The organism is Tenacibaculum singaporense (genome assembly GCF_003867015.1).
GTDB classification, from domain to species: Bacteria; Bacteroidota; Bacteroidia; order Flavobacteriales; family Flavobacteriaceae; genus Polaribacter; species Polaribacter singaporensis.
This window is the reverse complement of sequence record NZ_CP032548.1, coordinates 2,492,127-2,549,797: the sequence shown is the minus strand read 5'-3', so window position 1 is coordinate 2,549,797 and position 57,671 is coordinate 2,492,127. Positions and strand designations below refer to the sequence as shown.

Here is a 57,671-nt window from a genome sequence, read left to right as displayed (position 1 = left end):
GCTTCAAAAGTAAAAAATGAAAAGAGTAGTAGTAGGACTTTCAGGAGGTGTAGATAGTAGTGTAACTGCGTATTTACTAAAAGAACAGGGATACGAAGTTATTGGATTGTTCATGAAGAATTGGCACGACGATTCGGTAACCATTTCTAATGAATGTCCGTGGTTGGAAGATAGCAACGACGCCATGATCGTTGCAGAAAAATTAGGAATTCCTTTTCAAACAGTTGATTTAAGCGAACAATACAAAGAGCGTATCGTTGACTATATGTTTAACGAATATGAAAAAGGTCGTACACCTAATCCTGATGTATTATGTAATCGAGAAATTAAGTTTGATGTGTTTATGGATATTGCATTAAGTTTAGGAGCTGATTATGTAGCAACAGGACATTACTGTAGAAAAGCAGAAGAAATTATTGATGGAAAACCTGTATACAAGTTATTAGCAGGAAAGGATACCAATAAAGACCAATCATACTTTTTATGTCAATTATCGCAAGAACAATTATCTAAAGCGTTATTTCCTATTGGAGAATTGACAAAACCAGAAGTTCGCGAAATAGCTAAAGAAGCAGATTTAATTACAGCTGATAAAAAAGACAGTCAAGGCTTGTGTTTTATAGGAAAAGTAAGGCTTCCAGATTTCTTACAACAAAAACTACAACCGAAAGAAGGAGATATTGTCCGAATTCCAGATGAATTTGAGCAGTACAATCGTTTAGTTCCAGAATTTGAGAATAAGGAAGCGGAATTAGCATATTTTTCAACAAAGTTCTCTTATAACAAAGAGGATGGAAAAGTAGTAGGAAAACATCAAGGAGCGCATTATTTCACCAAAGGACAACGTAAAGGGTTAGCAGTTGGAGGAACCAAAGAGCCATTGTTTGTGATTGAAACTGATGTAGATACTAACATTATTTATACAGGAGAAGGAAAAAATCACCAAGGATTGTATAGAAGTGTATTATTTGTATCAAATGAAGAGCTACACTGGGTGCGTGAAGATTTAGTTATACAAACTGGTGAATCTATGGAGGTAGAAGCACGTATTCGTTACCGACAACCATTAGAAAAAGCTATGTTGTATAAAGTAGACAAAGGAATTTATGTAGAGTTTGAAAATCCACAATCAGCTATTCAAGAAGGGCAGTTTGTTGCTTGGTATAAAAACGAAGAGTTATTAGGCTCTGGTGTTATTTCGTAGAAAAAGAAAAATAATAAATTATGAAAAAAATATTGCTATTGTTTGTAGTATTCATTTGTGCTAATGGATACTCACAAAAAGACTCTATTTCTAATTATTTAGATAGAAAGTTTAAAATAACGTCAAATAAAAACGATGCTAAATATATTGAAACTAGCGTTAAAAAAGGCTCACTTTGGGAAATATCAATTTACTACAGAGACGGTAAAATTTTTAAGAAAGGATTCTCAAATAATAATAGAGGTAATAGTTATATAGGAAAACATCTTGTATTCCATCGAAACGGAAAACTTTCAAAGAAATCTTTTTTTAATTCTGAAGGAGAGTTAGAAGGTAAAGTACTTGCTTTATTTGATAATGGAAACAGAAATTATACAGGTTTCCATAAAAACGGAGTTCCATCAGGTTTATGGAAATACTATCATTACAACGGTAACCTAGCAGCAAAATTTTATTACGATATAAATGGAGATATAGAAAGGTATATACTCTTCAATGAAAAAGGAGAGGAGTTTAAGGATGAAATTTATACAAAGTTTATAAAGCCTACTTTTAAAAATGGAGAAGAAGAATTTAGTTCGAAAATGAATTATTTAATAGATAATGTAAGCTATGCTATTAATACTGCAATTGATGTGGATTTTATTATTGATGTTGATGGAAGTATTAGAGATGTATGGGTAGCTAATACAATTCCAAATAAATTAAGGAATGAAATAGCTGACTTTTTTGAATCTATAAAAGGATGGAAGCCAGCAGTAGAAATGAATAGAAAAATACCATATAAATATAGCATTATGCTAAATTTTAAAACTAGAGTAATAGATTAATACATTATTTTGAATAATAAAACGAAAAAAATACAACCTCGATTTTTTCGAGGTTTTTTTGTGCTTCCTAGCTAATGATTGTACATTTACGCTATGCAAAACAGAATTACCAAACTATTTAATATACAATATCCAATCGTTCAAGGAGGAATGATTTGGGTTTCAGGATGGAAGCTAGCTTCTGCAGTGTCAAATGCAGGTGGATTAGGATTAATTGGAGCAGGATCTATGTATCCAGAAGTACTTCGTGAACACATTCAAAAATGTAAAAAAGCAACAGACAAACCTTTTGGTGTAAATGTACCAATGTTATATCCCGATATAGAAAAAATCATGGAGATTATCGTTGAGGAAGGGGTGAAAATCGTGTTTACTTCCGCAGGCAACCCAAAAACATGGACCTCTTTTTTAAAGGAAAAAGGAATTACAGTAGTTCATGTGGTAAGTTCAGTAAAGTTTGCTTTAAAAGCAGAAGCTGCTGGAGTAGATGCTGTGGTATGTGAAGGATTTGAAGCTGGAGGTCATAACGGACGCGAAGAAACGACTACGTTTACGTTAATTCCTATGGTTAAAGAACAAGTGAAGATCCCGGTAATTGCAGCAGGAGGAATAGGCTCTGGTAGAGGAATGTTAGCAGCAATGGTGTTGGGAGCAGACGGAGTGCAAATAGGAAGTCGTTTTGCAGCTACGGTAGAATCTTCTGCACATGATAATTTCAAGAAAACTATTGTAGATGTAAAAGACGGTGGCACACATTTAACTTTAAAAGAGTTAGCGCCTGTTCGTTTGGTAAAAAACAAGTTTTATCAAGAAATACAAGAGTTATATCAGCAAGGACCATCAGTAGAACAATTAAAAGAATTGTTAGGGCGTGCGAGAGCCAAAAGAGGTATGTTTGAAGGAAACTTGGACGATGGAGAACTAGAAATAGGTCAAGTAGCAGGGCTTATCCATGAAATTAAACCAGCAAAAGAAGTGTTAGAAGCAATTGTAGAAGAATATCAGCAAGTAAAAAAAGAGCAGTTGTTTTAATCGCAGGGCGATTGCCAAAAAAATAGAAACGTCGTTTCGACGAGGTAGGAGGAGGAATCTTATAAAGATGAGTTATAAACATGCTCTTATCGTACTAACGAGTGAAAATTAAGGTAAAACAAAATAGTAATGCTTAAACAATTAATCAGTATTCTGTTTTTAATTATAGGTATTTACCAGCTATTTAAATTAGTTAACTTAATTGAAAGCAATAAGGAGTCTTTTAAGATATATATAGGTTATAGTAAAAATAAGTTATCCTATCCAAAAGGTTCAGAGATGTTCTTCAAGTTATTTTTTAGATACTTTTTACTTTTTTTAATTAGCATGTTTATATTTGGTCAACTTGTTTAGCTTTCCTAAAGGAGACGTGAATTAGTAATTAGATTTTTTTAATCAGTACTTTACAAGAATAAATCTAATACTATTTTCAACACTTTTGAGAACTAACAAATTTCTCTTTAATAATTTGAGCAACAGGTTTATTTTCAATCTTACTTTCAAGCCAGGAAAGGATGTCTAAATATAAAAAAGCTCTTTTTTCATAAGGATGATTCTCATAAACCTTAAGGCGACTGTGTACTTTTTTTAATTCCTTTTTTATTTGGTGAGGATATACATCTCCCAATGCTTTTATAGAAGAAATAAACTCTTTTTGGACTTCTTGTAGATTTTCCATTTTAAGTAAAAAGCGATAGGTATCTTTAAACTGTCGCTCCAAATCATAATCCAAGCCACACTCGTAATGAGCAATTAAAGAAAGCACTCTCGCAAAGCACTGTAAGTCGTTAGCTACCTGAATATTTTTAGGTTTAATTATCTTATTTAAATATAAAATACACTCTTTGTTTTTTCCCATTCCAAAGTACAAACAAGCAATTTTATAGTAAAATACTACGATATGATGATTGTCAAGACGATCCTTATAACTATTAATCTTATCATTAATAATAGCTACTAAATATTCACCCTCAGAAAAACTACCTTCTAAGAAATGTAAATGCAATTTGTTAGCATAATAATATAGAAAAGTTAAGATTTCAGTATTGCTATTTTGCGGAATACTTTTTTCTTCAATTTCCTTTTCAAAAACAGAAAGCTCTTCTTTAAACTTATCATAATGCTTTATAAAAAATAAGCTCTCTAATAAGTAGTTCTTTCCTTTTAAATAAAAAACAGGATGCAAAGAAATATTCTTAGTATCATGCTTAAATAAATCTACCCATTTATTAGCATACTTATAACTCTGTAAAAAATCCTGCGTTAAAAAGCTGTGCCACAAATGTGCTTTGTATAACCATAACTTTTCTCTAAAACCCAAGTCTTCATACGTATATTCAGGAAGCTTAGAGTAAAAGTAAGTATTCACTCGCTGCAGCTCCTCATCGTTTTTTACGTAGCCATTTTTCAGTAACGTACCATACAATTGTAATGACAAGTTAGATAGTTTACTGGCGATAACATTTTGCATGCTAAGCTCTTTTGCCTGAACAGTTAATTCGTCAGAACGTGTATCAATACTTCGGGTTATATACTGACTTTCAATAACCTTTTCAAGCTCAACAATTTCATAGGCAATATTCTTCTCTTCATTCTCAATCGCCATATTTTTTGCTTTGTCAAGCAGCTTTAAACTCTGTTTGTATAGCCCTTTCTGATATAAAACAGTAGCAAAATCTAACTGCTCACGTATTTGAATTCTAATGTTTTTATGAGAAGGGTTCATACGAAGACTAATAAGTATTTGCTTGTATAAATGTGCTTTTAAGTTAGATAACTGCTGTTTACTCACCACACCGCTATCAATAATAGCCTTTTCGTTATAACTCTTTTGTTTTTCAAGTAATTTAAAAAGTGCAAAAAATTTCGCATCTACATTCCCCCCTAAACGACCAACATATAAATTAAACTGACGTTTTTCTGACTTCGATAAAGACTTTATCAAAACAAACAAAGCATCATTTTGTTGGTTGGAGAATGTAATTGGTTTGCGCATAACTTTTTGTTTTTCAGTATTTTGTTTTTGTTTTTTGTTGTTTTGATATCGTAACTAACCCATTAAAAAAGAGCTTGCTAGAAAAGCCAATATATACATTTGGTTTTTATTTTGATAATCATAGTTAGATTTATGCAAAGCGATAAAATTCAAATTTTCGATACCACATTACGAGACGGAGAGCAAGTCCCAGGATGTAAATTAGATACCCAACAAAAACTAATTATTGCAGAAAGACTCGATTTTTTAGGAGTTGATGTAATAGAAGCAGGATTCCCTGTATCCAGTCCAGGAGATTTTACATCAGTACAAGAAATAGCCAAATTAGTAAAAAACGCTGCTGTTTGCGGATTAACAAGAGCTGTTAAAAAAGATATTGAAGTAGCAGCAGATGCTTTAAGATTAGCTAGCAAACCTAGAATTCATACAGGTATTGGTACTAGTGATTCACATATTCAGCATAAATTCAATGCATCGAAAGAAGAAGTAATTAGACGAGCAAAAGATGCTGTTTCGTATGCTAAAAACTTTGTAGACGATGTAGAATTTTATGCAGAAGATGCAGGTAGAACCGATAATGCTTTTTTAGCCAAAGTTTGTGAGGAAGTTATAAAATCAGGAGCAACAGTGTTGAACATTCCTGATACTACAGGATATTGTTTACCTGAAGAATATGGAACGAAAATCAAGTATTTAAAAGACAATGTAAAAGGCATTGAAAATGTAATTATTTCATGTCATTGCCATAACGATTTAGGATTGGCTACTGCAAATTCTATTGCAGGAGCTATCAATGGCGCACGTCAGATAGAATGCACGGTTAACGGAATAGGAGAACGAGCAGGAAATACAGCACTAGAAGAAGTGGTGATGATTTTAAAGCAGCATCCGTATTTAAATCTTCAAACAGATATCAATACCAAATTACTGTACGATACAAGCATGATGGTTCGTGAACGTATGGGAATGCCTGTACAACCTAACAAAGCCATTGTAGGAGCAAATGCCTTTGCACATAGCTCAGGAATTCATCAAGATGGAGTAATCAAGAACCGTGAAACCTATGAAATTATCAATCCAGCAGATGTAGGAGTCACAGAAAGCGCTATTGTATTAACCGCAAGAAGCGGAAGAGCAGCCTTAGCATACCGAGCAAAAAAGATAGGATATGAGCTAACCAAAATTCAGTTAGATACAGCTTATAAAACGTTTTTACAGTTTGCTGACAGGCAAAAAGAAGTAATCGATGAAGACATTCATCAGATTATGAAACAAGTAAATAAAATTTCAAAAATAGCCATAGCTTAATGGGAAAGACATTATTTGATAAAGTATGGGATGCGCATGTGGTAGATACTGTTAAAGATGGGCCACAGATTTTATATATAGACAAACACTTAATTCATGAAGTAACGAGTCCGCAAGCATTTAACGAGTTAAAAGAACGTAAGATTCCAATTGCACGACCAGACAAAACAGTAGCAACAGCCGATCATAATACGCCAACCGTAAATCAACATTTACCAATAAAAGACGAACTGTCAAGGCATCAACTAGAGCAGTTAACACAAAACTGTAAAGAAAACGACATAACCTTGTATGGGCTTGGACATAGATACAACGGAATTGTACACGTTATGGCTCCCGAATTAGGGATAACACAACCGGGAATGACCATGGTTTGTGGAGATAGCCATACCTCAACACACGGTGCTTTTGGTACCATTGCTTTTGGTATTGGAACAAGCCAAGTAGCTCAAGTATTTGCAAGTCAATGTTTGTTATTAGAAAAGCCAAAAAGTTTGCGTGTAAATGTAAACGGTAAGCTTAAAAAAGGAGTGCTACCTAAAGATGTAATCTTGTATATCATAGCACAATTAGGAACAAATTCAGGTACAGGATACTTCTGCGAATATGGAGGAAATGTGTTTGAAGAAATGTCTATGGAAGGACGTATGACTGTGTGTAATATGAGTATTGAAATGGGAGCAAGAGGTGGTATGATTGCTCCAGATGAAACTACTTTTGAGTATGTAAAAGGACGTGAGTTTGCACCAAAAGGAGAAGAGTTTGATAAAAAAGTAGCCTATTGGAAAACATTAAAAACAGATACAAACGCAGTATTTGATAAAGAGTATTCGTTTAATGCGGAAGACATAGAACCAATGCTCACTTACGGAACTAACCCTGGAATGGGTATAAAAATTTCAGAGAACATTCCCCAATTTGATGATGCTTCCTTTGAAAAGTCATTACAGTATATGAACTTTAAAAAAGGAACATCATTAATAAATACGCCCGTTAACTATGTATTTATAGGAAGTTGCACAAATTCAAGAATAGAAGATTTTAGAGTTGCAGCAGACTATATAAAAGGAAAGCAAAAAGCAGCGAATGTAAATGCGTGGTTAGTACCAGGTTCACAACAAGTGGCAAAACAAATAAAGCGAGAAGGTTTGCAAGAAGTTTTTGAAGCAGCAGGATTTCAATTACGACAACCTGGATGTTCAGCGTGTTTAGCTATGAATGACGATAAAATACCAGAAGGAGAATACTGTGTATCAACTTCAAACAGAAACTTTGAAGGACGTCAGGGACAAGGAGCAAGAACCATTTTAGCAAGTCCGTTAATGGCTGCAGCAACAGCAGTAGAAGGAAAAATTACTGACTTTACAAAACAATTAAACTAATGGAGAAATTTGTTAAACTAATAGATACCGCTGTACCACTATCAACCGAGAATATAGATACCGATCAAATTATACCCGCACGATTTTTAAAATCAACCAATAAAGAAGGGTTCGGAGATAATGTGTTTAGAGATTGGCGTTACAAAAAGAATGGAAGTATAAATGAAGACTTTGTGTTAAATAACCCAAATTATGCAGGAAGTATCTTAATAGCAGGAGATAATTTTGGTTGTGGTTCAAGTAGAGAACATGCTGCATGGGCATTAGCGGGTTACGGATTTAAAGTAGTAATTAGTAGTTTTTTTGCGGATATATTTAAAGGAAATGCACTTAACAATGGAATATTACCAGTACAGGTACCCAAAGAATATTTAGCAAAACTGTTAAAAAAAGTAACTGAATTACCAGATACAACCATTATAGTAGATTTAGAAAATCAAGTACTAAAAACACCTATAGGTAATGTAGATTTTGAAATAAATTCATACAAAAAGCTATGTATGATAAATGGTTACGACGATATAGATTTTTTAATTAGTAAAAAAGATACAATAACAGCTTTTGAAGCAACAATGAAATAAAAAGTAAAAAGATGAAGTACAATATAACGGTAATACCAGGAGATGGAATAGGACCAGAAGTAACAGAACAGGCAAAAAAAGTGCTTAGAGCTGTTGGTAATGTGTTTGATCACACATTCTTATTTACAGAAACATTAATGGGAGCTTGTGCTATTGATAAAACAGGAAACCCGTTGCCAGATGAAACTATTGAGCTGTGTAAAAAGAGTGATGCTATTTTATTTGGTGCTATTGGAGATCCAAAATACGATAATGATCCTACAGCAAAAGTACGTCCAGAACAAGGGTTGTTACGCTTACGAAAAGAGTTAGGGTTGTTTTGTAATGTACGTCCAGTAAAAGCATATGACACGTTACTTCATAATTCACCATTAAAGAAAGATAGAATTGAAGGAACCGATATTACTATTTATAGAGAATTGACTGGAGGAATCTATTTTGGAATTAAAGAATTAAGTGACGACGGAAAACATGCTTTTGACGGTTGTTCATACACCGTAGAAGAAATTGAACGAATGGCGCATTTAGCCTTTCAAGCAGCTCAAAAAAGACGTAAAAAACTAACATTGGTAGATAAAGCTAATGTATTAGAAACGTCAAGGTTATGGCGTAAAGCAGTAACAGCATTGGCAAAGCAATATCCAGATGTTGAAGTTGACTTTTTATTTGTAGATAATGCTGCAATGCAATTAATTTTAAATCCAAAACAGTTTGATGTAATTCTAACAGAAAACCTTTTCGGAGATATACTTTCAGATGAAGCAAGTGTTATAGGAGGTTCTATAGGTTTGTTAGCATCAGCTTCAGTAGGAAAAGAAAATGCACTATTTGAGCCTATTCATGGATCTTTCCCACAAGCAAAAGGAAAAGATATTGCGAATCCATTAGCATCTATTTTATCAGCAGCAATGCTATTAGAACATTTAGGTTTAATGCAAGAAGCTAAAGTAGTAGAAGTAGCTGTTCAAAAATCATTAGAATTAGGAATTACTACAGAAGATATCAATTCAGAAAATCCATTTTCTACTAGTAAAGTAGGAGATTTTATAGCAGATTATATCTATAATCAAGAAGATAGTGATATGAACTTCCAAAATATACACATGGGGCAAAGCACTATTATATAAGTTATAAATACTATATATTAACTGTAAACTTCCTTTAACTATTCCTGTTAAAGGAAGTTTTGTTTTTAAGTAACTGATAGCGTGTTTGTTAATTGTTTAAAAAATCACTTCTTTGTTTGATATTTAATATTTTATGATTTTTCTGTTTAAATATTCTTTTTTTTAACACTTTTTGCGGTTTTATTTTAAAAATATGAATCTAAAGTGTAGATTTACAGCGAATTAAAAAACCCTTCATATTATGAAAAAAACAAAGTTAGCCCTAATTATGGGCTTGTCTGTAGGTGTGTTCTTCACCTCATGTTCAAGTGAAAACGAACAAATTAAAGAGCCGGATGCTATACTACAATATAGTGATAACCCAGGACTCAAACCTGTACCTCAAGAGGTTGTTGATGCTGCAGCCAAATTAGAGTTAAATGTAGACCATATTCGTTATGACAATTTTTACTTTCCTGATGGAACTTCAGAAGTACGCTTATTTTTAGAAGAAGACGTAGTGATGACGGAGCAAGAGTTATTCACTTTGGCAGATGCTAAAGATGAGAATCAATCTGGTCGTCAATACTCAACTAATAGTTTGGTATCTCAAGGTAGAAACATTTCTATCATAGGATATACAGGTGGTGGTGGATACGGTCTTTCTAGTAAAGAGCAAACAGCATTACAATGGGCGGTTGCCAATTATAACCGTTTAAGTGGTGTTTCTATTAGTTTTACATTAACTTTTGGTACAGATTATTCTGATAAAGATATGGTAGTATACCGTAACCCAAATCAATCTGGATCAGGTGGAAGCGCAGGTTTTCCAAGTGGAGGTTTACCTTACAAGTGGGTGCAAATCTACGGATTATCAGGGTACACAACGAATGTAAACGAGCATGTAATTACACATGAAATAGGACATTCAGTTGGATTTAGACATACTGATTGGTTTAGTCGTCAAAGTTGTGGGCAAAATACTAACGAAGGAACTGCTGGTGTAGGAGCTAACCATGTGTCTGGTACACCAACAGGATATGATCCAACTTCAGTTATGTTAGCGTGCTTTAGCTCTAACGAAGACGGAGAGTTTAATGGTAATGATATTACAGCACTACAAAACATGTACTAAGAATTAACTAACCTTAATACATATTGTAAACCACCGATTAAAGTCGGTGGTTTTTTATTACATATATTCCTTAGTTCATCATTTATTTTCCTTAGCTTATAAAAAAGACGTTTTAAAAAACGTAGGCCCTTAATACTTTTGAGGTATCTAATTATAAAAACACACCATTATGAACCCAAAAAGAGAACTTATTTTTTTAAGAACATTTGCAGTAAGTATAACAGCACTAATAGGAGTTTTAACTACTGTAGCCTTTAAAAATAAAGGGAATACACAATTTGATACCATTGACGTAAAAAGAATTAATATTATTGAAAATGACGGAACGGTAAAAATGCTTATTACTAACGCAGCAAACTTTCCTAGTAAAGGCGACGAAATTAACGGAAGAGTATATCACGAAAGAAAAAAGAGAGCAGGAATGCTTTTTTACAACGAAGAAGGTATAGAGTGTGGCGGATTTATTTATGATGGCAAAAAAACTGATAAAGGGCATAGTTCAGGATTATCGTTAACGTTTGATCAATATGATGGAGATCAAGTAATGCAACTCATAACTACTGATGCTAAGAAAAATGGAAAAAGATACAAAGCAGGTAGGTTGGTGTTTAATGATAGAGGAGATAACGAAACCCAAGAGATAGCTCAAAAAATAAGTAAAGAATTAAGAGCTATTAATGATCCGGCTGAAAGAAGAGCTAAGTTTAAAGAGTATCAACAAAAAGGAATGATAGGTGGAGTACCAAGAGTAGCTTTGGGACAAACACCAGGAAAACAAAACGGATTGTTTTTATACGACTCTAACGGAAAAACAAGAGCTAAGTTTATTATAGATGAGGAAAATAAAATAAAATTAGAAGCCTATGATGAGAAAGGAAATACAGTAAGTGCTTGGCCAGAAGTTAAATAGAAATACTAGAGTTTGCGGTGAGATTCTTCCAAAGATTTCATCGCAAATTTGATATATTTGTGAGTACTGATATGAAAACAAACACATCCTTTTTTAGAGAAAATGCTACATTTTTAATCTTTCTCTTTACCTTTTGCTTAATATTTATTTTAAAAAATCAATTTGGGAATTCAGATTCTTGGAAGGATTTTATCTTTTATCCTGATGCTCCTTTTTGGTATTTCTTTAAAGCAGTTTTTATTTTTTGGTGGATTAGTTTTATCAAAAAGAGTATTAATAAAAACTCAAAAAAACAAACTTCATTAAGTAGAAGATATGTGCGTTTTTTTGGAATAGGCTTGTTAACATATTTAGTGATAGGAAATAGTTTTGGATTAATTGTTGCGTTCATTTTTGATACCTATTCCAGAAACTTTGGTTCTGTTTATCATATAATATACGTCAATATAAACTCTGTAATTGACTTTATTATTTTTGGTGGATTTTCATTAGCCTACTTGTATTACAAAGAAAATGTAGCGTATCAAAAACAGGTAGCTGCCTATGAAATAAGTAAAGCTAAAAACGAGATCACACAATTAAAAAACCAATTAAACCCTCACTTTCTATTCAATAATTTAAATGTTTTAGATCAGCTTATTGATGAAGACACGGAAAGAGCTTCTTTGTTTTTAAATCGATTTTCAGAGTTATATAGGTATAGTTTACATAGTGCAGATAAGCAATTGGTTTCATTAAAAGAAGAGTTGTTTTTTGCAGAAGGATATTTTAAGCTAATGGAAGAAAAATATCAGGGGTATTATCAACTACACATAGCATCAGCATTGTATACAAAAAACAGTGTAGTACCACCATTTTGTTTGCAAGTTCTTATAGAAAATGCCATTACTCATAATAAAGGAACCTTTGAATCTCCTGTACAAATTACCATTGCAGAGGATAAAGGAATTAAAGTAACGAATAACAAAGCGTTGTATTCTAAAAAAAGAAAAAGTAATGGAGTGGCATTGGCTAACCTATCAAAACAATTTGAGCTGCTTGCTGAAAATACTATTAAGATACGCGAAACTGAAAAAGAGTTTGAAGTTGTTTTACCATTAATACTACCTCATAAACCTGTTTAGAAATGATAAAAGCACTTATAGTTGAAGATGAGTTACCCGCTAGAAAAAAGTTAAAAAAGTATATAGAAAGTTATCATGAACCTATTACTGTGGTAGAAGAGTTTGAAACGGTAGAAGAGGTGCTTCAGTTTTTTGAATCAACCTCTGATATTGACTTGATTTTTTCTGATATAGAGCTACGAGACGGTAATGTTTTTGATGCCTATAAAAAGCTAGCAATTCAAACACCAATTATATTTATAACAGCCTACAATCAGTTTTGGATGGATGCTTTTGAAACCAGTGGAATAGAGTATTTATTAAAACCGTATTCGTTTGAACGGTTTGAAAAAGCGGTAGGCAAGTACTCAAGCTTAAAAAACTCAATGAAGGTTGAAAGCGATCATAATGTTTTACAAAAATTAGATGCTTACTTAGCAAATCAAACAGCTCAAGCTCCTAAAAGCTATCAAGATTTTATCGCTGTTAAATCCTCTCAATATACCTATTTCTTAAAGGTGGATGAGGTAATGTATTTTCAAGCAGATTATGGAATTGTAACTGCATACGATACAAGTAACAAAAAACATGTATTAAATCAATCTTCTTTAAAAGTATTAGAAGAAATGATAAATCCTAACGTGTTTTTTAAAATTAATAGAGGCGAACTACTCAATAGAAACTATATAGAAAAGATAAGTAGGTACAATAAAAATGTTGTGGCTGTCAATCTAAAAAACAGCCAAACAGTTTTAAAAACTAGTCAAAACAAAACAGCAGAGTTTACGAAGTGGTTAGGATTATAAAATAGGTGATTACGGTCATTACGAACAAAAGTGAGGAATCTCATTCAAAAGAGAAAAGCCATTTAATCTGATAGTAATAAAAACAAAGCAGCTTAGATAAACATCCAAACTGCTTTTGTTTACAAGGTTATTCTACATGTGTAAAAATCTTAGCTACAATTTTCCATTCATTCTCTATTTTAGTTAGAGACAAGTAGTCGTAGTAATTATAACCCAACATAGGTACATGTAACTTTGCCATGGCAATTTTCCCCATAATATCAACTCCTACAATTTTCATGTTAAAAGTTTCTTTTAAATCATTTGGACTTTGTCTGTTAGCAACCCCTTCAATATAATTTTCAGAACTTTTAAAATAGTCAGCACCTTTAATATCTCCATAAATAGGAGTGTTGTTATGAAAGCATGATTGAAGTTTTTGAGTATCTCCATAAAAAATACCTTCAAAGTAGTTCGTTACTAAAAGCTCTATTGCTGTTATATTCTCTTTATACATCTTTTTTAGTTTTTAAATGGCATGACCCACAGTGTGTCCACCAGCCACATTCATAGTTTCACCTGTAATAAAATTTGAGAAAGCTAAATAGTAAGCAGCTTCAGCAATATCAGTTACCTCACCAATACGGTTTAACAAGTGTAACCCAGCTAAACTATCAGCATCTTCAATACCTATTTTACTTTGTAGCGGACTTCTAATAATACCCGGAGCAATAGTGTTTACTTTAATATTATCATTACCAAACTCTGCGGCTAATTGTCTGGTTAAGGCATGAATTGCGCCTTTACTCATTAAAGGAGCAGTAGCAGGGAAACCAGCTATGGCATGATCTACTAAAACAGTTCCTATATTTATAATAGCTCCATTTTTTTGAGCTACCATGCTCGGAATAACAGCTTGAGAAGTAAAATAAGTTCCTTTTAAATTCACATTCCAGTACAACTCTAAATCACTTTCTTCAACCTCTAAAAAAGGCTTAGGAGCAAAAATTCCTGCATTGTTAATCAGTACATCTATACTATTAAATTTTTCTAAAGCTAAGGCTACTAATTGCTTACTTGTTTCTTGTTTACTAATGTCTCCAACAAGAAGCGCAGCATTTACCGGACTACCTAACTCTTTATAAGCTTTCTGTAAGTTTTCTTCGGTAGAAGCATTCATTACTACATTGCATCCTTTTTCTATAAAAAGTTTAGCAATTTCTTTACCAATACCTGTTGAAGCTCCTGTAATAATTGCGGTTTTGTTTTTCATGAGTCTTATTTTTTAGTTCCTAAATATTGTTTACCATCGTGTCCCCAATTACCTAAAGGAATTTCTTCAATAACAATATGGGTAGTTGCAGGGTTTTTCTGAAGTACATCAACTAAAAGTTGTGTAGTTCCTTCAATAAGTTGACGTTTTTGTTCTTGGGTTACCTGTTCGTCGGTAACCTTAATGTTTACAAAAGGCATAATAATATGTTTTAAAATTATGCTACAAAGTTGCGGTGGATGTACAACTTTGCACAGGAGCTATGTCACACCTTTAAAGTGATGTATGTCACATACAAACAATAAGAAATATTAAAAACTAAGAATTAAGCCTGCTAAGAGTTTCTCTAGAAACCCCTAAATAAGCAGCAATCATTTTTTTAGGAACCCGTTGAAAAAGGGTAGGGTATTGTTCTAACAGTTGGTCGTATCGTTCTTTTGCAGAATTTTGTAAGAGCGATACAATTCTCTTTTGAAGAGCTATTCTGCCCATTTTACTCTTTTTAGCCCAAAAACGTTCCATTTTGTGCATAGAGGCAGTTAGTTTATCACGGTTTTCGTAAGTAATGTATAGTAGTTCACAATCTTCAATACAATCAATTGCTGTTTTAGAAGGTTGTTGCTTTACAAACGATTCATAATCGGTAATCCACCAATTTTCCATAGCAAATTGAAGAATATGTTCTTTACCGCTATCTTCAATAAAATAGCTCTTTACACAACCATTAACCACCCAATATTCTTTATTGGCAATTTCGCCCTCTTGCAATAAGTACTGGTGTTTACGTTTAGTAATAGGTTGGAAAAAGCTTAGAATATAGGCGAATTCCTCATCAGTAAGAGGTATAATTTCTTCAATATGTTGTCGTAAAGGATGTGTCATTCTAAGGCAATAGTGAAATATTATTTTGATGTAAATTTAGTCAAAAAGAGGTAGAAGAATTATTTAGTAGTAAGGTTTTTATAAAAACCTTACTACTAAAAATGAATTTAAAAACTGTTTAGTTTTTCTCGTATTTTTTCTAAACACAAATTATCAATACTACCCACATGCGTATGTTTTTTAGAAGTATCAGGAGTATAGATTTCATTGTTTACTTCACCACCAATTTTTTGGTAAGCTTCTCTAAAACTCATACCGTTTTCTACCAAGGTATTCATATTGTCTACTGTAAATAGATACTTGTATTTTTCATCCTGTAAGTCAATATTCTTCACAATAACTTGCTGAATAGCATAATCAAAAATATCTAGTACATCTTTTAACTCTTCAAAAGCATTGATAATATTTTCTTTTAATAACTGATAATCTCTATGATAGCCGCTTGGTAAATTGTTGGTGATTAACAAGGTTTCAGTGTACAACGCTTGAATCTTATTACATTTTCCTCTAATCAACTCAAATACATCAGGATTCTTTTTATGAGGCATGATGCTGCTTCCTGTGGTTAATTCATCAGGAAAAGAAATAAAATCAAAATTCTGACTCATATACAGGCAGATATCCATCGCAAAACGAGCTAAGGTGTTACTTACACTTCCCAATGCCATAGTAAGTGTACGCTCACTTTTTCCTCTACTCATTTGTGCTGCTACCACATTATATTTTAAGGTTTCGAAGCCCAATTCTTTTGTGGTAAATTCTCTATCGATAGGGAAAGAACTACCATATCCAGCTGCTGAACCTAACGGATTTTGATCTACTGTTTTTAGCGCTGCATTAACCATGTGTAAATCGTCAATCAATAATTCAGCATAAGCAGAAAACCATAATCCGAAAGAAGAAGGCATTGCTACTTGTAAATGGGTATAGCCTGGTAATAGTTTGGTTTTGTGTTGCTTTGCTAACTGTAACAGTGTGTTAAATAGCGTTTTTGTCTTCTCTGAAATCGATTGTAGGTTGTCTTTATAATACAATTGCAACGCTACTAAAACCTGATCGTTTCTTGAACGTGCGGTATGAATTTTCTTACCAACCTCACCATGCATTTTAGTCAATTCAAACTCAATTTTAGAATGTACATCTTCAAACTGTTCATCAATTACAAACGTACCGTCTTCAACTTGCTGTTGTAACGTAGCAATTCCAGTAGTTACTTGTGCTAATTCTTCTGAAGAAATAATACCGATTGAGGCTAACATTTTAGCATGTGCTAAAGAAGCTAGCAAGTCATACGGAGCTATGTGTATATCTACTTCTCTATCGTTCCCAACAGTGAAATGTTCTATTTTTTTATCTATGGATAAACCTTTGTCCCAAAGTTTCATAATCTTAGTGTTTTTTATGTGTCACTTCGAACGTATGTGAGAGGTCTCAAGGTTACGAGTTACTCTTTTTAATGAGATTTAGCTACGCTGAACCTTAAGGTTTCTCTCTATCGTTCGGAATGACGGTTTGCTTTAGAAAAAGATGTCTTGTATCTCTTTTCTAGTTTTTTATTTGTTATTTATAATGTCACTTCGAGTAAAGTTATTGAAATGAAATAAAAATAACTTTGTATCGAGAAGTACTCGAATGGTTCTCGATACAATTCTTACTTCGTTATCACTCAATAAAAATCACTCGAACTGACATATAAAAAGGCATCTAGTTTCTTGCCTCATTATTCTATTTTTTTCTATAATACGTTCTCTAATAGCTTAACATACAATTTAATTCCTTCCTCAATCTCTTGAAGGTAAATAAACTCATCAGCGGTGTGTGAACGTGTGCTGTCTCCAGGTCCTAATTTTAATGACGGACAGCTCAATACTGCTTGGTCAGATAGGGTAGGAGAACCATAGGTTTTTCTCCCTAAATCCAACCCTGCTTGTACCAAAGGGTGTTCTTTTGGTATTGATGATGAATTCAAATTCAAGCTACGTGGTTGTATGTTACAAGGTGCATGTTCTTGTAAAAAGTCACTGATTTCCTGATTGGTATATTGATCGTTTACACGAACATCTACTACCAATTTTACTTCGGAAGGGACAGCATTGTGTTGTTTTCCCGCATTGATTTGTGTTATCGTGAGTTTTACGTCTCCCAAGGTTTCAGAAGTTTTTTCAAATTCAACATCTTTAAACCACTGTAATACTTCAATAGTGTTATAAATAGCATTATCGTGGTTCGGATGTGCGGCATGACTTGAGGTTCCTTTTACCTCGGCATCAAAAACGACCAAGCCTTTTTCAGCAATAGCTAAATTCATTAAAGTAGGTTCTCCTACGATAGCTACATCAATCTTTGGTAAAGTTTTTAGTAATCCGTTTAAACCGTTAGGACCACTGCTTTCTTCCTCGGCAGTTCCTGCAAAAACAAGGTTATAAGTCAAGTTTTCTTTCAGGTAGAAATGGGTGTAGGTTGCTAATAACGAAACCAAGCATCCACCAGCATCGTTACTTCCTAATCCGTAGAGTTTACCATCTTCTATAATCGCTTTAAAAGGATCTTTGGTATAGCCGTTATTAGGTTTTACCGTATCGTGATGCGAGTTGAGTAACAACGTAGGTTTGTTAGCATCAAAATGTTTATTTACTGACCACACGTTGTTCTGAGTTCTAGTGTATGGAATATCAAACTCTTTAAACCAGTTTTCTAGCAGTAGAGCAGTAGCATCTTCTTCCGAAGAAAAAGAAGGCGTTTCTATTAGGTTTTTTAACAGACTGATGGCTTTTGTGGTAAGTCTTTGTATCATGATAGTTGTAATGAGGTGTGTTTGTTTTTTGAATTAAATAGCATAGTTGTACTACCTATATGAACTTTATGAACGTTGTTTTTTAGGGCGTGAAAGCAGTTATCTAGTTTAGGAAGCATTCCTTCAAATATGACTCCATCAGCTTTTAATTGCGCGTAGGATTCTGAAGTGATTTGTTCGATAATAGAGTTGTCATCGGTTACATCACTTAGCACTCCTGATTTTTCAAAACAGTAATATAGTTCTGTACTAAAATGAGCAGAGAGACCTATAGCAATTTCTGAGGCTATGGTATCTGCATTTGTGTTTAATAACTGTCCGTTAGCATCGTGCGTAATCGCACAAAACACAGGCGTTACTTCGTTATTAATTAATATGGTTAGTACTTGCGGGTTTACGGTAACAACGTCGCCTGCAAATCCGTAATCTATAGGTTCTGCAGGACGTTTGGTTGATACAATAGTATTTCCGTCCGCTCCTGTAAAACCTATAGCGTTGGTGTTATGCGCTTGTAACTGCGTAACAATTTGCTTGTTGATTTTACCTGCATATACCATAGTAATTAAATCTAAAGTTTGTGTATCGGTTACACGTCTGCCATCAATCATCGTCACAGGAATATTCAACTGTTTAGCCAATTCAGAAGCTAGTTTTCCACCACCATGAACTAATACTTTCGGACCTTTTAACTGAGCGAAATCAGCTAAGAAGTTGTTCAAAGCTTTTTTATCATTAATGATGTTTCCGCCTATTTTAACAATCTTTATGGTTTTCATTTTTTAAGTTTTTAGTAATCGATATGTATTTACAAAGAGATTGCCACGCTTCGCTCGCAATGACGTCATAACGAGGAGCGAGAGTGACGTGGTTATCTTATTAAGGTTACCTTTTATCATCTTTTGAATTATTGTTATTCATATTAATAATTTGTTCATTTTTTCTTGATAAAAAACGAACCAAAAAATCAAGTCTGTAAAGAGGAAATTGCTACGCACCACTCATTTTCAAAGCTTCATGCTTAAAGTTACGCTTAGCATTTTCGCTTTTTCACTCGTTATTTCTTTATACAGACAGTTTTCATATTTCAATTATCTTTTAATTTAATGTCACGTCGAGTGATTTTTCGTACTGAAAGGAAGAAAAATTGTATCGAGACGTTTTCAAGTAGTTCTCGATACATCTCCCTCAGGTCGACACTCGAACTGACAAGTCAAAATTTAAATTCAACTTAAATGAGTTAAAATCTCCTTTAATACTATCTGTGCAGCAAAGGTTCTGTTGTTGGCTTGTTCAATCACAAGAGAATTTTCACCATCTAAAACAGCATCTTCCGCTACTACATTTCTTCTAATGGGTAAGCAGTGCATAAATTTAGCAGCGCCTATTTTTTCCTGAGTAATCATCCAGTTGGGGTCTTCATTTAGTATTTTACCATACTCATTAAAAGAACTCCAGTTTTTAGCATAGATAAAGTCGGCATTTTCAAAAGCTTTTTCTTGATTGTACTCTATAGGAAATTCTTTTGTAATTTCAGAATCTAACTCGTACCCTTCGGGATGCGTTATAACAAACTCTACATCCATGTTGTGCATGAGGTGTACAAAACCATTGGCAACCGAATGTGGTAATGCTTTTGGGTGCGGTGCCCACGACAGTACTACTTTGGGTTTAGATACTGTTTTAGTTTCAGTAATGGTAATCGCATCTGCCAACGCTTGTAACGGGTGGTCAGTAGCACTTTCCATATTCACAATAGGCACCGTAGCGTATTTAACAAAACTGTTGAGTACTGTTTCAGCTCTGTCTTTTTCCTTGTTTTCTAAAGTAGGAAAAGCTCTTACCGCAATAATGTCAGCATACTGAGAAATCACCATGGAAGCTTCTTTAATATGTTCTGAAGTACTTAAATTCATTACTGTACCGTCTTCAAACTCCATATTCCAAGCATTGGTAATATTTAACACACTTACCTCCATACCTAAGTTTTTAGCCGCTTTTTCGGTACTTAATCTTGTACGTAAACTAGCATTGAAAAAAAGCATGACTAAGGTTTTGTGTTTTCCCAAATCAGCAAACTGATAGGGACTTTCTTTTAATTGAATTGCCTTTTGAATGGTACCTGAAAGGTTTTCAATGTCTTTTAGGCTGGTGTATTTCTTCATGACAGTTCCTTTTTTAAAGCTTCAAAAAACATATCGATATGTTGTTTTTGAATGGTTAATGGCGGAAGAACTCTTAATAAATTAGGATTCTTGGCACTTCCTGTAAAAATGTGATGTTTGAATATTAGGTTCTTTCTTAGGTCAGCAATAGGAGAATCGAATTCTAACCCTAACATTAAACCTCTTCCTTTTACAGCTGTTATCTGCAGAATTGAAGCTGCTTGTTCCATAAAATAAGCAGCAATTTGCAGTGCATTTTCCATCAATTGTTCTTTTTTAATGGTTTCAGTAACTGCTAAGGAAGCAGCACAGGCTAAGTGATTACCACCAAAAGTAGTTCCCAATAACCCATAAGAAGCTTTGATGCTTGGATGAATTAAAATTCCACCCACAGGAAACCCGTTCCCCATTCCTTTTGCCATAGAAATGATATGCGGAGTAATGCCGTGTTTTTGAAAAGCAAAGAAATCACCCGTTCTACCAAATCCGCACTGAATTTCATCAGCAATAAGTAATGTGTTGTATTGTTTACATAGGTTTTCTAATCCTTGGTAAAAAGTTGTAGAAACTTCGTCTAATCCGCCTATACCTTGAATGGTTTCTATAATAATAGCACAAATATCATTGTTCTGTAAAGCCTTTTCAACACCTGTTAAATCTTCAAATTTTAAAAAGATAACCTCTTGTTGTGCATTGATAGGAGCAACAATTTTAGGATTGTCAGTTGCTGCTACGGCTGCAGAAGTACGCCCGTGAAACGAGTTCTTAAAGGCAATTACCTTTTGCTTACCAGTATGAAAAGAGGCTAGTTTTAAGGCATTTTCATTAGCCTCAGCTCCCGAATTGCATAAAAATAATTGATAATCTTTACAACCTGAAATGTTTTCTAGTTGCGAAGCTAACTCAACTTGTAACGGATTCTGAATAGCGTTGCTATAAAAACCTAGTTTAGCTACCTGCTGGCTAATGTTTTTTACATAGGTAGGGTGTGAATGCCCGATAGAAATTACGGCATGTCCGCCATATAAATCTAAATACTCTGTGCCTTTATCGTCGTATACATATACATCGTTGGCGGTTACTGGGGTAATATCAAATAGAGGATATACGTTAAATAAACTCATTAGTTTTCTTTTTTTATGGTATTAATTTTGTTAAAAGAGGCTACCATTCCCTGTATTAAGGCGGCACTTAAACCTTTATGTTCCATTTCATTCAAACCTTCAATGGTACAGCCTTTTGGAGTGGTAACTTTATCGATTTCTTCTTCAGGATGATTTCCTGTAGCTATGAGTAGGTTGGCAGCACCTTCGCTGGTATGCATAGCGAGCTCTTGTGCTTCTTTGGCGTCAAAACCTAACTGAATAGCGGCTTGTGTAGTTGCCCGTATTAAGCGCATCCAAAAAGCAATTCCACTAGCACATATTACGGTGGCTGCTTGCATTTGATTTTCAGGAATAATCATAGAAGTTCCTAGTTGATTGAAAATAGTTGTAGCTATTTTTAAATCTTCCTTCTTTTGAGTATTACCACTAAGACAAGTCATCGATTTTCCAACGGCAATAGCAGTATTAGGCATGGCTCTGATAATAGTAGTATCTGAACCAATAAGAGCTTCCATTTTTTCAATAGAAAAACCAGCAACTGTAGAAATTACTATATGATTATCTGATAACAGAGAATCAGTTTCTTTTAAAAGAGCTTCTAAATGTGTTGGTTGTACTGCAAAAATTAGCACATCAGATGCTGTGATTGCTTCCTTGTTATTAGAACTAATGAAAACGTTGGGCAACTCTTTAAATTCATTAAGTTCTTCAATGTTTCTCTTGGTTAAGAAAAGTTGAGAAAACGAATTGTTTTGTATCAATCCTTTAGCGATCGATTTTCCTAAGTTACCTGTTCCTATAATTGCTATTTTCATGTCTTTTATTTTAAAAATAAGTTGCTTTTAGTTGTAATCCTGTATTCTCTTGAAAACCAAACATCAGGTTCATGTTTTGGACTGCTTGCCCAGAGGCTCCTTTTAATAAATTATCAATAATGCTTGTTATGAGGAGCTTATCTCTGTGTTTATGCAAATGAATTAAACACTTGTTGGTGTTTACTACCTGTTTTAAATGTAGCTCTTGGTCTGCCATATGAGTAAAAACAGCGTCTTTATAATACTCTGTATATAATTGTTTCGCTTCGTCTAAGGTTCCCTCAAAATGTGTGTACTGCGTAGCGTAAATGCCTCTTGAAAAATTTCCTCTATTAGGAAGAAATAAAACCTCTGATTTAAAACTGGTTTGAAGTGTGTGTAAGGTCTGATTGATTTCTCCTAAATGCTGATGCGTAAATGGTTTGTAGTACGAAAAGTTATTATCTCTCCATGTAAAATGAGTAGTTGCTGATAGTGAAGTCCCCGCACCAGTAGCACCAGTAACCGCATTTATATGTACATCATTCTGTAATAAACCAGTGTTAGCTAATGGAAGGAATCCTAATTGAATAGCCGTAGCAAAACAACCTGGATTTGCAATATAAGAAGCGTTTTGTATTGCTTCTTTTTGAAATTCAGGTAAACCATACACAAATTCTTTTCCTTGAAAGTTGCTATCTGCTTCCAATCTAAAATCATTTCCTAAATCAATAATTTTTGTATGATTTGAAAAGGTATGTGTTTCTAAAAACTGTTTAGAATTTCCATGCCCTAAGCATAAAAACAGCACATCTACTGAAGCATTGATTTTATTGGTGAATGTTAAATCAGTACTCCCCACTAAATCCTGATGGACATTCGCTATTTTATTACCGGCATTAGATGTACTATATACAAAATTAATAGCAGCTTTTGGATGTTGTAATAAAAGCCTAATTAACTCTCCTGCTGTATAACCTGCACCTCCGATGATTCCTACTTGTATCATATTGTTTGTTGTTTACTCACTAAGTGAGATTTGTCATTTGTTTGTATTGTTATCAGTTAATTTTTAGAGATCATCACGTCGTTATCACTCCTCATGATGACGTCATTGCGAGTGAAACGTGGCAATCTGTTCATTGATAACTGATAATTGCTTACTTATTAACCTGTTGATATATTTTATTCTGATTTCCTAAGATCTTGATAAAACCTTTCGCATCTTCAGCTGTCCATCCTTTGTTTAGTTCACCGTAGCTACCAAATTTGGCATTCATTAAATCATGAGGAGAATCAATTCCATCTAGTGTAAAATGATATGGTTTTAGCGTCACAAAAACATCGCCAGTTACCTTTGCTTGGCTATTTGTAAAGAAGGCTTCCATATCTCTCATCACAGGATCTAAATACTGACCTTCATGTAAATGCATACCATAAAAACTTGCTAAATACTCTTTGTGTTGTAATTGCCACTTGGTTAAGGTGTGTTTCTCAAGTAAGTGATGTGCTTTAATAGTGATTAATGCCGCAGCAGCTTCAAAACCAACTCTTCCTTTAATTCCAACGATAGTATCTCCTACATGGATGTCTCTACCAATTCCGAATTTTGAGGCAATTTCATTCAATTGCTCAATGTTTTGTACAGGAGTTTTTTCGTTGTCATTGATAGCCATTAATTCACCCTTTACAAAAGAGAGTTTTATCTGTTCTGACGTTGTTTTGGTTACTTGAGAAGGGTAGGCATGTTCTGGTAACGGATGTTCTGAGGTTAAAGTTTCTTCACCTCCCACACTGGTTCCCCATAAACCTTTATTTACAGAGTATTTAGTCTTCTCCCAAGACAAATCAATTCCATTATTCTTTAAGTATTCAATTTCTTCCTGTCTTGAAAGTTGTAAATCTCTTATAGGTGTGATGACTTCAATTTCAGGAGCAATGGTTTGAAAAATCATATCAAACCTCACCTGATCGTTTCCAGCACCTGTACTACCATGTGCAATATAGTTAGCACCAATACTTTTAGCGTAGTTTACTATTTTTATGGCTTGCACAATTCTTTCGGCACTTACCGAAAGAGGATACGTATTGTTTTTTAACACGTTACCAAAAATTAAGTATTTAATTACTTTGTTGTAATAATCAGCTACTGCATTGATATTTTTATAGGTAGCCACTCCCATTGTGTAGGCGTTGTGTTCAATTTTTTTAATTTCTTCGGAAGAAAATCCGCCAGTATTCACGCTAACTGCATGAACTTCATATTCTTGTTTCGATAAGCTTACTGCACAGTACGAAGTATCTAATCCGCCGCTATAAGCAATTACTAATTTTTTCATTTTTTGTCTTTTTTTAGGAAGATGGTTTCCTTGATTCTTTTTAGCCTTTGAAAGACTTTATCTTTTACTTTTATGTTCTGAGTTTTTTTGTTAGGATCGTATAACATACCAGTACACAAGCACATTTTTTGCTGAGTACGTTGTAAAACATCGTAATTTTTACAGGTCTGGCAACCATTCCAAAAAGATTGATCTTCTGTAAGTTCAGAAAAAGTAACAGGTTTATAGCCTAGTTCGCTATTGAGTTTCATAACTGCCAAACCAGTTGTGATACTAAATATTTTGGCATTAGGAAACTTGGTTCTAGAATGCTCATAAACTACTTTTTTTATTTGTTTGGCTAAACCGATACCTCTATAGTTTGGGTGAACAATCAACCCAGAATTGGCTACAAATTTGCCATGACTCCAGGCTTCGATATAACAAAAGCCAGCAAATTGATCGCCATCTAAGGCAATAACAGCGTTACCATTTTCTAGCTTTGTAATGATGTATTCTGGTTTTCTTTTGGCAATTCCTGTGCCTCTAACCAGAGCAGCTTCGTCAATAGTTTGACAAATAATTTCAGCATACTTACTATGCGATTGATCAGCAATAACAACTCTCATTGAAATTGATTTTAGATAAACATTTTGTTAAAAATCGGTGGTTTGAAAAGAAGAACCGGACGCACCTAGGTTCCCAAAAGAAGTAGCACCCTTACGGGCGACGTCGGATAAAAATAGGTCGTACAACAGCTACGTTATTGAAAACAATAACAAGAGTTGGTAACAATATAAAAATGTAGATTATAGAAATCAAAAGGTGAAAAATAAAATTATACAATACTCAGTTTAGGACAAAAGGAAGACTAGCGTCGGTTGAAAGACCGCACTAAAAAACTGGGTATATTGTTGTATATTTTATTTGTTTGCATAACGGCACAAATCTATAAAATAAATTTTGATAAATACTAAATAAAAAATAAAAACTTTTGTAAGTGTAAGTGATACAAGAGGTTATGAGGTGTTTTTTTATGAGGAGAAATAAAAAAAACAAAAAAATATTAGGATAACTAAAAAATAATTTCAAATATTTGTGACATCAAATGAAGAAACAAGTATTAAATATCATTTCTATTATTATTGTCATTGTGATTATTTCACAGGGATAAGGAAGTGGTATTTTATTATTAAATTATATAAATTTTAAAAAGGCTTCCTAAATTTTAGGAAGCCTTTTTTAGTTGCAAAAAACATGAATCAATTTTTTAACATCGTGGTAATTATTATTGTCATTATTAGCTCTCCACCGAGTTGATACAGATAATTTTTGCCTATAAGGAAGCCTGTATCTAACTCTAGATGCAGGCTTTTTTTATTCCGTGAATATCATAAGGTTAAAAGATTAATGTATTGATTTTTAGCTAATTATGTTTTTTTTAAATGAATTAGAAATCATTAAAGCATTGAAAAACAAAAAATAGAATAAAAACCGAAAAATAATTTTGAACAGCAAAACAACTGAAAAATGTATTACAACGAAGAAACAGTAATCTATTATAACGGAGAGTTTATCAAAGCCGTAGACGCAAGAGCTAACTTGTATAGCCAAAGTTTACACTATGGAAATGGGGTTTTCGAAGGTATAAGAGCATACAATACCAGCGAAGGAACTAAAATTTTTAAGTCATATGAGCATTATAAAAGGCTTAAGTATGGAGCAGAAGTCATGAATATTCAATTGGATTATTCTGAAGAACAACTAACGCAAATTACTTACGAATTGTTAGAGCGTAATGGTTTAAAAGATGCTTACATCCGTCCGTTAGTCACTACAGGATCAGATATGAGTTTGTTAACTTCTAAAGAGACGAATTTAGTAATACAATGTTGGGAGTGGGGCAAGTACATGGGAGATAAATTACTTAAAGTAAAAACATCATCGTTTCAGCGTCCGAATCCGAAGTCATGTTTTGTAGAAGCAAAAGTAACAGGGCACTATACGAATTCAATATTATCAACTAACGAAGCAAAAAATAACGGTTATGATGAAGCATTGTTATTAGATATGAATGGCAATGTTGCTGAATGTTCTGGAGCAAATGTTTTTATGCAGAAAGATGGGAAGTTATACACGCCTCCAAGAGGTTATATCATGGCAGGAATTACCCGTGCTACGGTTATCGATTTGTGTAAAGAAGAAGGAATTTCTGTTGAAGAAAAGCACTTTACGCTAGAAGAATTAAAAAATGCAGATGCTTGCTTTTTCACAGGAACAGCAGCTGAAGTAGTAGGGTTACAATCTCTAGACAATTATCAATTTCCATTAGCATGGGAAAAAACATATGGACAAAAACTAATGAAAATATATAAAGACGAAGTATTAGGCTTACGTCAAAAACGCAAAGCAAGTTAACATGGAACTAAACAAATTTAGTAAACAAGTAACGCAAGACGATACGCAACCAGCAGCACAAGCTATGTTGCATGCTATAGGTTTGTCGAAATCAGACTTAGAAAAACCCTTGGTAGGAATTGCAAGTACGGGGTACGAAGGAAATCCGTGTAATATGCACCTAAACGATTTAGCAAAATTGGTGAAAGAAGGAACCGAAAATGCCGATTTAGTAGGATTGATATTTAATACCATTGGTGTTTCTGATGGAATCTCTATGGGAACTCCAGGAATGCGCTATTCGTTACCTTCTCGCGATGTCATTGCTGACTCTATGGAAACGGTAGTGCAAGCGATGTCATATGACGGATTGGTAACTGTAGTAGGGTGTGATAAGAACATGCCAGGAGCCTTAATGGCAATGCTACGCTTAAATCGACCTTCAGTTTTAGTATATGGAGGAACTATTGCATCAGGATGCCATGAAGGAAAAAAGTTAGATGTAGTATCAGCTTTTGAAGCATGGGGAGAGAAAGTTGCGGGAACTATTACTCAAAAAGAATATCAAAATGTGATTGAGAAAGCATGCCCAGGGGCAGGAGCTTGTGGAGGAATGTACACTGCAAATACGATGGCTTCAGCAATTGAAGCTTTGGGTATGAGTTTGCCTTATAACTCATCCAATCCTGCGATTAGTAATGATAAAGAGCAAGAGTGTGTCAATGCAGGAGAAGCATTACGCGTATTACTAGAAAAAGATATCAAACCATCAGATATCGTTACCAAAAAATCGTTGGAAAATGCAGTACGATTGGTAACGGTTATGGGAGGTTCTACCAATGCAGTATTACATTTTTTAGCCATAGCAAAAGCTGCAGATGTGCAATTTACCTTAGAAGATTTTCAACGTATTTCTGATGAAACACCATTCTTAGCCGATTTAAAGCCTAGTGGAAAATACTTAATGGAGGATGTACACAAAGTAGGAGGCACACCAGCAGTTTTAAAATACTTACTAGAAGAAGGGTTGTTACATGGAGATTGTTTAACCGTAACAGGAAAAACTTTAGCAGAAAATTTAGCAACAGTTACAAGTTTAACGGAAGGACAGGAAGTAATTAAACCAACAGAACAACCTATCAAAGCTACAGGTCATTTACGAATGCTCTACGGAAACTTAGCTAAGGAAGGTTCCGTGGCGAAAATAACAGGAAAGGAAGGATTGTATTTTTCAGGAAAAGCAAAAGTTTTTGAAGGGGAATATGAGGCAAATGATGGAATACGAGACGGAAAAGTAGCAAAAGGAGATGTGGTCGTAATTCGTTATGAAGGACCTAAAGGAGGACCAGGAATGCCAGAAATGCTAAAGCCAACAGCTGCTATTATGGGAGCAGGGTTAGGTAAAGATGTTGCTCTAATTACAGATGGTCGTTTCTCTGGAGGAACTCACGGATTTGTAGTAGGGCATATCACACCAGAAGCACAAGAAGGAGGAGTAATCGCTTTAGTAAAAGATGGAGATACTATAACCATCAATGCAGAAACGAATACGATCAATCTAGAAGTTTCGGAAGAAGAATTAACTAAAAGAAAACAAGAATGGACTGCTCCACCTTTAAAAGTGAAAAGAGGAGTGCTATATAAATATGCAAGAACAGTAGCATCAGCATCTAACGGATGTGTAACCGACGAATTTTAATCGCAGGGCGATAGCCAGAAGATAAATTTCTTGAGGCTTGCCTAAAGGTGTTTGATTTTTAGATAAAGACAAGAGAATTAAGATTCAAGACTACATGTAGTAGCGTTAAAAATTTAATAAAATAACTAAGCATATAGCTAAAAGCTAAAAGCATAAAGCTGAGTTTATGGAAACAAAAACGAAACAACAAACGGAATTAGAAACAACAGAGAGTGTAACTATTACAGGTGCAGAAGCTGTAGTAAAATGTTTATTAGCAGAAGGAGTCGATTTATTATATGGGTATCCAGGAGGAGCTATTATGCCTGTATATGATGAGCTGTATAAATATCAAGATAAACTACACCATGTATTAACTCGTCACGAGCAAGGGGCTACTCATGCGGCACAAGGTTATGCGAGAGCTACTGGTAAGGTTGGTGTAGCCATGGCAACATCGGGTCCAGGTGCAACGAACTTAATTACTGGTATTGCCGATGCGCAGATAGATTCTACGCCAATGGTATGTATTACAGGACAAGTAGGAGCACACTTATTAGGATCTGATGCTTTTCAAGAAACAGATATCGTAGGTATTTCAACTCCAGTAACAAAGTGGAATTATCAGATAACTAAAGCAAATGAGATCCCCGAAGTAATGGCGAAAGCATTTTACATCGCCCGCTCAGGAAGACCAGGGCCAGTTTTGGTTGATATTACTAAAAATGCGCAGTTTGAAGAGTTTGATTTTGAATATAAAAAGTGTACATCAGTACGTAGTTATCAACCTGTTCCGAATATGAGTATGCAAAGTATTGAAGCAGCTGTTGAGTTGATTAACAATGCGGAAAGACCATTTGTAGTTTGGGGGCAAGGAGTAATACTAGGAGAAGCAGAAGAAGAATTTAAAGCTTTTATAGAGAAAGCTGGAATTCCATCGGCAAGTACGTTGTTAGGCTTATCGGCTTTACCAACCAAACACCCTTTACATGTTGGAATGGTAGGAATGCATGGTAATTACAGTCCAAATAAATTGACCAACGAATGTGATGTATTAATAGCTATTGGGATGCGTTTTGACGATCGTGTTACTGGGGATTTAAGCCGTTATGCGAAACAAGCTAAAGTGGTGCATTTTGAAATTGACCCTGCTGAAGTTGACAAAAATGTAAAGACAGATGTAGCTGTTTTAGGAAATGTAAAAGAAACCTTAACGGTAGCACTTCCTTTCTTAAAAGCAAATTCACACAAAGAATGGTTGCAAGAATTTAGAAACCTTGATGCTGTAGAGTTTGATAATGTGATAAAAAATGATTTGTTTCCAACGAAAGAAGGGTTAACAATGGGAGAGGTTATTAAGCAGATAAATGAAGCCTCTGAAGGAAAAGCCATTGTAGTTACTGATGTTGGTCAACATCAAATGATAGCAAGTCGTTATGCAGAATTTAATCAAACGAAAAGTAATATTACATCAGGTGGATTAGGAACTATGGGTTTTGCTTTACCTGCGGCAATTGGAGCAAAAATGGGAGCACCAGAGCGAGAAGTAGTAGCTGTGATTGGTGACGGAGGTTACCAAATGACCATCCAAGAACTTGGAACTATTTTACAAACCAAAGCAGCGGTAAAAATTGTAGTGCTTAACAATGAGTTTTTAGGAATGGTACGCCAGTGGCAACAGTTATTTTTTGACAAGAGATATGCTTCTACAGTAATGACAAATCCTGATTTTATAGCAATTGCTAAAGGGTATCATATGGAAGCTAACAGAGTGACCAAAAGAGAAGATTTGGCGAATGCTGTCCAAGAAATGATGCAGTCTAAAGAAGCCTATTTTCTTGAGGTTTGTGTAGAAAAGGAAGACAATGTATTTCCAATGATTCCAACTGGAGCATCAGTATCTGATGTTCGATTAAAATAAAAAATATGAGTACGAAAAACACCTATACAATTTCAATTTATACAGAAAACAATGTTGGATTGTTAAATAGAATATCAGCAATATTCCTACGAAGACACTTAAATATAGAAAGCGTTAATGTATCAAAATCGGAGATTAAAAGTGTGTCTAGATTTACACTTTTAGTAAAGGTTACCGAGGAACAAGTTAAAAAGATCATTGGTCAGATTGAAAAGCAAGTAGAGGTAATCAAAGCTTTTTACCATACGGATGAAGCAACGGTTTACCAAGAGTCATGCTTATTTAAACTAAGTACAGACTTGTTGATTCAAAATGATGAAATTCAAACCATCATCAACCAAAGTAAATCAAGGGTAATTAATATAAACAAAAACTTTTTTGTTCTTGAAAAATCAGGAACCAAAGAAGAAGTCGAAGAACTATATCACATTTTAGATAAGCATGGTATCATGCAATTTGTTCGATCTGGTAGAATAGCTATTACGAAAGATGAAATGCCAGTATCAAAATTATTACAATTAATAAAAGCATAAACAAACAACACAAATAGAATAGAAATGGAAAATTATTTCAACCAATTATCACTAAGAGAACAACTAGAACAGTTAGGAAAATGTAGATTCATGAATGCTGAAGAATTTTCAGAAAGAACAGCAGCATTGGAAGGTAAAAAAGTGGTAATTGTTGGGTGTGGAGCACAAGGATTGAATCAAGGATTAAATATGCGTGATTCAGGGTTAGATATTTCGTATGCATTACGAGAAGCTGCTATTAAAGAACAACGTCAATCCTATAAAAATGCAACAGAGCACGGTTTTGAAGTAGGAACGTATGAAGAACTGATTCCTACTGCCGATTTGGTATGTAATTTAACACCCGATAAACAGCATACACAGGTAGTAAATGCAGTAATGCCATTAATGAAGTCAGGAGCGACTTTATCATATTCTCACGGATTTAATATTGTTGAAGAAGGTATGCAAGTACGTAAGGATTTAACAGTAATTATGGTTGCACCTAAGTGTCCTGGAACAGAAGTAAGAGAGGAATATTTGAGAGGGTTTGGAGTGCCAACATTAATCGCAGTGCATCCAGAAAACGATCCTGAGAATAAAGGATTAGCACAAGCAAAAGCTTATGCATTTGCTACAGGAGGCCATAGAGCAGGTGTGTTAGAATCGTCATTTGTTGCTGAGGTAAAATCGGACTTAATGGGAGAGCAAACCATCTTATGTGGAGTGTTGCAAACGGGATCTATTTTGTCTTTCAATAAAATGGTTGAAGAAGGTGTTGAACCTGCCTATGCTTCTAAATTAATTCAATACGGATGGGAAACGATTACCGAGGCATTGAAGCATGGAGGAATTACCAATATGATGGATCGTTTATCAAACCCTGCAAAAATTAAAGCTTACCAACTTTCCGAAGAATTAAAAGAAGTATTAGCTCCGTTGTTTAATAAACACATGGATGATATCATGTCAGGACATTTTTCAAAAACCATGATGGAAGATTGGGCGAACGATGATGTAAACCTATTAACATGGAGAGCAGCTACTGGAGAAACGCAATTTGAGAAAACAGCTGCCACTTCTGAAGAAATTACAGAACAAGCCTACTTTGATAAAGGAACTTTGTTAGTTGCTTTTGTAAAAGCAGGAGTTGAGTTGGCTTTTGAAACCATGGTGAAATCAGGAATTATTTCGGCATCGGCATACTATGAATCGTTACACGAGTTGCCATTGATTGCCAATACTGTAGCACGTAAGAAGTTGTTTGAAATGAACCGTATTATTTCTGATACTGCTGAATATGGATGTTACTTATTTGACCATGCAGCTAAACCATTATTGACTGATTTTATGAAATCTGTACATACTGATGTTATTGGAAAAGAGTATAGTGCTACCAACGAAGTAGATAATCTAGAGTTAATTAAAGTGAATAAAGCAATTCGTAATCATCCTATTGAAAAAGTAGGAGAAGAATTGCGTGAAGCAATGACAGCTATGAAGGTAATAAAAACCAATGTCAGCAAAGAAGAACCCGTTTTAGCATAATCGTATGGAAGTTCAAAAAGAAACGTATTTTCCTAAATTAGAAGATATAGAGCAAGCTGCCGCAACTTTACAAGAAGTTGTGGCAGTTACTCCACTACAAGAAAACTTTAACCTGTCTCAACAATTTGACGCTAACGTCTTTTTAAAAAGAGAAGATTTACAGCAAGTTCGTTCGTATAAAATTAGAGGAGCTTACAATAAAATAAGCTCTTTAACGGAAGAAGAACTGGCAAATGGAATTGTATGTGCAAGTGCAGGAAATCATGCCCAAGGAGTTGCCTTAGCTTGTAGAAAAAAAGAGATCTACGGAACTATTTATATGCCTGTACCAACACCAAAACAAAAGGTAGAACAGGTAAAAATGTTTGGGGGTGATTTTGTAGATATTCGATTGATAGGAGATACGTTTGATGACGCGTATAAGGCAGCAAAACTTTTATCGGATAGTTTGCAAAAAACATTTGTACATCCGTTTGATGATGAAAAAATTATTGAAGGACAGGCTACTGTAGGGTTAGAGATTATAGAACAATCAAAGTATCCTGTCGATTATGTTTTTGTACCAGTTGGAGGTGGTGGATTGGCTTCTGGTTTATCAAGTGTTTTTAAGTTATTGTCTCCAAAAACAAAGATTATAGGAGTAGAGCCAGCTGGTGCACCTTCCATGAAAAAGTCGTTAGAAGCAAACAAAAATGTTGTATTAGAAAACATAGATAAGTTTGTTGATGGTGCAACAGTACAGCAAGTAGGAGCGTTGACCTATAAAATTTGCCAAGAAAATTTATCGGATATGATTACTGTTCCTGAAGGAAAAGTGTGTCAGACCATTTTAGAAATGTATAACAAAGAAGCAATAGTGGTTGAGCCTGCTGGGGCTTTGACTATAAGTGCACTTGATTTTTACAAAGAAGAATTGAAAGGTAAAAATGTAGTATGTGTTATTAGTGGGAGTAACAATGATATTACTCGTACCGCCGAAATAAAAGAACGTGCATTACTATACAGTAAACTAAAACATTATTTCATTGTTCGTTTTCCACAACGTGCTGGGGCGTTAAAAGAATTTGTAGCTGAGGTATTGGGAGAGAATGACGATATTACTTTTTTTGAATACTCTAAAAAAACCAATAGAGAAAATGGTTCTGCTGTTGTTGGTATAGAACTAGAGAAAAAAGAAGACCTGCAACCATTAATTCATCGAATGAAACAACGAAATTTTTTTGGTGAATACCTGAATGATAAACCCAATTTATTTGAGTTCTTGGTGTAAAATAGATAAAGCTGTCTAAGGTGTCATTTCGACCTAAGGGAGAAATCTTTTGAATATTTGTAACTCATTTGTAAGAGATTCCTCCTCGTACCTCGTTCGGAATGACATTGTTTTTGACAGCCTTATTTTTGACCAAGATATACCCAATGGTCATTTTCTTTACAAAAAACAGAGTTTTCGTGAATCACATCAATACTTCCATTTTCCATAAAAAAGGCTTTAAATTCAACGGTATTTTCTGTTGCGTGTAGCACTTCTAGCTTTATCCAATTAACAGCTTTTGTCCAAGCTAAAATTTCTTTCTTTTCTCGCTTAGAAGGTCTAGTACTGCTGTGGTAACTTTTTTGTAGGTAGTCAATATTCGCCAAAACAAAAGCGCTATATCTTGAACGCATTAAAGCTTCAGCTGAGGTAACTGAATGAATGTTTTGATGTGCTTTTTGACAACAATCACTATATTTTTTATTTGGATTGCAAGGGCATTGCATAATTTAGAATATTTGCTTCAAAAGTAGGTGAAAAAAGTAAAAAATCAATTCGTCTATAGTAAAACGCATTTCATCTATAGATAAACAGTTCTTTATCAAAGAAAAAAATTATAACTTTAAATTTAATTTATTTTTATCAAGTTAGTTTTTAATCCAAGGTTTTGAATAAAAAAATAAAAATACTCTTAATAGAGGATGATAAGATAGAGGTGTTAAAGTTTAATAGAGCTATTTTACCTGTTTCAGAAAATTTTACAATTACACAAGTAAACAATGGAAAAGAAGCTTTATCTTTATTGGAAAAAGATTTACCAAATATAATTTTATTAGATTTGAATATGCCTGATACTAACGGTATTGAGTTTTTATCTATTCTAAAAGATGATAAAAGATTAAAACATATTCCTACCATAGTACTAACAACTTCAGATAATAATAAAGATATTACAGAGTGTTACAGATTGGGAATAGCAGGATATGTTTTGAAGCCTTTGAAGTATCAAGATTATGAAAAAAAGATAGGAGCAATAATTGAGTATTGGAGTCTTAATGAATTTAAAAAATAAAATATGAAAGGGATTGTTTTTACCGAGTTCTTGGATTTAGTAGAGGATAAATTTGGTATTGAAATGGTAGATAAAATTATAGAACAATCAGAGTTGGATTCTGGTGGGGTATATACAGCTATTGGTACATACAAGTTTTCTGAAATGCTACAGCTGCTAGAGAACTTAAGTAATAATACAGGTGTTTCAACAGATGATTTATTGTTAGTATATGCAGAGCACTTTTTTTCAGTTTTAGAAGATAGTTATCCTGGGCTTTTAGCTACTTATAAAGATCCTATAGAGATGTTATCATCAATAGAAGATCATATTCATGTAGAAGTAAAAAAGATATATCCAGATGCAGAACTTCCAACATTTCTTGTGGAGGAGAAAAGTGAAAATTCACTTGTATTATTGTATAAATCTAGTAGAGCGATGCATCATTTTGGATTAGGTTTAATGAATAAAACGTTTGAACATTTTAATAGTTCAGCAGAAATAGTGTTAGAAAAAATAAAAAATGACGGAACTGAAGTAAGATTCATTATTAATAAAAATTAGTGAGTATAAAAGAAATAGAAATACTACAAAGAGCGCTAGAAAGACAAAAAAAAGCTAGAAAACAAGCAGAGAAAATACTAGAAGAAAAATCATTAGAACTATTTAATATTTCTCAAGAGCTAAAAATAGTTAATGAGCAATTAGAAAATCTTTTAGATGAAAAAAATTCACAGCTAAAAGGGATTTTTGAAAATATTAATGATGCTTATCTAGTGATGGATATTCATGGCAACGTGTTAAAAATGAACGATGTTGCTGTAAATTTATTTGGGTTTGATGTAAATGAAGAAGAAGTAAACGTTGTGAGCCTTATATATCCTGAACAAGAAGATTATGATTATGCGATGAATTCTTACGCAGAATTATTAAAAAATGGGTACTTCACAAACTACATAGCTAGGGTTATTACGAAAACGAACGAGATAAAATGGGTAAATATAAATTCAAGTGTAGTTTTTGATAAAAATAATAATCCAATAGCCGCTCAAGGAATTATTAGAGATATTACTAACCAAAGAAAAGAACGACAAGTAATTGAAGTTATAAGTAATACAGCCAAATCTATTTTAGGAAAAGAAGATATTTACGAAATAGCTTGGGAAATTTCAAAGAATATTGCAAACTATTTAAATACAGATGATTGCGTTATTTACTTAGTAAAAGAGAAGAAAAAACAATTAGAGTTAATAGCTTCCTTTGATAAAAGAGAAAGAGAAAATAAAAAAATATATGACAAAATGCGATTACCTTTTGGAAAAGGGGTGGTAGGAAGTGTGGCAAACTCAGGTATTTCAGAAATAATAAATAATACCAATTTAGATGATAGGTACGTAGTTTATCTCACACCAAAGCTATCAGAATTAACTGTACCTATAAAAAATGAGGATAAAGTAATAGGGGTTATAAACATAGAACATCAAGAACAAAATTACTTTACAGAAGAACATTTAAAAACCATAGAAGGTATTGCAGATTTGGTGTCACTTCAATTAAGAAGTGCATTAAATATTAAAAAACGTAAAAAAGTAGAAAAGAAAAATATTGATTTATTAAAAAAAGTAGAAAAAAGTAATCAAGAACTAGAGGAGTACGCACATATAGTTTCTCACGATTTAAAATCACCTATTAGAAGTATTCACGCATTAACCAGTTGGATTAAAAGTGATAATGCAGGAGTTTTTGACGAAGCAAGTCTTCAGAATTTTGAACTTATTGAAAATACTCTTGAAAAGATGGAACAATTAATTACTGATGTATTAGAGTATTCCAGCATTACTAATGGAGCTAAAGAAAATAATGATGTTGATTTAAATTTGTTAATAGAAGAAATTAAAAAAGTAATTTACATACCTAAAAATGTTTCAATAAAAGTTTTACAAGAATTACCAATAATAAAAGGAGACAAAACAAAATTTCAACAACTTTTTCAAAATCTAATTAGTAATGCAATTAAGTTTAATGATAAAGAAAAAGGAATTATTGAAATAGATGTAAAAGATCAAAACTCTTTTTATAAGTTTTCAATAAAAGACAATGGAATTGGTATTGAAAAGGAACATTTTGATAAAATTTTCAAAATTTTTCAATCTTTAAAAAAGTCGAAAGACTCCTCAGGTATTGGTTTATCTATTGTGAAAAAAATTGTAAATTTTTACAAAGGAGAAATATGGTTAGAATCTGAAATAAATAAAGGAACAACTTTCTTTTTTACAATAAAAAAGTAATTATGGAACAACCAAATCTATTATATATAAACGAACTTTCTAAGGGAGATGAAGAGTTTAAAAAACAAGTTATTGAAGTTTTAAAAGAAGAGCTTTCTGGAGAAATAGAATGTTATTTTTTACATATAAAAAATGAAGATTTAAAGAAAACTAAAGAAGTTGTTCATAGAATTAAACATAAAATGAGTATTTTAGGCTTAGAAAAAAGCTATAAAATAACCAACGACTTTGAAAACAATCTTGCAGATAATAGTGTAGAGAATAAAGAATATTTTGAAAATGTACTACCTATAATGCTTGATTTTTTGAAGATAATTTAAAAGATTACCTATGAATTGCATTGTTATAGATGACGAATTAATGTCGAGAATGATTCTTAAAAAAGTATGCGAACAAGTAAATGAGTTAAAGCTTGTTGGTGAGTTTTCTAATGCCATACAAGCAATAAAGTTTTTAAATAGTAATGAAGTAGATGCTATTTTTTTAGACATTCATATGCCTGATTTTACTGGTTTTGATCTGATTCAAACTTTAAAAAAGCCACCTAAGATTGTTCTTACAACCTCTGATAGAAATTTTGCTGTGGAAGCTTTTGAATATGATTTTGTTGTAGATTACATAGTAAAACCTATAGAATTAAGTCGTTTTAAAAAATCGGTAGAAAAAATTATAGCGGCAAAAGTAAAAGAAAACAATGTAAAACCAGTAGCCCAGACTCAATCTACTGATACAGATACACTATATGTAAACATTGATAGAAGATTGGTAAAGATAGAAATACCAAGTATTTATGTAGTGGAAGCTAAAGGGGATTATATAAAAGTTAAAACAGAAGAAAAAAATTACATAGTTCATAGCCCTTTAAAAAAAATAGAAGAAAAGTTGCCTACAGCATCATTCTTAAAAGTGCACAGATCATATATAATTAATATTAATAAGATTATTGATATAGAAGATAATAGTGTACTTATAAATCAAGATATAGTTCCTGTGAGTAGGTCTAATAGAAATGAATTAAAAAGGAGATTAAACTTGCTGTAATCGTCTCATCTGTATAAAAAAGCCATTAATCTTTAGTAAATAGTCAGTTAATCGATTATAATACTCCAACGTCCTTGTTATTGCTAGTTTTGAGTAATGAACAAGAGAAGTTTACATATCATTATATTAATTTTTACACCATTTTTTTTATTCGGACAATCTCTAGAGGGTTTAATTAAAGATGCAGAAAGCTTGGTTAAAAAAGCAGAAGTTACGTTAAAATTTCCAGAGAATGAAGCTAAGATATTTCTCCCTTTTCAACAATTCAAATTAGAAAAAAATAAAAATTTAAATCTATTAGAGATAGATTTAAAAACACTTGAATCTAATCAGTATAAAAACGATATAGGATTAGTGTTTAAAGCAAATGCAAATCATAATTTTAGTGATGCTTTAGATGAAGAAACAAACACTTCAATAATTACTAGTGTAAAAGCAGAAGTAGAATGGAATGTATTAAAGTCAGGATACTTTGAAAACCAAACAAAGGCTAAAAGGGTTGAAAATCAAATAGTAGTGTTAAAAGAGGAAAGTGATAAGGTACAAAAGGAGTTATGGAGAAGACAGTTTAAAATAGATTACAACTATGTTTTAAACAATGAAGTAATTAGCTTACAAAAAACATTTCTATCATTTGAAAATGATTACTTTGATTTACTGAATAAATTGTATTATCAAAAATTAATAAAGAGAGAAAAGTTAATACAAGTAAGTAGTCAAATACATGTTTTAGAGGAACAAATAAAAACGTTAGAGAAAGAAAACGTTCTACTAAGAGATAGTGTTTCTACAGCTTATTTAAAAATAAAAAAACTTCCACTATTAAAAGTACGGTTAGACAGCTTTTCACTTAAAGAAAACCCTACACCAATAAACGTTAAAGAAGAGAATATTCACTTACAACAGCATCGATTAAACGATATTAACTTATCGTTGTATGTAAATCAAAACTACCGTTATTCAGAAGCAATGCAACGGTATTTTCCTTCCGTAGGTATTCGTTTTAAGGCACCATTACGTTTTAATAACAGAAAGAAAATTATTGAAACAAAAATAAAAATTTTAAAAGCACAAGAAACAGATAAATCATTAGGTCAATTTAATAACACACTCACTTATATAAGTGAGTATAATGAAAAACTAAAAGACTTGCAAAATGAATACAAAAACTGGCAAATTTTAGAAGAAAGAATAAGAATACTAAAATTAATAAAAGAAGAATTTAAAACTCAAGATACAGGGACTTTATTGTTAGATTTTTTAGAAGAACAATTTAGAATATTAGAGAATGTTTTACAGTTAAAAAGACAGTTATATAAAGTAATAACAAGACTTTTTGAGCTAAATGAAACTAGTAAAATTGATGCTCTGTTTGTTCCTTATACATTTAAAAAAACAATAAATTTAGAAAAGTTAGTACTTGTAAATAGTAAAAGATACAGCCTAAGTTTTCAACTTAATTTTTTAAAGGCTAAACAATTAAGCGTAGCAGTATTGGAAAATGATTTAGTAATTCAAGAAAAACTAAAAAAAGCATCAATTAGTTATGTTTTGGTAAATAAGAGTACTAAAACAGTAGAGCAGTTTATAAAAGAAGAATTAGAAAGAATTAAAAGAAAAACAGATGAAAGCATTTAATTATAAAAAAGGAAAGGCAGTAATTAGAACGCTAAAAGAACCTGTAATTAAAAAGAAAAAGCTAAGCTTTGACAGGGCTTTGTATTTTATAATTATTCTTGGGCTTGCTGTTTGGTTAACAAGTTTTGTGTATAATAAAACCCTATGGTTAGAAGGTAATGGACAGATGTTAATGGAAAAAGTAGATGTTAATTTTACAAACGATGTAAGACTCAAAGAAATTTATATTAATGAAGGAGATACTGTTAGTAAAGGAAGTAAGTTGTTTAATTACTTTCAAAATGATTTTGATAGTGACGCATCTATAGTATTGAAAAACTTTGATAGAAAAGAAAAACAAAATAACAGCCTATTAGAAATAGAAAGACAAATTAATAGTAAGCAAGCAAGGTTAAAAGGATTGAAAGAAAGGCTTTCGTTTTTGAATATTCAAGAGAAAAAGATAACAAAACTTATTTTACTAGACGTATATACAAAAACAAAGTTAGATGATTTACTGACTCAAAAAATATTACTTGAAAGTCAAATAAAAATGGAACAGAGCGAATTATACTTTTTGCAAACAGAAAAGAAGTTAATTCAACCAGATACTCAATTAATAACAACAAGTAATGAAGATTATCAAAATACATATATATCACCAATAAAAGGGGTTGTTGGGCAAATTTTAAAAAGTAGCGAAGAAGCTTGTTACAAAACAGAAAATGTATTAACAATACATAATGTAGAAAAAGTTTTTATAAAAGCATATTTTAACTTAAAAGATCTGTCTAAAATAAATAAAGGAGCTATTGTAGAGGTAGAGTTTCCTGATAAAACAACTTCTAAAGGGGTGATTAATAAACTTTATATAGCAACCTATAAAGCACCAACTGAATTTCAAAAGAAATATGAGCCAACAGAAAGAAATATTTTAACAGAGATTATACCTTTACATAAAGAACAAATTTCTGATTGGGCTAAGTTTTATAAATTGAACTTAAAAATTAAAGTAGGAAAGTTTTAATAAGACTTTAAAATAAAAAAATGAACCTGTGAAGTTTACTTCACAGGTTTTTTGTTGTAGATATACTTGGGTGAAAGCTATACACAAGCAGCTACTAGAGAAAATGTGTTGTTTTTGCTGTCATTAATCGATAATATTTCTACTCACATAAAAACGATTAAAACCATTAATCTATAGTTATTGTTTTTTCATCTACAGAAAGTTTTTAGTAAACCAATAACCACTCAAATAGCTTAAAAGCCAGTGTAATTTAGCAGTATATTAATTAACAAAAAAACAAACAAGATGAGCACAGCGTTAAAAACAAACAGGTTACAGGTTGAAAATCAATTTCCAAAATTAGCTTACAAGAAAAACCAATTATTCACTAACCTTTTAGAGAAAAAAGAAAACATGGCAGTTGTAGGTTTAGGATATGTGGGGCTTCCATTGGCTGTACATATGGCATCAAAATTTAAAGTAATTGGGTTTGATGTTAATGGTGGCAAAGTACTACAGTTAATGCAACATAAAGATCCATGTAAAGAATTACCTTCAGAAGAGTTTAAAGGAAAGGATATAAGCTTTACGTCGAATGATGAAATTTTAAAAGAAGCTAAATTTTACATCGTAGCGGTACCAACTCCTATAGATGATTTAAAAAAGCCAAATTTAACACCGTTAAAATCAGCTACAGCTACGATAGCAAAATACTTAAAAAAAGGAGATTGCGTGGTTTTTGAATCAACAGTATTTCCAGGGTGTACCGAAGAAGTTTGTGTGCCTATTTTAGAAAGAATTTCAAGATTAAAACTAAATAAGGATTTTACTGTAGGATATTCACCAGAAAGAATTAATCCAGGAGATACACAACACACATTTACAAAAATTAAAAAAATTGTATCGGCAAGTACAGATGAATCTCTTGAAACAGTGGCAAAAGTGTACGAAGAAGTAGTAACGGCAGGTGTACACAGAGCACCAGCAATTAAGGTAGCTGAAGCTGCAAAAGTGGTAGAAAATATTCAAAGAGATGTAAATATTGGTTTAATGAATGAATTATCACAAATTTTCAACGCACTAGAAATTAACACAAAAGATGTACTGCAAGCTGCAGGAACTAAATGGAATTTTCATAATTATTTTCCAGGGTTAGTAGGAGGGCACTGTATAGGAGTTGATCCGTATTATTTAATACACAAGGCAAAAGAAATGAGGTATACTCCAAAGCTACTTGAGCAAGTTAGAGAAGTAAATGAAAGCATGATAAATCACATTGTTTTACAAATAGAAAGAAAGTTATATGCTAAAAGATTTTTAAAAAATAATATTTCAATTTTAGTAAAAGGAGTAGCTTTTAAAGAAAATGTAAATGATATTAGAAATTCTAAAACAGCAGAAATGTGTTTAGAACTTCAAAAAAGAGGATATAATGTAGTAGTGCAAGACTATATGGTTGATCCAAAAGAAGTAAAGAAACGTTACGGACTTACCATTAAAAACACCACCTCGGAAGCGTTTGATGCAATCATTTTAGCTGTGGATCATGAAGATTATAAGCATCTAGCATACTACGATTATTTAAAGAATGGAACGAAAGAAACATTAATTTTTGATGTTAAAGGAGATAAAAAAGACAAATTTCCAGCAGAAGTATATATGTCATTGTAAAGTATAAAATTAACTATTAAAAGTAGGAATCATGCTAAATGTTTTAAAGAAATCAAATTCGAGAAGAATCATACAAGATAGTTATTCGTTCTTGTTGGTTTCACATACTAGCGAGTTACAAAACGAAGAGCTAGCATATTTAGATGGTTTTATTATTGATACTGATACAGTAACTAATGCAAATGACATTATTTATAGTATAAGAACACACAAAAACATTCAAGTTAGCTTGTCGCCATTGTTTGTGAATAGCATTTACAAATTACCTAAAGAAGCAGCCATTCATACCGATGGTGACGTAGAGCTAAACATATTCTCTTCTTATATACAAAGAGTAATAACTATAAAAAAGAGAATAAAGAACCTAACAGTACCTAAAGTAATTTCTCATGAAAAGCTTATTCAGTTAAAAACAATGGCATTTTCTTATTCGAGAAATAAAGTTTTAACACCAATTGCAACTAGAGAAAGTTATATAGGATATGAATTTCCATTTATCTCATTGTTCTACAAAAAAAATGAAGCAATATCATTATTAAGAAATTTAGAAAAAGCAGTAAAAGAAAATAGTTTATCTGTAAGCTTAAAAGACTATGTACACCTTTGCAAAAGTTGCTCTGGTAATTATCTAAATTTTAGAGAATGCTGTCCGAAATGTGATTCTATTGATATAGTAGCAAATGATATGGTTCACCATTTTGTTTGTGCTCATGTAGCACCAGAAAAAGATTTTAAAGTTGACGATGGTTTGGCGTGCCCAAAATGTGATAAAAATCTCAGACATATCGGAATAGATTATGATAAACCTTCATCAATCTATTCGTGTAATACTTGTAATCACGAATTTCAAAATGCCAACATGAAAGCCTTGTGTTTAGATTGTGAAACAGAAAACAAATTAGATGAGCTTTTAGAAAAAACAATAGGAAGTTATAAAATAACCGAAATAGGAGAACAAATATTATTTAATCAAGAAAGTACAAGTCAACCTCAGTCGGAAACTATTTCTGTAGGTAGTATGAACACGAGTCTTTTTAAAATTATAGTAAACCAAGAAATAAAGAGAATAGAAGTAACACAAGGAGACAGTTATTTGGCAAAAATAACATTTGAAAATAAGCAGTTAGAATTGTTAAACACCGATTTAAAATTAAACCTAACCAAAGAAATAAGTTCAATAATACAATCGTATTTAAAAGCTTCAGACATCTTATCTGCAGAAAAGTTTAATAGCTACTATATTTTACTCCCAGAAACTAAAGAAAATAAGTTAGAAAGATTAGAGAACATACAATATAATCTATCAAAGCTATTATCAGATAACTTGAGTGATACCCAACAAGAAATCAAAATAGAGATTCATAAAATTTTAGGAACCGATAACTCAAATACGTATTTCGAATGATATTTTTAAGTCTACATAATTTAGTTCCAGAATATGTAAATTACTGGTTTGTGGTTGGCTTACCAAAATTTATAAGAGTGTTTTGGTATTTCGTAATCTTTGAGTTTACACGTTATATAATCATAGATTATGTAATCGCATTTATTTTTCTCATTACGGGAAAAAAAAGAGCTAAAAAATTTGAAGAAGCTAAAAGAAAACTCTTTCAAGAAAATCCTTTTGTATCTGTAATCATTCCAGGGAAAAACGAAGGAAAACATTTGTATAAGCTAACCAAATCATTGGCAGAACAAACGTTTAAAAATTTTGAACTAATTATTGTTGATGATGGTTCTGATGATGATACTCCTATCATAGGTAAAAACCTTGAACGTTTAGGGTTGATAGATATGTTTATACGAAATGAGATGAGAGGAGGAAAAGCATCAGCAGCAAATTTAGCGCTGCGTTTTAGCAAAGGTAAATACATTGTGCATTTGGATGCCGATTGTTCTTTTGATAGCGATGCAATTGAACAAGTACTTTTACCTTTTTTTATAAACGATAAAATAGCTGCAGTAGGAGGAAATGTAAAAGTGAGAAACTACAAAGAAAGTTTGTGCGCAAAACTACAAGCAATAGAGTATTTAAAAACAGTATCAGTAGGGAGAATAATTACGTCTTATTTGGGAATATATAAAATTATTTCAGGAGCATTTGGAGCTTTTAGAAAAGATGTAATAGATAGTATTGGCGGATGGGATATAGGTCCAGGTTTGGATGGAGATATCACAGTAAAGATTAGAAAGTCTGGCTATAAAGTATATTTTCAAGAAAAAGCGATTTGTTTAACCAATGCGCCTTCAAAATTTAAAGTATTGACAAAACAACGTTTAAGATGGGATAAATCTATTATCCGTTTTAGAGTTCGTAAACATAAAGATGTGTATTTTCTTACGGCAAATTTTAATTGGTCAACTTTTTTTTCACTTGCAGAAAACGTATTCTACAATGTTATTTTAGATATCATGTGGTGGGTTTATATCATAGATATTATTGTAAATTATAACAGTTCTTTACAGTTTATTATCCCAATGAACTTCACATTATACTTTGTAATGTCATATGTACAAATGCTAAGTATTTACATTTTTTCAGAAAGAAGAGAAGAAGAAAAATACTTGTGGCCTTATGTTATTTTAATGACGATATATACAGGAACTTACTTAAGAATAGTAAGAACTATAGCTTATTATAAAGAGTTCTTCTTCAAACGATCATTCGAAGACCCTTGGAATCCATATAAATCTTCAATACAAGCTAAAAGAGCTGGTTTGTAGTTGATTACCATTAATCTATACTTGCCGGTAATTAATCGAAAAAAGAACAGTAACAGGGAGTGAAAAAATAAATTTACAGTATAATTAAAACAAGTAAAAAATGGAAAAACTAAGAATTTTAGCAATTATACTGGTTGGCATTTTCGTTGGTTGTCAATCAAAAATAGAAGACGATATTATTGATAATATGGAAGCAACAGAAGAAATAGTAACAAAAAGCCCATATACGTTAAATAATTATAGAAATTCTTTATCTTCTAGAATTAGCTATATAAATAGAACAGCAACTATTAAATCAATAGTTAGTGGTTTAACAGGTCAAAAGTTTGCTAGCCGAACAGAAGGAGTTAACGGAACACAAGAAATGTATTATTGGGAGCATGTAGCAGAAGTAGCTCCGTTAGTAGTAGAAGGTAAAACGCTAAGTGCAACACATATTACATTATCAGGTACTAAAGCCTACGTAAGTTATCATAAACAAGGAAATGAGCATTTAGGAGCGGTAGAAATACTCGACTTATCCAATCCGAATTTTCCAGAAATTATGAGTCAAGCAACATTTTTAAATTCTGACATCAATGCAATTACCTCAGATTTTGAAGGAGATTCATCATCAAGAAAAGTATGGTTAGCAATGTCAGATGCAACACATGGCGCACAATTGTTTGAGTTAGAAACAAACAACGGAATATTTACAGAAAATTACCAAAGAGTAAATCTGTCTAATATTTTAAAAGATGGAGTCTCAGCATCAGCAAACGGGATAGCAGTTACCGATAGTTATTTATACATAACTTCAGGAAAAACTTATGGAGGCACTGTTCAGTTGAATAAAGATGACTTATTTGCAATTGGTAAAGAAACTTACAGTGATGCAAAATATATCGCTGTCAATGGTACTTCAGATAATTCAAAAATAGTAAGTCTGGTTACTGGAGATAATGCGCAATTAAGAGTTAATACAGTAACGGAAGGATTAAATTCTACTATATATGGTATTGGAGAAATTTTTCATCAAAATGTAGTAGAAGCATACAGAGGAAAATCTACAATGGAATTTTCTCCCTTAAATAGTGATCAAATATATGTAGCAAAAGGTAAAGACGGAGTTACGTTAGTAGATGTTACAAATGGAGAAATAATAAATGAATCTAAAGGAAGTTTTTTGGTTGTAGGAAACACCAATGGCGTAAGCACAGATAATGATTATGTGTACGCCGCTAACGGTTCAGATGGGATCTCTATATCACCACATCCAACAAGTGTAGGAGAAAATATTCAACCAGTTTTTTATTGGGATTTAGCAGAAGAAGGAGCTTCAGCTAATTATATTATTGCAGATGGTGAATGGGTTTTTGTAGCTAAAGGTAACGGGGGTTTTAAAATTTTAAGAAAAAGAATAAAAGATGAATATAAAACTATTACAACATATACCACAAACGGTAAACCAGATGGGTTAGAAGAGGATAAAGAAGTGTGTAGCTCTTTGTTACCTAATATTTATGCAAATGTCCTTCCTGAACGTCAAAATGCTATAGAGGCACATCCTGAGTACTTCACAAACCCTGTAAAAAATATAGTTGTAAAAGAAGAAACAGAATTGTATTTAACTTTTGTAGATGAAGGAGCAGGTTATAAAAATGTACTAGGTTATTATACCTATCAAGAAGGGAGTGTGCCTACAAGTGAGGATCAACTAGATAAAGTAGTAATTTTTCCAAATGCTTCAGCGAAAGGATCTGGAGGGGAGTTGATAAAAGGTAATACAATGCGTTTACTTGGTACCTTTGAACCTGGAACAGTAGTAGGCTTCTTTTTAATAGCAAATGGCTGGAGAAATGGTTCTATCACAGATGGTTATTACTCTCAGTATACGGATATTGATTTTAACTTAAGTGGAAGACAACAAAGTATAATTTTTTATGATAAAACTTGTAATTCTACAGTAATAGCCTTTGAAGACATCTCAGTTCCTAATGGAGACAATGATTTTAATGATGCAATATTTGAAATTTCAGCATCAAACCCAAGCGCTATTGATACTTCAGAATTTAACCAAATATAGATTTTAAGTTAAGAGCTAATATAATTTAAACAAAACTATATTGGCTCTTTCTAAAAGTTTTTTAATTGATTAGCTCGTTTTGATTTTGTACTCTAAAACAACGTTCTTCTCCAAGAAATAAAGGATTTCCGTGTTTTTCAGACCAAAACCCGTCTAAAATATTTTTAGACAGACAAGAATAAACTACAACACCTTTATAAATAGTATTGTCATCACCAGTATAGTTAAAATTAATTACAAGGATGTTGTTTTTAAAGAAACCAGTTCCATGCTGTTCTTGTTCATTATTAATAAGCCACTTGGCAAGGATTCTATTATTTTCATCAAGCGTTAAAAAAAGAGTTCCTTTATAAGTGTTTTCACTTTCATCCTGATTACTCCCAATAATATTGTATGCTCCTACTAAATCTTCTACCGTCATTCAATTATCAAAATAAGAATGCAAAAATACATTAAAAAGATGTAGAGGTAAAGTATTAGTTTAGTGTAATTATATTTTGTAAATTTAGTGTGTTAGGGCAATTTAATTGATATGGAATTTATAGATTATTATAAAGTTTTAGGAATAAATAAAAATGCTACTGCTGCTGAAATAAAAAAAGCATATCGGAAGTTGGCGAGAAAATATCACCCAGATACAAATCCGAATGATGAAGAGGCTAAAAAGAAGTTTCAACAAATAAACGAAGCAAATGAAGTGTTGAGTAATCCTGAAAATCGTAAAAAGTACGATGAGTATGGAGAAAATTGGCAACATGCAGAAGTTTATGAGGAAGCAAAAAAACAACGAGGTTATCAAAGCAAATTTGGTAGTGGAGGCTCTTACCAACAATATTCATCTTCAGGTTTTGATGGAACTGATTTTTCTGACTTTTTTAATGCTGCATTTGGTGGTGGTAGAAGCTCAGAAAGGAGGACAGCACAATTTAGAGGTCAAGATTTTAATGCTTCATTACAATTAAATTTAAGAGATGTTTATACCTCGCAAAAACAAGTATTAACAGTAAATGGAAAAAAAATAAGAATAACCATTCCTGCAGGAGTAGAAAATGGACAAACGATTAAAATAAAAGGACATGGAGGTGAAGGTATAAATGGAGGTCCAAGAGGAGATTTATACATCACTTTTGATATTAAACCTGACGCTAACTTTAAACGTGATGGGGCTAATTTATATACGGAGCAAAGTATTGATTTATATACGGCAGTGTTAGGTGGGGAAGTGGTGATTAGTACTTTTGTTGATAAGGTTAAACTTCAAGTAAAATCAGGAACTCAAAATGGAACTAAAATCCGATTAAAAGGAAAAGGATTTCCAAAATATAAAAAAGAAGGTCAGTATGGTGATTTATATGTTACTTATAAAGTAAATATCCCTACCAATTTAACAGATGAACAACGAGAGTTATTTACAAAACTTTCTAAATTAAAATAGATATGAGCGATAAAGAATTAATAAGTGTACAAAAAGTTATTGTTCATCATAATTTAGATGAACAATTTATAGAAAGTATCGAATCTTTTCAGCTCATAGAGTTTATAATAAAAGATTCGAACAAGTATCTACATACTGAACAATTACCAATTTTAGAGAAAATAATCAGGTTGCATTACGATTTAGAGGTAAACATGCAAGGTATAGATGTGATTAATAATATGCTTGATAGAATGGATTCTATGCATAAAACAATTCAACAATTAGAAAATAAATTAAAACTATACGAGTAAACTAATTTATGAGTTAGATCTCTTATAAAGAGTTCCGTCTATTTTATCATAGATATCAGGATTGTGCTTTTTAATTTTAATTTTAATATGTTTTGAGGCAGGCATATTACTTCCTTTTACGGTGTTGTGAATTGAAACCAACACATTCGTTTCAGGGAAATAAGTAACCGTATTTTTTTCAGGAATAGGATATTCAACAATAATAAATAGCGGAGCAATACGCTCAGTATTGTCATCATAATTGTATAAATCTACCTTGTCACCAGATTTAAAGCCAGCTTTTTCTATATCGTTTTTATTCATAAAAACTACACGACGCTCATTATAAACACCACGATAACGATCATTTAATCCATAAATAGTAGTATTGAATTGATCATGTGTTCTTACTGTAGCCATTAAGTATTCATCTTCGGTTAGTTTATTTTCAGGTAAAGAAGTTAAAGAAAATGGAACACGATCACCAAATTCTTTTGTTTTAAAGTTCTTTTCACGAGCACCATTAGGTAAATAAAAACCACCTTTTTGTTTTACACGAATATTGTAGTTTTCAAAACCAGGAATACATTTTTCAATATCATCTCTTACAGTATCATAACTGTTCATGTAACGATCCCAATCAACCACACTTTTGCTTCCTAAAGTAGCTTTTGCCATTCTACAAACAATATGTGTTTCGTTGATAAGCTTGTCAGAAATAGGTTTTAATACTCCTTTAGACCATTCAACAATTCCCATAGCATTTTCAGCACTTGTGTACTGATGCTCACCGTTAACCATATCAATTTCACTTTTAGAAATAGTAGGTAATATTAAAGCTTCTTTACCATGAATTAAATGGGTTCGGTTGAGTTTAGTAGAAACTGAAACAGATAGGTCTAGTTGTCTTAATCCGTTTGCTGTATAGGTGGTGTCAGGAGTAGCAGACAAGAAATTACCCCCCATACTAAAGTGTACTTTAACCTTTCCGTTATTCATTGCTTTTATAGTATCAACCACGTCATAACCGTTCTCTCTTGGCGGATTAAAACCAAAAACCTCCTCAAGTTTATCTAATTGTTCTTGGGAAGGATGATTATTAATCAACATTGTTCTATTTCCTTGGACATTACTATGACCTCTTACAGGACAAGAACCTGCTCCGGGTTTACCAATACTTCCTTTTAAGAATAATAGGTTCAGAACTTCTTTTATAATATCAACTCCGTTAGGTTGTTGCGTAAGTCCCATTCCCCAACAAATGATAATTCGGTTTTTATAAGCTAACATTTCTGCAGCTTTTTGAATATCTTCTTTTAAAATACCCGATGCTTTCGCCAATTCATCTAAATCATAGCTTTCAATTTGTTTTATTAAATCCTCGTATCCAACTGTTTTATTATTGATAAATTCTTGATCGAAAACTTTACCAGGAGTTTCTTTTTCAAAATGTAATAGTAACTGTTCGATTGCTTTTAGTAGAGCTAAATCTCCATTAATTCTAACGGGAAGATGTAAATCGGCAAGTTGGATCCCTTTTCCTAAGACACCACTTATTTTTTGAGGATCTCGGAATTTCATTAAACCAGCTTCGGGAAGAGGATTAACAGCAATAATTTTAGCTCCATTCTTTTTCCCTTTCTCTAAAGCGCTTAACATTCTTGGTGAGTTCGTTCCAGGATTTTGACCAATAATCATGATGATATCGGTATCGTAGAAGTCTTTTAAAGTAGCAGTTCCTTTTCCTATACCAGTAACTGAGGCTAAGGTGAAGCCAGAGGTTTCGTGGCACATATTAGAACAATCAGGAAAGTTGTTTGTTCCAAATTCACGTACAAAAAGTTGATATACAAAAGAAGCTTCGTTACTTGTTCTTCCAGAAGTGTAAAATGCTGCATTATCTGGAGACTCTAATTTATTTAAGTGTTCGGCAATTTTTGCAAAAGCATTGTCCCAGCTAATAGGTTCATAATGAGTACCACCTTTAGGAAGGTACATAGGCTCAGAAAGTCTACCTAAATGTCCAATTTCATAATCAGTTAATTGAGAAAGTTCATAAACAGAATTTTCTTTAAAAAAGTTTGCAGTAATTCTTTTACTAGTAGCCTCTTCAGCTATAGCTTTTGCGCCATTTTCACAATACTCAGCAATAGGAGAACGTTCATCATCAGGATCAGGCCAACCACAACTAGGACAATCAAAACCATCAAACTGATTCATTTTAAACAAAGCTTTTCCTCCTCTAATCAAAGCTTTATCATTAATTAAACTTTTTATAGCATTTGTAACTCCAGGGATACCTGCAGCCCAATCTTTTGGTTTACCAGTTCTTAAGCTTAATAATTTGTAAGGAGGTTCAGCAGAAGGTTGTTTATCAGTTTGTTTTTTGGGTTTGTTATCCATTATTTTTTCTATAATCTTAGAACTATAAAGTTATGAAAAAAAGAGAAAAAGAAGAGTGTGGATGTTTTTGTTAAAAAAATGTGAAATTTTTTATTCTTCAACTTTGGAAAACAGTAAATTACTGCATATGTTTGCATGGCTAAAATGAAATTGTTAACCCCTTATTGCTTATGAAAAAAATTACTTTTTTCTTTTTTATTGTATTTTCTCAATTAGTTTTTTCTTCAACCGATAATCCTTTAGATAGTATTTCTAAGTCAAAAAAAGCACTTCCTAAATTAATTGAGTTTTCTTCTAAAGTAAAAGGAGAGTTTGATTTTGATTATGTAAAAGAAAATTACTCAGACCCTAAGATAGATACACTTATAAGTAGAGCAACCTCTGTTTTTGAGGCGATAGAAAAAACAGGTAGCTATGTAGATGTTTTAGGCTCTGATGATATGATTACTTTACCGGTTGGTGTTAAAAAGAGATTCGGTAAATACACAGCTTTATTAGGTGTAAGTAAAGCTAAGTTTTATCCAGATTACACAGAGGTGACTCTTTTTGCAAAATTAACAATTGGTCAACTTGGTGCAAACGGGAAGCAACAAGAGCTATTTTTTGGAGCAGATAATATAAAAATATCTCACAAAGGAGGAATATATGGCGATACCAATATATCCTTGTTTGGTGATGTAGCAATACCAATACAAGGTAACAAAGGTTTACTGGAATTGAAGGGAGGTTTTAATATGAAAACAGGTATTGTAGAAAACAAAACCTATATAACCATTGATTGTTCTGGAATTAAAGAAATAGGGGTAGCGGCCGATGTATTGTTCTCAAGAGAACTATTAGAGCCATTGGACGCCAACTACAAAGTTATTAAAGATGGAAAAACAAGGGTTAAAGGCTCTTTTAAAACAGTAGTGTCAGATTGGAACGATATTATTGCAGAGATAAATTTAAGTCATCCATTTCAAATTAAGGATAAAAATTCTACAACAGGTAGAGGTAAAGGAGGGGTAGTCTTTGAAGTTAAAAACGCTGTTTTTGATTTTAGTGATTTAAGAAACTCTACAAATATGAGTTTTCCTAACTCGTATAAAGAAAAGTACCTAGTTCCTGGGAATGAAGAATTGTGGAGAGGAGTATCTATAGAAGAAATAAAAATTATTGCGCCTAAGGAGTTTATGAAAAGAAATGAACAAAATAGGCTTAGCTTTTCAGCAAAAGAATTTCTAATTGACGGCGAAGGAATAACAGGGCAATTCTCAGTAGAAAATCTTTTTTCTATCGAAGAGGGAATAGCTTCAGGTTGGCCTATTTCTGTAACTGATCTGCATGCTTCTTTTATAGCAAACAAAATAACAGGAGCTGGCTTTGGCGGGCATATAGCTTTGCCTACTTCAGGAAAAGTTACAAAAGAAGATATTATTAATCAAACAGAACTTGTTAAAGGAGTTAGGAAGGCAATTAAATATACAGCTATAATTGATGTAGGGAATGATGATTATAGTTTAGCTCTGGAACCCATAGCAAAAAATGGATTACATTTTCCCGTTTTCATGGCAGAGGCACACTTAAAATCAAATTCAAGTGTAACTCTTAAAGTTAAGGAGGGTAAGTTTAGACCGAAAGCTAATTTATATGGTAGTTTAACAATTAAAGGAGGTAGTGGAGCAGCGAGTAAAATGATTAATTTCAAAGGTATCACTTTTGAAAATTTACAATTACAAACAGAAAAACCTTTAATATCAATTGACCATATGGGGTATGAAGGTGAGTCTTTTAGTTTTTCAAATTTTCCTGTCACCATATCAGATATCAATGTAACAGCAAACGATCAAAAAGCTTCTTTAGGTTTTACTCTTGATGTCAACTTAATGGGAAAGGGTTTTTCTGGAAATACTCAATTAGAAATTATAGGAAAGTTTAAAGAAGAAGAAAAAATTCATAGTTGGAAATTTGAAAAAATAAAAATACATAAAATTGATATTGCTGCTGATTTAGGAAGTGTTAAGTTTAAAGGACTTGTTGATATCAAAGACAATGATCCTGTGTATGGTAATGGTTTTTACGGTGAGTTAGAGGCAGATTTTAATAGTATTAATGTAAAAGCAACAGCTTGGTTTGGTAAAACAGATGTAAGGTATTGGTATGTTGATGCCTATGCTGATTTATCTTCGTTGAAGACTAAACCTATGATTGGACCTGTTGAAATTAATGGCTTTGGTGGTGGAGCTTATTACCATATGAAAAAGACATCTAATCCGCCTAAGTTAGTGTACCAAGGAGAACTGGATGATAATGGAAATCCTGTACCAGTTAAGACTCCAAAACCTCCTTCGGGTATGGACTATGCTCCTGATGCCAGTTCTGGTTTAGGTTTTAGAGCAATGTTAGGGTTTGCATTAGCTAATGAAGGCGCTTTTAATGGTAAGGTAGGTTTTGAAATGGCTTTCAATACTCATGGAGGACTGAATAGAATATTTTTCTTCGGGGAAGCTCATATCATGCAAGGTTATAAGTTAGAGTTTGCAGATAAGTTCAAAGAAAAACTTAATAAGCTTGAAAATAAAATTAATGATTTAGCCGATAATCAGTTGGTTAAAGACTTAAAAGAAACAAATTTAGTAGAATATAGTAAAGTATCTTTCCCACAAGATGGGTTAACTTTTGATGTGGGAATTGATGCACATTTTTCTATGGAAATGGATTTTGTAAATAATTCTTTTCATAGTGAAATGGAAGTATATGTAAACACACCAGGAAACTTTTTTAGTGGTGTTGGTCCTAGAGGTAGAGCAGGATGGGCTGTTTTCCATACCGGACCAGATGGTTGGTATTTACATATGGGAACTCCAAAGGATCGTATAGGACTTCGAGTTGGGATAGGAGGTTTTAGCGTATCGGCTACAACCTATTTAATGATTGGTGATAATTTACCAGGAAGCCCACCACCACCTCAAGCTGTAGCTGATATTTTAGGGGTGAGTCTAAATAGTTTAGACTATATGAGAGATTTGAATGCGTTAGGAGATGGTAGAGGTTTTGCTATTGGTATGGACTTTAGTCTAGATACAGGAAACATGAATTTCTTAATGTTTTATGCCCGATTTAGAGCAGGTCTAGGTTTTGATATCATGATTAAAGACTATGGAGAAACTGCTTGTAAGGGTAGTGGGCAGATTGGTATCGATGGATGGTATGCAAACGGACAAGCTTACGCATATTTAGAAGGAGAGTTGGGGATACGAATTAATTTATGGTTCTATAAAGCAAAAATACCTATAGTAAAAGCAGGGGCAGCAGTACTGTTACAGGCAAAATTACCAAACCCTAGTTGGTTTAGAGGTTATGTTGGAGGCCATTTTAGTGTGTTAGGAGGAATGATAAGAGGGCGTTTCAGGTTTAAAATTGAGCTTGGTGAGGAATGTGAGATAATTGGAGGAGCTCCATTAGGAGGTATGAAAATAATTTCAGGAGTAACACCTGATAACGATGCTACAGAGGTAGATGTCTTTACGGCACCACAATCAGCATTTAATATGAAGATAAATAAACCTTTTGAACTTGAAGATGATAAAGGAATAAAAACATATAGAATTTTACTAGATGAGTTTATTGTAAAAAGTGATGGGAAAGTAATTGAAGGAGAGTTAGAATGGAATGAGTCACAAGATGTAGTGAATTTTGTTTCTTTTGATGTTTTACCACCACAAAAAACTATTCAAGTAAAAGTGGCGGTGAGTTTTCAAGAATTAAAATCAGGAAGCTGGATTACATTAATGCATAATGGAAAGAAAGCACAAGAGATTGAAGAAAGAACTTTTACTACAGGAGTAGCACCAGATTATATTCCAGTTGAAAACATAGTATATACATATCCTGTAATAGATCAGAAGTACTTTTATCAAAATGAAAGTACAATGGGTTATGTAAAATTAAAAAGAGGTCAACCTTACCTGTTTACTCCAGAAACTGATTGGAAGCAAAAAGTGGTGTATAGTAATGAAGAGGGACATAATTTTATGAATTCAGTTTCTTATAGTAAAGGAGATAGACAGGTGAACTTTAAGCTTGGAGAGTTTAATAATCAAAAGAAATATACATTGAAATTGATTAGTTCACCAGACGCAGGAGAAGGTTCTGTAAACGAGACTTCTTATACGAAACAAGATACCGGTTATGAAGGTAATACCGTAGAGGTTAAAAATAAAGAGGTACAAAGTGTGGTTAATGAGAAAGCTGTAACAGAATTATTGAGTTATGACTTTTCTACAAGTGAATATAATACGTTTGCTAAAAAAATAGATGATAAAAGAGTAGTAAAACACTATTTAGAACCTATTTATTCTGATGTACATGCTATTCAAACAGACGTAAGGGAATCAGAAAGATTTGATAGAATTGAGTTAGAAGGAGGGAAATATTCAAATAAACAGCCTTTGATTGAAGCAGAAGCAATTTTAGATGATAATTATTATGAAGACAGGATTTATCAGTTAATTTATGAAAAATATCCTCTAGAACCTGAATTTACCGTTAATAGAGATGTAAAAGATTTAGGGATACCCCCTAAAAAAGGAATTGATATCTTAACTTGGTATGTACCATATTTAAGAAATAACCCAACATTCTCATTATTAAGCAAACGAATTCCTTATCGATATAATTTACCTTACCATTATAAGAGAGACTTTATGGATATACAGTATAAAGTGGTTAATAAGTATTTAAATAACCCTACTGAATATGCATCACAAATACAGAAGTACAATTATATAATTAATGGAGTGTTCCCTGCAATATGGTCAGGAAAATATAAAGTTAAAATGCAATATGTTATGCCTGGAGGAGTATTAGGAACAAGTACAGTATTTAAATATAAAAACCCTTTTTAATGCTATCTAACAAGAAAAGAAATATAATATTCTCGCTAATTTTTATACTCTCAACATTAGTTGTTTTTTCACAAGAAAGAAAAACAAATAAGAATGCAATAAAAGTATTAGCAAGACCACATAGTAGTAATAAAATTATGTTGCGTTGGGGAGCTACAACCCCAATGTCATTTAGAAAGTTGGCAAAGTATGGTTATAGATTAAAAAGGTATACTATTAGTATTAGTGGACAGACATTATCTAAACCCATAGAGAAAGATTTAGGAGTTTTTAAACCTGCAGAGCCACAGAAATGGGTTGACATAATAGAGAAGAATAACAATGCTGCTATTATGGCTCAATCGTTATTTGGAGAAAGTTTTGATGTGGAAGGAGTTGGTTCTTTACAAGGAATTATAAATATGTCTCAAGAACAAGAACAACGATTTACTTGGGCGTTGTATGTGGCTGATCAGGATTTTGAAGTAGCAAAATTAGCAGGATTAGGGTTTGAAGATTTAAAGGTGAAGTCTACAGAAAAATATGTTTATAAAGTTTTTTCTTTAGTACCGAAAGAAGAAATGAAAATTAAGGATGGAGGAGTTTTTGTAGGACTTCAAGACTACCAAAATCTGCCAAAACCGCTGGATTTAGCAGCTATTTTTGATGATCAAAAAGTAATGCTAAATTGGAATTATGCAATTCATAAAAATGAGTTTAACAGTTATTTTATAGAACGTTCAGAAGACGGCATAAGCTTTAATCAACTTAATAAATTACCCTATACTACTCTAAATAGTGGCGGTAGAGTTGACACTAAAAGAATTTACTATACAGATTCTATTCAAAATAATAAAACATATTATTACAGAGTAAAGGGAAGAACTCCGTTTGGAGAACTAAGTCCTCCTTCAGAAGTTATTTCAGGGAAAGGAGTAAAGGTACTACCATATGTGCCAAAAATTTCAAGTAAAAAAATTGTAAATAACAATAAAAGTGTTGTTTTAGAATGGAAGTTTTTAGAGGAAGGTGTTGATTTTATAAAAGGCTTTGAATTAAATAAAAGTAATAAAGCTAATGGACAATACGAAACTGTTGTAAGAAATATTTCCACGAAAACAAGAAAAGTTCAATATGATAAACTAGATGCTACCAATTATTTTACGATTACCGCTATAGGTAAGCAAGGAAATAGTCGAACATCGTATCCTGTGTTAGTAC

General features: G+C 32.7%; 49 protein-coding genes (1 of these 49 only partly in view). 32 read left to right on the top strand and 17 right to left on the bottom strand.

What is annotated here, in order from left to right:
- Positions 1–16 precede the first annotated feature (16 nt).
- The 3 genes from mnmA to D6T69_RS11215 all read left to right on the top strand — a co-directional run bounded on the left by mnmA (position 17) and on the right by D6T69_RS11215 (position 3,066).
- The gene (gene mnmA / locus D6T69_RS11225) at positions 17–1,204 is read left to right on the top strand and encodes a tRNA 2-thiouridine(34) synthase MnmA (protein WP_125067820.1); all 1,188 of its coding nucleotides are present in this window, start codon (positions 17–19) and stop codon (positions 1,202–1,204) included.
- A gap of 20 nt (positions 1,205–1,224) precedes the next feature.
- Positions 1,225–2,034 (top strand): toxin-antitoxin system YwqK family antitoxin, encoded by an 810-nt coding sequence (locus D6T69_RS11220; protein ID WP_125067819.1) that lies wholly within the window; start codon positions 1,225–1,227, stop codon positions 2,032–2,034.
- Between the two features lie 93 nt (positions 2,035–2,127).
- Entirely contained in the window at positions 2,128–3,066 is a 939-nt protein-coding gene (locus D6T69_RS11215; protein ID WP_125067818.1) for an NAD(P)H-dependent flavin oxidoreductase, read from the top strand.
- A 430-nt stretch (positions 3,067–3,496) separates the two neighbouring features.
- On the opposite strand, the gene D6T69_RS11210 is transcribed toward D6T69_RS11215, so the two are convergent.
- Positions 3,497–5,062 carry a hypothetical protein gene (locus tag D6T69_RS11210; RefSeq protein ID WP_125067817.1) on the bottom strand — a complete coding sequence of 522 codons (1,566 nt, stop codon included), beginning with the start codon at positions 5,060–5,062 and terminating at the stop codon, positions 3,497–3,499.
- A gap of 132 nt (positions 5,063–5,194) precedes the next feature.
- Between D6T69_RS11210 and D6T69_RS11205 the strand changes: the two genes are divergently transcribed.
- The 8 genes from D6T69_RS11205 (at position 5,195) to D6T69_RS11170 (ending at position 13,393) form a co-directional block, all read left to right on the top strand.
- A complete protein-coding gene (locus D6T69_RS11205) occupies positions 5,195–6,370 on the top strand; it encodes a 2-isopropylmalate synthase (protein WP_125067816.1) in 1,176 nt (391 codons plus the stop codon).
- Complete coding sequence (gene leuC, locus D6T69_RS11200) at positions 6,370–7,752, top strand: 3-isopropylmalate dehydratase large subunit (protein WP_047789077.1); 1,383 nt, start codon at positions 6,370–6,372, stop codon at positions 7,750–7,752. The genes D6T69_RS11205 and leuC overlap by 1 nt, the downstream gene beginning before the upstream one ends.
- Positions 7,752–8,333 (top strand): 3-isopropylmalate dehydratase small subunit, encoded by a 582-nt coding sequence (gene leuD, locus D6T69_RS11195; RefSeq protein WP_125067815.1) that lies wholly within the window; start codon positions 7,752–7,754, stop codon positions 8,331–8,333. The genes leuC and leuD overlap by 1 nt, the downstream gene beginning before the upstream one ends.
- A gap of 11 nt (positions 8,334–8,344) precedes the next feature.
- Positions 8,345–9,460, top strand: a complete 1,116-nt coding sequence (gene leuB / locus D6T69_RS11190) for a 3-isopropylmalate dehydrogenase (RefSeq protein WP_125067814.1) — start codon at positions 8,345–8,347, stop codon at positions 9,458–9,460.
- 241 nt (positions 9,461–9,701) lie between these two features.
- The gene (locus D6T69_RS11185) at positions 9,702–10,574 is read left to right on the top strand and encodes a M57 family metalloprotease (protein ID WP_125067813.1); all 873 of its coding nucleotides are present in this window, start codon (positions 9,702–9,704) and stop codon (positions 10,572–10,574) included.
- Positions 10,575–10,743: 169 nt separating this feature from the next.
- Positions 10,744–11,484, top strand: coding sequence for a hypothetical protein (locus D6T69_RS11180; protein ID WP_125067812.1), 741 nt, complete (start codon positions 10,744–10,746; stop codon positions 11,482–11,484).
- 71 nt (positions 11,485–11,555) lie between these two features.
- Complete coding sequence (locus D6T69_RS11175; RefSeq protein WP_125067811.1) at positions 11,556–12,608, top strand: sensor histidine kinase; 1,053 nt, start codon at positions 11,556–11,558, stop codon at positions 12,606–12,608.
- 2 nt (positions 12,609–12,610) lie between these two features.
- Entirely contained in the window at positions 12,611–13,393 is a 783-nt protein-coding gene (locus tag D6T69_RS11170; protein WP_125067810.1) for a LytR/AlgR family response regulator transcription factor, read from the top strand.
- Positions 13,394–13,520: 127 nt separating this feature from the next.
- On the opposite strand, the gene D6T69_RS11165 is transcribed toward D6T69_RS11170, so the two are convergent.
- From D6T69_RS11165 to D6T69_RS11105, 13 genes are all read right to left on the bottom strand, one after another.
- Complete coding sequence (locus D6T69_RS11165; protein ID WP_125067809.1) at positions 13,521–13,889, bottom strand: nuclear transport factor 2 family protein; 369 nt, start codon at positions 13,887–13,889, stop codon at positions 13,521–13,523.
- A gap of 12 nt (positions 13,890–13,901) precedes the next feature.
- Positions 13,902–14,645 (bottom strand): SDR family NAD(P)-dependent oxidoreductase, encoded by a 744-nt coding sequence (locus tag D6T69_RS11160; protein ID WP_125067808.1) that lies wholly within the window; start codon positions 14,643–14,645, stop codon positions 13,902–13,904.
- Positions 14,646–14,650: 5 nt separating this feature from the next.
- The gene (locus D6T69_RS11155) at positions 14,651–14,845 is read right to left on the bottom strand and encodes a tautomerase family protein (protein WP_047789068.1); all 195 of its coding nucleotides are present in this window, start codon (positions 14,843–14,845) and stop codon (positions 14,651–14,653) included.
- Positions 14,846–14,963: 118 nt separating this feature from the next.
- Positions 14,964–15,527, bottom strand: coding sequence for a Crp/Fnr family transcriptional regulator (locus D6T69_RS11150; RefSeq protein WP_125067807.1), 564 nt, complete (start codon positions 15,525–15,527; stop codon positions 14,964–14,966).
- 107 nt (positions 15,528–15,634) lie between these two features.
- Complete coding sequence (gene argH, locus D6T69_RS11145; protein ID WP_125067806.1) at positions 15,635–16,912, bottom strand: argininosuccinate lyase; 1,278 nt, start codon at positions 16,910–16,912, stop codon at positions 15,635–15,637.
- 350 nt (positions 16,913–17,262) lie between these two features.
- On the bottom strand, positions 17,263–18,321 hold the full coding sequence (locus tag D6T69_RS11140) for a M20 family metallo-hydrolase (protein ID WP_125067805.1): 1,059 nt from the start codon (positions 18,319–18,321) through the stop codon (positions 17,263–17,265).
- The gene (argB, locus tag D6T69_RS11135; RefSeq protein ID WP_125067804.1) at positions 18,318–19,097 is read right to left on the bottom strand and encodes an acetylglutamate kinase; all 780 of its coding nucleotides are present in this window, start codon (positions 19,095–19,097) and stop codon (positions 18,318–18,320) included. Before argB ends, D6T69_RS11140 begins: the two co-directional genes overlap by 4 nt.
- Positions 19,098–19,544: 447 nt before the next feature.
- Positions 19,545–20,483 carry a Rossmann-fold NAD(P)-binding domain-containing protein gene (locus D6T69_RS11130; protein WP_125067803.1) on the bottom strand — a complete coding sequence of 313 codons (939 nt, stop codon included), beginning with the start codon at positions 20,481–20,483 and terminating at the stop codon, positions 19,545–19,547.
- Positions 20,480–21,607, bottom strand: a complete 1,128-nt coding sequence (locus D6T69_RS11125) for an aspartate aminotransferase family protein (RefSeq protein ID WP_125067802.1) — start codon at positions 21,605–21,607, stop codon at positions 20,480–20,482. The genes D6T69_RS11130 and D6T69_RS11125 overlap by 4 nt, the downstream gene beginning before the upstream one ends.
- A complete protein-coding gene (gene proC / locus D6T69_RS11120) occupies positions 21,607–22,404 on the bottom strand; it encodes a pyrroline-5-carboxylate reductase (RefSeq protein ID WP_125067801.1) in 798 nt (265 codons plus the stop codon). Before proC ends, D6T69_RS11125 begins: the two co-directional genes overlap by 1 nt.
- 10 nt (positions 22,405–22,414) lie before the next feature.
- Positions 22,415–23,392 (bottom strand): N-acetyl-gamma-glutamyl-phosphate reductase, encoded by a 978-nt coding sequence (gene argC / locus D6T69_RS11115; protein ID WP_125067800.1) that lies wholly within the window; start codon positions 23,390–23,392, stop codon positions 22,415–22,417.
- A gap of 151 nt (positions 23,393–23,543) precedes the next feature.
- The gene (gene argG / locus D6T69_RS11110; protein WP_125067799.1) at positions 23,544–24,722 is read right to left on the bottom strand and encodes an argininosuccinate synthase; all 1,179 of its coding nucleotides are present in this window, start codon (positions 24,720–24,722) and stop codon (positions 23,544–23,546) included.
- Positions 24,719–25,330, bottom strand: coding sequence for a GNAT family N-acetyltransferase (locus D6T69_RS11105; RefSeq protein ID WP_125067798.1), 612 nt, complete (start codon positions 25,328–25,330; stop codon positions 24,719–24,721). Before D6T69_RS11105 ends, argG begins: the two co-directional genes overlap by 4 nt.
- Positions 25,331–26,231: 901 nt before the next feature.
- Here D6T69_RS11105 and D6T69_RS11100 point away from each other — a divergent pair.
- The 6 genes from D6T69_RS11100 (at position 26,232) to ilvA (ending at position 34,027) form a co-directional block, all read left to right on the top strand.
- Positions 26,232–27,119, top strand: a complete 888-nt coding sequence (locus D6T69_RS11100; protein ID WP_125067797.1) for a branched-chain amino acid transaminase — start codon at positions 26,232–26,234, stop codon at positions 27,117–27,119.
- Position 27,120: 1 nt separating this feature from the next.
- Positions 27,121–28,797, top strand: coding sequence for a dihydroxy-acid dehydratase (gene ilvD, locus D6T69_RS11095; RefSeq protein WP_125067796.1), 1,677 nt, complete (start codon positions 27,121–27,123; stop codon positions 28,795–28,797).
- Positions 28,798–28,963: 166 nt separating this feature from the next.
- Positions 28,964–30,697 (top strand): biosynthetic-type acetolactate synthase large subunit, encoded by a 1,734-nt coding sequence (gene ilvB, locus D6T69_RS11090; protein ID WP_125067795.1) that lies wholly within the window; start codon positions 28,964–28,966, stop codon positions 30,695–30,697.
- 5 nt (positions 30,698–30,702) lie between these two features.
- Positions 30,703–31,230 carry an acetolactate synthase small subunit gene (ilvN, locus tag D6T69_RS11085; RefSeq protein ID WP_125067794.1) on the top strand — a complete coding sequence of 176 codons (528 nt, stop codon included), beginning with the start codon at positions 30,703–30,705 and terminating at the stop codon, positions 31,228–31,230.
- Between the two features lie 24 nt (positions 31,231–31,254).
- Positions 31,255–32,757, top strand: a complete 1,503-nt coding sequence (gene ilvC, locus D6T69_RS11080; protein ID WP_125067793.1) for a ketol-acid reductoisomerase — start codon at positions 31,255–31,257, stop codon at positions 32,755–32,757.
- Between the two features lie 4 nt (positions 32,758–32,761).
- Entirely contained in the window at positions 32,762–34,027 is a 1,266-nt protein-coding gene (gene ilvA / locus D6T69_RS11075) for a threonine ammonia-lyase IlvA (protein WP_125067792.1), read from the top strand.
- Positions 34,028–34,149: 122 nt separating this feature from the next.
- Here ilvA and D6T69_RS11070 read toward each other — a convergent pair whose 3' ends face one another.
- Positions 34,150–34,515: a YchJ family protein gene (locus D6T69_RS11070; RefSeq protein WP_125067791.1), complete on the bottom strand. Its 366-nt coding sequence runs from the start codon at positions 34,513–34,515 to the stop codon at positions 34,150–34,152.
- 161 nt (positions 34,516–34,676) lie between these two features.
- Here D6T69_RS11070 and D6T69_RS11065 point away from each other — a divergent pair, with 161 nt between their 5' ends.
- The 11 genes from D6T69_RS11065 to D6T69_RS11015 all read left to right on the top strand — a co-directional run bounded on the left by D6T69_RS11065 (position 34,677) and on the right by D6T69_RS11015 (position 47,472).
- Entirely contained in the window at positions 34,677–35,081 is a 405-nt protein-coding gene (locus tag D6T69_RS11065; RefSeq protein ID WP_125067790.1) for a response regulator, read from the top strand.
- Positions 35,082–35,084: 3 nt separating this feature from the next.
- Entirely contained in the window at positions 35,085–35,624 is a 540-nt protein-coding gene (locus D6T69_RS11060) for a heme NO-binding domain-containing protein (RefSeq protein ID WP_125067789.1), read from the top strand.
- Positions 35,624–37,348 carry a GAF domain-containing sensor histidine kinase gene (locus tag D6T69_RS11055; RefSeq protein WP_125067788.1) on the top strand — a complete coding sequence of 575 codons (1,725 nt, stop codon included), beginning with the start codon at positions 35,624–35,626 and terminating at the stop codon, positions 37,346–37,348. Before D6T69_RS11060 ends, D6T69_RS11055 begins: the two co-directional genes overlap by 1 nt.
- 2 nt (positions 37,349–37,350) lie before the next feature.
- Complete coding sequence (locus tag D6T69_RS11050) at positions 37,351–37,668, top strand: histidine kinase (protein WP_099216159.1); 318 nt, start codon at positions 37,351–37,353, stop codon at positions 37,666–37,668.
- Positions 37,669–37,678: 10 nt separating this feature from the next.
- A complete protein-coding gene (locus D6T69_RS11045; protein ID WP_125067787.1) occupies positions 37,679–38,389 on the top strand; it encodes a LytR/AlgR family response regulator transcription factor in 711 nt (236 codons plus the stop codon).
- A 96-nt stretch (positions 38,390–38,485) separates the two neighbouring features.
- Positions 38,486–40,027, top strand: a complete 1,542-nt coding sequence (locus D6T69_RS11040; RefSeq protein WP_125067786.1) for a hypothetical protein — start codon at positions 38,486–38,488, stop codon at positions 40,025–40,027.
- Positions 40,014–41,033, top strand: a complete 1,020-nt coding sequence (locus D6T69_RS11035) for an HlyD family secretion protein (protein WP_125067785.1) — start codon at positions 40,014–40,016, stop codon at positions 41,031–41,033. The genes D6T69_RS11040 and D6T69_RS11035 overlap by 14 nt, the downstream gene beginning before the upstream one ends.
- Positions 41,034–41,318: 285 nt before the next feature.
- Positions 41,319–42,683, top strand: coding sequence for a nucleotide sugar dehydrogenase (locus D6T69_RS11030; protein ID WP_125067784.1), 1,365 nt, complete (start codon positions 41,319–41,321; stop codon positions 42,681–42,683).
- Between the two features lie 31 nt (positions 42,684–42,714).
- Entirely contained in the window at positions 42,715–44,088 is a 1,374-nt protein-coding gene (locus D6T69_RS11025; protein ID WP_125067783.1) for a TackOD1 domain-containing metal-binding protein, read from the top strand.
- Positions 44,085–45,407, top strand: coding sequence for a glycosyltransferase family 2 protein (locus D6T69_RS11020; protein ID WP_125067782.1), 1,323 nt, complete (start codon positions 44,085–44,087; stop codon positions 45,405–45,407). Before D6T69_RS11025 ends, D6T69_RS11020 begins: the two co-directional genes overlap by 4 nt.
- A gap of 100 nt (positions 45,408–45,507) precedes the next feature.
- Positions 45,508–47,472 (top strand): DUF4114 domain-containing protein, encoded by a 1,965-nt coding sequence (locus tag D6T69_RS11015; RefSeq protein ID WP_125067781.1) that lies wholly within the window; start codon positions 45,508–45,510, stop codon positions 47,470–47,472.
- 61 nt (positions 47,473–47,533) lie between these two features.
- Here the strand turns inward: D6T69_RS11015 and D6T69_RS11010 are convergent, their stop codons facing one another.
- Positions 47,534–47,893, bottom strand: a complete 360-nt coding sequence (locus D6T69_RS11010; RefSeq protein ID WP_125067780.1) for a hypothetical protein — start codon at positions 47,891–47,893, stop codon at positions 47,534–47,536.
- A gap of 111 nt (positions 47,894–48,004) precedes the next feature.
- Between D6T69_RS11010 and D6T69_RS11005 the strand changes: the two genes are divergently transcribed.
- Positions 48,005–48,907 (top strand): DnaJ C-terminal domain-containing protein, encoded by a 903-nt coding sequence (locus tag D6T69_RS11005; protein WP_125067779.1) that lies wholly within the window; start codon positions 48,005–48,007, stop codon positions 48,905–48,907.
- A 2-nt stretch (positions 48,908–48,909) separates the two neighbouring features.
- On the top strand, positions 48,910–49,200 hold the full coding sequence (locus D6T69_RS11000; RefSeq protein ID WP_125067778.1) for a chaperone modulator CbpM: 291 nt from the start codon (positions 48,910–48,912) through the stop codon (positions 49,198–49,200).
- Positions 49,201–49,206: 6 nt separating this feature from the next.
- Here the strand turns inward: D6T69_RS11000 and D6T69_RS10995 are convergent, their stop codons facing one another.
- Complete coding sequence (locus tag D6T69_RS10995) at positions 49,207–51,582, bottom strand: FdhF/YdeP family oxidoreductase (protein ID WP_206197810.1); 2,376 nt, start codon at positions 51,580–51,582, stop codon at positions 49,207–49,209.
- A gap of 170 nt (positions 51,583–51,752) precedes the next feature.
- On the opposite strand from D6T69_RS10995, the gene D6T69_RS10990 reads away from it, so the two are divergent.
- On the top strand, positions 51,753–56,471 hold the full coding sequence (locus D6T69_RS10990) for a hypothetical protein (RefSeq protein ID WP_125067776.1): 4,719 nt from the start codon (positions 51,753–51,755) through the stop codon (positions 56,469–56,471).
- On the top strand, positions 56,471–57,671 hold the 5' portion of the coding sequence (locus D6T69_RS10985) for a fibronectin type III domain-containing protein (protein ID WP_125067775.1). 896 nt of this gene lie beyond the right edge of the window; 1,201 of the gene's 2,097 nt are visible here — the first part of the coding sequence; the start codon lies at positions 56,471–56,473; its stop codon lies off the right edge, out of view. The genes D6T69_RS10990 and D6T69_RS10985 overlap by 1 nt, the downstream gene beginning before the upstream one ends.

Bases quoted from the DNA above. Each gene is read 5' to 3' on its own strand.
- D6T69_RS11150 (WP_125067807.1), bottom strand. From the start codon at position 15,527: ATGACACATCCTTTACGACAACATATTGAAGAAATTATACCTCTTACT.
- D6T69_RS11220 (WP_125067819.1), top strand. From the start codon at position 1,225: ATGAAAAAAATATTGCTATTGTTTGTAGTATTCATTTGTGCTAATGGA.
- D6T69_RS10990 (WP_125067776.1), top strand. From the start codon at position 51,753: ATGAAAAAAATTACTTTTTTCTTTTTTATTGTATTTTCTCAATTAGTT.
- D6T69_RS11100 (WP_125067797.1), top strand. From the start codon at position 26,232: ATGTATTACAACGAAGAAACAGTAATCTATTATAACGGAGAGTTTATC.
- D6T69_RS11130 (WP_125067803.1), bottom strand. From the start codon at position 20,483: ATGAAGAAATACACCAGCCTAAAAGACATTGAAAACCTTTCAGGTACC.
- D6T69_RS11185 (WP_125067813.1), top strand. From the start codon at position 9,702: ATGAAAAAAACAAAGTTAGCCCTAATTATGGGCTTGTCTGTAGGTGTG.
- ilvA (WP_125067792.1), top strand. From the start codon at position 32,762: ATGGAAGTTCAAAAAGAAACGTATTTTCCTAAATTAGAAGATATAGAG.
- proC (WP_125067801.1), bottom strand. From the start codon at position 22,404: ATGAAAATAGCAATTATAGGAACAGGTAACTTAGGAAAATCGATCGCT.
- argB (WP_125067804.1), bottom strand. From the start codon at position 19,097: ATGAAAACCATAAAGATTGTTAAAATAGGCGGAAACATCATTAATGAT.
- D6T69_RS11025 (WP_125067783.1), top strand. From the start codon at position 42,715: ATGCTAAATGTTTTAAAGAAATCAAATTCGAGAAGAATCATACAAGAT.
- D6T69_RS11160 (WP_125067808.1), bottom strand. From the start codon at position 14,645: ATGAAAAACAAAACCGCAATTATTACAGGAGCTTCAACAGGTATTGGT.
- D6T69_RS11105 (WP_125067798.1), bottom strand. From the start codon at position 25,330: ATGAGAGTTGTTATTGCTGATCAATCGCATAGTAAGTATGCTGAAATT.
- ilvC (WP_125067793.1), top strand. From the start codon at position 31,255: ATGGAAAATTATTTCAACCAATTATCACTAAGAGAACAACTAGAACAG.
- D6T69_RS10995 (WP_206197810.1), bottom strand. From the start codon at position 51,582: ATGGATAACAAACCCAAAAAACAAACTGATAAACAACCTTCTGCTGAA.
- D6T69_RS11215 (WP_125067818.1), top strand. From the start codon at position 2,128: ATGCAAAACAGAATTACCAAACTATTTAATATACAATATCCAATCGTT.
- D6T69_RS11170 (WP_125067810.1), top strand. From the start codon at position 12,611: ATGATAAAAGCACTTATAGTTGAAGATGAGTTACCCGCTAGAAAAAAG.
- D6T69_RS11020 (WP_125067782.1), top strand. From the start codon at position 44,085: ATGATATTTTTAAGTCTACATAATTTAGTTCCAGAATATGTAAATTAC.
- D6T69_RS11045 (WP_125067787.1), top strand. From the start codon at position 37,679: ATGAATTGCATTGTTATAGATGACGAATTAATGTCGAGAATGATTCTT.
- D6T69_RS11000 (WP_125067778.1), top strand. From the start codon at position 48,910: ATGAGCGATAAAGAATTAATAAGTGTACAAAAAGTTATTGTTCATCAT.
- D6T69_RS11165 (WP_125067809.1), bottom strand. From the start codon at position 13,889: ATGTATAAAGAGAATATAACAGCAATAGAGCTTTTAGTAACGAACTAC.
- leuC (WP_047789077.1), top strand. From the start codon at position 6,370: ATGGGAAAGACATTATTTGATAAAGTATGGGATGCGCATGTGGTAGAT.
- leuD (WP_125067815.1), top strand. From the start codon at position 7,752: ATGGAGAAATTTGTTAAACTAATAGATACCGCTGTACCACTATCAACC.
- leuB (WP_125067814.1), top strand. From the start codon at position 8,345: ATGAAGTACAATATAACGGTAATACCAGGAGATGGAATAGGACCAGAA.
- D6T69_RS11035 (WP_125067785.1), top strand. From the start codon at position 40,014: ATGAAAGCATTTAATTATAAAAAAGGAAAGGCAGTAATTAGAACGCTA.
- ilvB (WP_125067795.1), top strand. From the start codon at position 28,964: ATGGAAACAAAAACGAAACAACAAACGGAATTAGAAACAACAGAGAGT.
- D6T69_RS11015 (WP_125067781.1), top strand. From the start codon at position 45,508: ATGGAAAAACTAAGAATTTTAGCAATTATACTGGTTGGCATTTTCGTT.
- D6T69_RS11040 (WP_125067786.1), top strand. From the start codon at position 38,486: ATGAACAAGAGAAGTTTACATATCATTATATTAATTTTTACACCATTT.
- D6T69_RS11030 (WP_125067784.1), top strand. From the start codon at position 41,319: ATGAGCACAGCGTTAAAAACAAACAGGTTACAGGTTGAAAATCAATTT.
- D6T69_RS11155 (WP_047789068.1), bottom strand. From the start codon at position 14,845: ATGCCTTTTGTAAACATTAAGGTTACCGACGAACAGGTAACCCAAGAA.
- D6T69_RS11175 (WP_125067811.1), top strand. From the start codon at position 11,556: ATGAAAACAAACACATCCTTTTTTAGAGAAAATGCTACATTTTTAATC.
- D6T69_RS11180 (WP_125067812.1), top strand. From the start codon at position 10,744: ATGAACCCAAAAAGAGAACTTATTTTTTTAAGAACATTTGCAGTAAGT.
- D6T69_RS11050 (WP_099216159.1), top strand. From the start codon at position 37,351: ATGGAACAACCAAATCTATTATATATAAACGAACTTTCTAAGGGAGAT.
- argG (WP_125067799.1), bottom strand. From the start codon at position 24,722: ATGAAAAAATTAGTAATTGCTTATAGCGGCGGATTAGATACTTCGTAC.
- argH (WP_125067806.1), bottom strand. From the start codon at position 16,912: ATGAAACTTTGGGACAAAGGTTTATCCATAGATAAAAAAATAGAACAT.
- D6T69_RS11060 (WP_125067789.1), top strand. From the start codon at position 35,085: ATGAAAGGGATTGTTTTTACCGAGTTCTTGGATTTAGTAGAGGATAAA.
- D6T69_RS11210 (WP_125067817.1), bottom strand. From the start codon at position 5,062: ATGCGCAAACCAATTACATTCTCCAACCAACAAAATGATGCTTTGTTT.
- ilvN (WP_125067794.1), top strand. From the start codon at position 30,703: ATGAGTACGAAAAACACCTATACAATTTCAATTTATACAGAAAACAAT.
- D6T69_RS11125 (WP_125067802.1), bottom strand. From the start codon at position 21,607: ATGAGTTTATTTAACGTATATCCTCTATTTGATATTACCCCAGTAACC.
- D6T69_RS11140 (WP_125067805.1), bottom strand. From the start codon at position 18,321: ATGATACAAAGACTTACCACAAAAGCCATCAGTCTGTTAAAAAACCTA.
- D6T69_RS11205 (WP_125067816.1), top strand. From the start codon at position 5,195: ATGCAAAGCGATAAAATTCAAATTTTCGATACCACATTACGAGACGGA.
- D6T69_RS11010 (WP_125067780.1), bottom strand. From the start codon at position 47,893: ATGACGGTAGAAGATTTAGTAGGAGCATACAATATTATTGGGAGTAAT.
- ilvD (WP_125067796.1), top strand. From the start codon at position 27,121: ATGGAACTAAACAAATTTAGTAAACAAGTAACGCAAGACGATACGCAA.
- mnmA (WP_125067820.1), top strand. From the start codon at position 17: ATGAAAAGAGTAGTAGTAGGACTTTCAGGAGGTGTAGATAGTAGTGTA.
- D6T69_RS11070 (WP_125067791.1), bottom strand. From the start codon at position 34,515: ATGCAATGCCCTTGCAATCCAAATAAAAAATATAGTGATTGTTGTCAA.
- argC (WP_125067800.1), bottom strand. From the start codon at position 23,392: ATGATACAAGTAGGAATCATCGGAGGTGCAGGTTATACAGCAGGAGAG.
- D6T69_RS11005 (WP_125067779.1), top strand. From the start codon at position 48,005: ATGGAATTTATAGATTATTATAAAGTTTTAGGAATAAATAAAAATGCT.